Annotated in this window: 53 protein-coding genes and 1 pseudogene (2 of these 54 cut by a window edge); 16 read left to right on the plus strand and 38 right to left on the minus strand. The window is 46.0% G+C overall.

Going from position 1 to position 57,671, the window contains the following annotated elements:
- Positions 1–784 carry the end of a sodium:solute symporter family transporter gene (locus R7Q46_RS01245; RefSeq protein WP_031781211.1) on the plus strand. It extends 998 nt beyond the left edge of the window, so only the last 784 of its 1,782 coding nucleotides appear in the window; the start codon falls outside the window, past its left edge; the stop codon is at positions 782–784.
- A 350-nt stretch (positions 785–1,134) separates the two neighbouring features.
- Here R7Q46_RS01245 and R7Q46_RS01250 read toward each other — a convergent pair whose 3' ends face one another.
- From R7Q46_RS01250 to R7Q46_RS01260, 3 genes are all read right to left on the minus strand, one after another.
- Positions 1,135–1,761 (minus strand): hypothetical protein, encoded by a 627-nt coding sequence (locus tag R7Q46_RS01250; RefSeq protein ID WP_318077234.1) that lies wholly within the window; start codon positions 1,759–1,761, stop codon positions 1,135–1,137.
- Between the two features lie 325 nt (positions 1,762–2,086).
- Positions 2,087–2,407, minus strand: coding sequence for a DOPA 4,5-dioxygenase family protein (locus tag R7Q46_RS01255; RefSeq protein WP_005375836.1), 321 nt, complete (start codon positions 2,405–2,407; stop codon positions 2,087–2,089).
- Positions 2,408–2,803: 396 nt separating this feature from the next.
- Entirely contained in the window at positions 2,804–2,998 is a 195-nt protein-coding gene (locus tag R7Q46_RS01260) for a hypothetical protein (protein WP_152560954.1), read from the minus strand.
- A 65-nt stretch (positions 2,999–3,063) separates the two neighbouring features.
- On the opposite strand from R7Q46_RS01260, the gene pdhA reads away from it, so the two are divergent.
- Genes pdhA through R7Q46_RS01275 form a run of 3 tightly spaced genes read left to right on the plus strand, consistent with a single transcriptional unit; the run spans position 3,064 to position 6,279 of the window.
- Positions 3,064–4,158 carry a pyruvate dehydrogenase (acetyl-transferring) E1 component subunit alpha gene (pdhA, locus tag R7Q46_RS01265; RefSeq protein ID WP_025998586.1) on the plus strand — a complete coding sequence of 365 codons (1,095 nt, stop codon included), beginning with the start codon at positions 3,064–3,066 and terminating at the stop codon, positions 4,156–4,158.
- Entirely contained in the window at positions 4,151–5,134 is a 984-nt protein-coding gene (locus tag R7Q46_RS01270) for an alpha-ketoacid dehydrogenase subunit beta (RefSeq protein WP_017634235.1), read from the plus strand. The genes pdhA and R7Q46_RS01270 overlap by 8 nt, the downstream gene beginning before the upstream one ends.
- Positions 5,131–6,279 (plus strand): dihydrolipoamide acetyltransferase family protein, encoded by a 1,149-nt coding sequence (locus R7Q46_RS01275; RefSeq protein ID WP_175413489.1) that lies wholly within the window; start codon positions 5,131–5,133, stop codon positions 6,277–6,279. The genes R7Q46_RS01270 and R7Q46_RS01275 overlap by 4 nt, the downstream gene beginning before the upstream one ends.
- Positions 6,280–6,346: 67 nt before the next feature.
- Here the strand turns inward: R7Q46_RS01275 and R7Q46_RS01280 are convergent, their stop codons facing one another.
- Entirely contained in the window at positions 6,347–7,312 is a 966-nt protein-coding gene (locus R7Q46_RS01280) for an electron transfer flavoprotein subunit alpha/FixB family protein (RefSeq protein ID WP_005375829.1), read from the minus strand.
- 138 nt (positions 7,313–7,450) lie between these two features.
- On the opposite strand from R7Q46_RS01280, the gene R7Q46_RS01285 reads away from it, so the two are divergent.
- Positions 7,451–9,112: an electron transfer flavoprotein-ubiquinone oxidoreductase gene (locus R7Q46_RS01285; protein WP_318077235.1), complete on the plus strand. Its 1,662-nt coding sequence runs from the start codon at positions 7,451–7,453 to the stop codon at positions 9,110–9,112.
- A gap of 59 nt (positions 9,113–9,171) precedes the next feature.
- Here R7Q46_RS01285 and R7Q46_RS01290 read toward each other — a convergent pair whose 3' ends face one another.
- The gene (locus tag R7Q46_RS01290; RefSeq protein ID WP_005388553.1) at positions 9,172–10,056 is read right to left on the minus strand and encodes a LysR family transcriptional regulator; all 885 of its coding nucleotides are present in this window, start codon (positions 10,054–10,056) and stop codon (positions 9,172–9,174) included.
- Between the two features lie 117 nt (positions 10,057–10,173).
- Here R7Q46_RS01290 and R7Q46_RS01295 point away from each other — a divergent pair, with 117 nt between their 5' ends.
- Positions 10,174–10,845 carry a type 1 glutamine amidotransferase domain-containing protein gene (locus tag R7Q46_RS01295; protein ID WP_318077236.1) on the plus strand — a complete coding sequence of 224 codons (672 nt, stop codon included), beginning with the start codon at positions 10,174–10,176 and terminating at the stop codon, positions 10,843–10,845.
- A gap of 84 nt (positions 10,846–10,929) precedes the next feature.
- Here R7Q46_RS01295 and R7Q46_RS01300 read toward each other — a convergent pair whose 3' ends face one another.
- Entirely contained in the window at positions 10,930–11,577 is a 648-nt protein-coding gene (locus tag R7Q46_RS01300; protein WP_170893283.1) for a glutathione S-transferase family protein, read from the minus strand.
- 118 nt (positions 11,578–11,695) lie between these two features.
- On the opposite strand from R7Q46_RS01300, the gene R7Q46_RS01305 reads away from it, so the two are divergent.
- Entirely contained in the window at positions 11,696–12,526 is an 831-nt protein-coding gene (locus R7Q46_RS01305) for a LysR family transcriptional regulator (protein ID WP_318077237.1), read from the plus strand.
- Between the two features lie 9 nt (positions 12,527–12,535).
- Here the strand turns inward: R7Q46_RS01305 and R7Q46_RS01310 are convergent, their stop codons facing one another.
- The 5 genes from R7Q46_RS01310 to artP all read right to left on the minus strand — a co-directional run bounded on the left by R7Q46_RS01310 (position 12,536) and on the right by artP (position 16,163).
- Complete coding sequence (locus R7Q46_RS01310; protein WP_170893285.1) at positions 12,536–13,108, minus strand: protocatechuate 3,4-dioxygenase; 573 nt, start codon at positions 13,106–13,108, stop codon at positions 12,536–12,538.
- A gap of 138 nt (positions 13,109–13,246) precedes the next feature.
- The gene (gene artM, locus R7Q46_RS01315) at positions 13,247–13,915 is read right to left on the minus strand and encodes an arginine ABC transporter permease ArtM (RefSeq protein WP_170893286.1); all 669 of its coding nucleotides are present in this window, start codon (positions 13,913–13,915) and stop codon (positions 13,247–13,249) included.
- Positions 13,912–14,601 carry an arginine ABC transporter permease ArtQ gene (gene artQ, locus R7Q46_RS01320; protein WP_170893287.1) on the minus strand — a complete coding sequence of 230 codons (690 nt, stop codon included), beginning with the start codon at positions 14,599–14,601 and terminating at the stop codon, positions 13,912–13,914. Before artQ ends, artM begins: the two co-directional genes overlap by 4 nt.
- A gap of 1 nt (position 14,602) precedes the next feature.
- The gene (locus R7Q46_RS01325; protein ID WP_005388572.1) at positions 14,603–15,346 is read right to left on the minus strand and encodes an arginine ABC transporter substrate-binding protein; all 744 of its coding nucleotides are present in this window, start codon (positions 15,344–15,346) and stop codon (positions 14,603–14,605) included.
- An 88-nt stretch (positions 15,347–15,434) separates the two neighbouring features.
- Complete coding sequence (gene artP, locus R7Q46_RS01330) at positions 15,435–16,163, minus strand: arginine ABC transporter ATP-binding protein ArtP (RefSeq protein ID WP_104970792.1); 729 nt, start codon at positions 16,161–16,163, stop codon at positions 15,435–15,437.
- Between the two features lie 425 nt (positions 16,164–16,588).
- Here artP and R7Q46_RS01335 point away from each other — a divergent pair, with 425 nt between their 5' ends.
- Both R7Q46_RS01335 and R7Q46_RS01340 read left to right on the plus strand, forming a co-directional pair.
- Positions 16,589–18,823: a hypothetical protein gene (locus tag R7Q46_RS01335; protein ID WP_318077238.1), complete on the plus strand. Its 2,235-nt coding sequence runs from the start codon at positions 16,589–16,591 to the stop codon at positions 18,821–18,823.
- Between the two features lie 141 nt (positions 18,824–18,964).
- Positions 18,965–19,960, plus strand: a complete 996-nt coding sequence (locus R7Q46_RS01340; RefSeq protein WP_005375798.1) for an ABC transporter substrate-binding protein — start codon at positions 18,965–18,967, stop codon at positions 19,958–19,960.
- 82 nt (positions 19,961–20,042) lie between these two features.
- Here the strand turns inward: R7Q46_RS01340 and R7Q46_RS01345 are convergent, their stop codons facing one another.
- From R7Q46_RS01345 to R7Q46_RS01375, 7 genes are all read right to left on the minus strand, one after another.
- The gene (locus R7Q46_RS01345) at positions 20,043–20,420 is read right to left on the minus strand and encodes a nuclear transport factor 2 family protein (protein WP_005390944.1); all 378 of its coding nucleotides are present in this window, start codon (positions 20,418–20,420) and stop codon (positions 20,043–20,045) included.
- Positions 20,421–20,562: 142 nt separating this feature from the next.
- Complete coding sequence (locus R7Q46_RS01350; RefSeq protein ID WP_158173123.1) at positions 20,563–21,294, minus strand: DUF3726 domain-containing protein; 732 nt, start codon at positions 21,292–21,294, stop codon at positions 20,563–20,565.
- Entirely contained in the window at positions 21,291–23,027 is a 1,737-nt protein-coding gene (locus R7Q46_RS01355) for a hypothetical protein (RefSeq protein ID WP_318077239.1), read from the minus strand. Before R7Q46_RS01355 ends, R7Q46_RS01350 begins: the two co-directional genes overlap by 4 nt.
- A 101-nt stretch (positions 23,028–23,128) precedes the next feature.
- Positions 23,129–24,730 (minus strand): BCCT family transporter, encoded by a 1,602-nt coding sequence (locus R7Q46_RS01360; protein WP_318077240.1) that lies wholly within the window; start codon positions 24,728–24,730, stop codon positions 23,129–23,131.
- A gap of 109 nt (positions 24,731–24,839) precedes the next feature.
- Complete coding sequence (locus tag R7Q46_RS01365) at positions 24,840–25,829, minus strand: membrane dipeptidase (protein WP_005388594.1); 990 nt, start codon at positions 25,827–25,829, stop codon at positions 24,840–24,842.
- 69 nt (positions 25,830–25,898) lie between these two features.
- Positions 25,899–27,359: an aldehyde dehydrogenase family protein gene (locus R7Q46_RS01370; RefSeq protein ID WP_053307779.1), complete on the minus strand. Its 1,461-nt coding sequence runs from the start codon at positions 27,357–27,359 to the stop codon at positions 25,899–25,901.
- Between the two features lie 73 nt (positions 27,360–27,432).
- Positions 27,433–27,831, minus strand: a complete 399-nt coding sequence (locus tag R7Q46_RS01375) for a RidA family protein (protein ID WP_005375789.1) — start codon at positions 27,829–27,831, stop codon at positions 27,433–27,435.
- Positions 27,832–27,986: 155 nt separating this feature from the next.
- Here R7Q46_RS01375 and R7Q46_RS01380 point away from each other — a divergent pair, with 155 nt between their 5' ends.
- Entirely contained in the window at positions 27,987–28,877 is an 891-nt protein-coding gene (locus R7Q46_RS01380) for a LysR family transcriptional regulator (protein ID WP_005375788.1), read from the plus strand.
- 80 nt (positions 28,878–28,957) lie between these two features.
- Here R7Q46_RS01380 and R7Q46_RS01385 read toward each other — a convergent pair whose 3' ends face one another.
- The 13 genes from R7Q46_RS01385 to R7Q46_RS01445 form a co-directional block, all read right to left on the minus strand.
- The gene (locus R7Q46_RS01385; RefSeq protein WP_318077241.1) at positions 28,958–30,064 is read right to left on the minus strand and encodes an NADH:flavin oxidoreductase; all 1,107 of its coding nucleotides are present in this window, start codon (positions 30,062–30,064) and stop codon (positions 28,958–28,960) included.
- 662 nt (positions 30,065–30,726) lie between these two features.
- Complete coding sequence (gene cyoE / locus R7Q46_RS01390) at positions 30,727–31,641, minus strand: heme o synthase (protein ID WP_033906955.1); 915 nt, start codon at positions 31,639–31,641, stop codon at positions 30,727–30,729.
- A complete protein-coding gene (gene cyoD / locus R7Q46_RS01395; RefSeq protein WP_005375783.1) occupies positions 31,602–31,913 on the minus strand; it encodes a cytochrome o ubiquinol oxidase subunit IV in 312 nt (103 codons plus the stop codon). The genes cyoE and cyoD overlap by 40 nt, the downstream gene beginning before the upstream one ends.
- Entirely contained in the window at positions 31,913–32,515 is a 603-nt protein-coding gene (gene cyoC / locus R7Q46_RS01400) for a cytochrome o ubiquinol oxidase subunit III (protein ID WP_005375782.1), read from the minus strand. Before cyoC ends, cyoD begins: the two co-directional genes overlap by 1 nt.
- Positions 32,505–34,541, minus strand: a complete 2,037-nt coding sequence (gene cyoB / locus R7Q46_RS01405; protein ID WP_213871172.1) for a cytochrome o ubiquinol oxidase subunit I — start codon at positions 34,539–34,541, stop codon at positions 32,505–32,507. The genes cyoC and cyoB overlap by 11 nt, the downstream gene beginning before the upstream one ends.
- A gap of 5 nt (positions 34,542–34,546) precedes the next feature.
- Positions 34,547–35,428 (minus strand): ubiquinol oxidase subunit II, encoded by an 882-nt coding sequence (gene cyoA / locus R7Q46_RS01410; RefSeq protein WP_169628811.1) that lies wholly within the window; start codon positions 35,426–35,428, stop codon positions 34,547–34,549.
- Positions 35,429–36,225: 797 nt separating this feature from the next.
- Entirely contained in the window at positions 36,226–36,984 is a 759-nt protein-coding gene (locus R7Q46_RS01415; protein WP_005375778.1) for an SDR family oxidoreductase, read from the minus strand.
- 110 nt (positions 36,985–37,094) lie between these two features.
- Positions 37,095–38,000 (minus strand): 3-hydroxyisobutyrate dehydrogenase, encoded by a 906-nt coding sequence (mmsB, locus tag R7Q46_RS01420; RefSeq protein WP_005375775.1) that lies wholly within the window; start codon positions 37,998–38,000, stop codon positions 37,095–37,097.
- An 11-nt stretch (positions 38,001–38,011) separates the two neighbouring features.
- On the minus strand, positions 38,012–39,151 hold the full coding sequence (locus tag R7Q46_RS01425; RefSeq protein WP_033906951.1) for an enoyl-CoA hydratase/isomerase family protein: 1,140 nt from the start codon (positions 39,149–39,151) through the stop codon (positions 38,012–38,014).
- 8 nt (positions 39,152–39,159) lie between these two features.
- Positions 39,160–39,945: an enoyl-CoA hydratase gene (locus R7Q46_RS01430; protein WP_318077242.1), complete on the minus strand. Its 786-nt coding sequence runs from the start codon at positions 39,943–39,945 to the stop codon at positions 39,160–39,162.
- Positions 39,946–39,983: 38 nt separating this feature from the next.
- Positions 39,984–41,138, minus strand: a complete 1,155-nt coding sequence (locus R7Q46_RS01435; RefSeq protein ID WP_033906949.1) for an acyl-CoA dehydrogenase family protein — start codon at positions 41,136–41,138, stop codon at positions 39,984–39,986.
- A gap of 19 nt (positions 41,139–41,157) precedes the next feature.
- Positions 41,158–42,651, minus strand: a complete 1,494-nt coding sequence (locus R7Q46_RS01440) for a CoA-acylating methylmalonate-semialdehyde dehydrogenase (RefSeq protein WP_033906948.1) — start codon at positions 42,649–42,651, stop codon at positions 41,158–41,160.
- A gap of 23 nt (positions 42,652–42,674) precedes the next feature.
- Positions 42,675–43,886, minus strand: coding sequence for an acetyl-CoA C-acyltransferase (locus tag R7Q46_RS01445; RefSeq protein ID WP_033906947.1), 1,212 nt, complete (start codon positions 43,884–43,886; stop codon positions 42,675–42,677).
- 275 nt (positions 43,887–44,161) lie between these two features.
- Between R7Q46_RS01445 and R7Q46_RS01450 the strand changes: the two genes are divergently transcribed.
- The 5 genes from R7Q46_RS01450 (at position 44,162) to R7Q46_RS01470 (ending at position 49,179) form a co-directional block, all read left to right on the plus strand.
- Positions 44,162–44,536, plus strand: a complete 375-nt coding sequence (locus R7Q46_RS01450; RefSeq protein ID WP_017821195.1) for a MerR family transcriptional regulator — start codon at positions 44,162–44,164, stop codon at positions 44,534–44,536.
- A gap of 66 nt (positions 44,537–44,602) precedes the next feature.
- Positions 44,603–45,772, plus strand: coding sequence for an isovaleryl-CoA dehydrogenase (locus R7Q46_RS01455; protein ID WP_033906946.1), 1,170 nt, complete (start codon positions 44,603–44,605; stop codon positions 45,770–45,772).
- A gap of 25 nt (positions 45,773–45,797) precedes the next feature.
- Positions 45,798–47,402 carry a carboxyl transferase domain-containing protein gene (locus R7Q46_RS01460; RefSeq protein ID WP_033906945.1) on the plus strand — a complete coding sequence of 535 codons (1,605 nt, stop codon included), beginning with the start codon at positions 45,798–45,800 and terminating at the stop codon, positions 47,400–47,402.
- A gap of 29 nt (positions 47,403–47,431) precedes the next feature.
- Positions 47,432–48,271: an enoyl-CoA hydratase-related protein gene (locus R7Q46_RS01465; RefSeq protein WP_047100922.1), complete on the plus strand. Its 840-nt coding sequence runs from the start codon at positions 47,432–47,434 to the stop codon at positions 48,269–48,271.
- Entirely contained in the window at positions 48,271–49,179 is a 909-nt protein-coding gene (locus R7Q46_RS01470; RefSeq protein ID WP_033906944.1) for a hydroxymethylglutaryl-CoA lyase, read from the plus strand. Before R7Q46_RS01465 ends, R7Q46_RS01470 begins: the two co-directional genes overlap by 1 nt.
- 46 nt (positions 49,180–49,225) lie before the next feature.
- Here R7Q46_RS01470 and R7Q46_RS01475 read toward each other — a convergent pair whose 3' ends face one another.
- From R7Q46_RS01475 to R7Q46_RS01500, 7 genes and pseudogenes are all read right to left on the minus strand, one after another.
- Positions 49,226–50,104, minus strand: a complete 879-nt coding sequence (locus R7Q46_RS01475) for a DMT family transporter (protein ID WP_005375761.1) — start codon at positions 50,102–50,104, stop codon at positions 49,226–49,228.
- A gap of 391 nt (positions 50,105–50,495) precedes the next feature.
- Positions 50,496–51,032: a methyl-accepting chemotaxis protein gene (locus tag R7Q46_RS30780; protein ID WP_372036153.1), complete on the minus strand. Its 537-nt coding sequence runs from the start codon at positions 51,030–51,032 to the stop codon at positions 50,496–50,498.
- A pseudogene (locus R7Q46_RS30785) lies at positions 51,030–51,809 on the minus strand (PAS domain-containing protein); the annotation flags it as partial. The gene R7Q46_RS30780 and the pseudogene R7Q46_RS30785, both read right to left, overlap by 3 nt.
- A gap of 1,222 nt (positions 51,810–53,031) precedes the next feature.
- Positions 53,032–53,946, minus strand: a complete 915-nt coding sequence (locus R7Q46_RS01485) for a hypothetical protein (RefSeq protein WP_025577788.1) — start codon at positions 53,944–53,946, stop codon at positions 53,032–53,034.
- A gap of 349 nt (positions 53,947–54,295) precedes the next feature.
- Positions 54,296–54,598 carry a hypothetical protein gene (locus tag R7Q46_RS01490; protein ID WP_031781024.1) on the minus strand — a complete coding sequence of 101 codons (303 nt, stop codon included), beginning with the start codon at positions 54,596–54,598 and terminating at the stop codon, positions 54,296–54,298.
- Positions 54,599–54,803: 205 nt separating this feature from the next.
- Positions 54,804–55,742 (minus strand): alpha/beta hydrolase, encoded by a 939-nt coding sequence (locus tag R7Q46_RS01495; RefSeq protein WP_017635745.1) that lies wholly within the window; start codon positions 55,740–55,742, stop codon positions 54,804–54,806.
- 72 nt (positions 55,743–55,814) lie between these two features.
- Positions 55,815–56,729 (minus strand): alpha/beta hydrolase, encoded by a 915-nt coding sequence (locus tag R7Q46_RS01500; RefSeq protein WP_262647149.1) that lies wholly within the window; start codon positions 56,727–56,729, stop codon positions 55,815–55,817.
- Positions 56,730–56,857: 128 nt separating this feature from the next.
- Here R7Q46_RS01500 and R7Q46_RS01505 point away from each other — a divergent pair, with 128 nt between their 5' ends.
- Positions 56,858–57,671, plus strand: partial view of a LysR family transcriptional regulator gene (locus R7Q46_RS01505; protein ID WP_262647148.1) — the 5' portion only. Its footprint extends 116 nt past the window's final position; the window shows 814 of its 930 coding nt (coding positions 1–814); the start codon lies at positions 56,858–56,860; its stop codon lies off the right edge, out of view.

Below are 57,671 nucleotides of genomic sequence, written 5' to 3' on the forward strand. Positions count from 1 at the left end.
GATGTCCTCTATGGACTCTGGTCTTAACCGCAATTCAGGTATTTTCGTAAAGAACTTTTATGAACCGATCGTTCGTAAAGGCCAAGCATCAGAGAAAGAGCTAGTCGCAGTTTCTAAAGCAACATCGGCGGTATTTGGCGTTGCAATTATTCTAATCGCGCAGTTTATAAACTCTCTAAAAGGTCTGAGTCTATTCGACACTATGATGTACGTTGGTGCGCTCATCGGGTTCCCAATGACAATTCCAGCGTTTTTAGGCTTCTTTATCAAGAAAACTCCAGACTGGGCCGGTTGGGGAACTCTAGTCGTGGGTGGCATCGTTTCCTACCTTGTTGGGTTTGTTATCACAGCTGATATGGTGTCATCGGCGTTTGGCCTTGAGGAGTTGACTAGCCGAGAATGGTCTGATGTGAAAGTAGCAATAGGTCTAATCGGACACATGACGCTAACTGGTGGCTTCTTCATGTTGTCGACTCTATTCTACAAGCCTCTAACTGACAAACGCCAAGCAGATGTCGATAAGTTCTTTGAAAACCTATCAACGCCTCTTGTAGCAGAATCAGTGGCACAGAGAAAACTCGATAACAAGCAACGTCAAATGCTGGGTAAACTTATCGCGGTCGCAGGTATAGGTGTCATGTTTATGGCTCTGCTACCTAACCCAGTATGGGGGCGCTTAGTGTTTATTCTATGTGGTGCCATCGTCGGAGGTGTTGGTCTACTACTTGTAAAAGCTGTGGATTCAAGCGCTGAACAAGCCTCTGAACCTGTGACAGAAAGTTAAATCTCTTATTCTAATAAACGCGGCTATTCTTTGGCCGCGTTTTTTAATTCTAAGTTCCCAGTACGAACACTTCACCCTTTTACGAAGACATATCATCTTGTCTAGGGTTATCGAATTGCAGCTTTATTTTGTCATTCGATAAGGCTAAACCAGAACGTGATAATCTGATCGAGTTAAAAGTGCAGCCTACCTTGCTTAAGTAAACGCCCCAAAGCCATCCAAATACCTGATGAAGTAAAGATCTCGGCTCGTATACTTTGTTGCCACTTCGTGATTTAGACTCGCTAGTCCTTTACATCACTACCTAGTCTACAAGCCAAACTATTCCCGCTGAACAAACCATCTCGGGATTACTTAGGTACACTATTTTCTCTTTTTGCAGATGGCACAACAACCGCTACCAATAAAGCTAACAATAGGAACACAGGGCTAAGCATTAATCCATGCCAGATTGAATACCCATCATGGAACAGCCAGAATATACCAAGCGTCAGTAGGTACGAAAAGTAGCTGCAAAACACCAAGCTAATCGCGACAAAGCGCTTTTGATTAATAATAAGAATCCGCACTAGATACTGGCTAAGAATACCAGAGCAGCGCATGGCAAGTTGCCAATTAATGATAAAGAAAGCAAGCGCAATAAACCCAGCTACGACCAGTGCATCATGCGTGCTTAAAATGAAGTAGCTACCAAATCGGCTTATGATGACCGGATAATCGCCTTCGTATATCGTTGACCAAGATATTGCGTTCGCTGCTGCTACGTAATTGGCAAAATAAGCAATAGCGTAGAAAGTCGTTTGAGAACTGAACGGCTGAAATACATCCCTACAAAATCCTCGCCATTCTTCTTTGTTGGCGGTAGGCCCTACCCAGTCACGTTTTTTTTGGGCGGTACGCCCGGCAAACTCAGGCTCGTTGCGAAACAACAGCCAAAATATATAGAGTGCAAGTATAACCAAGAGTATTGAAAACATACCCTTCCCCCTCAGAAATTATCGGCGCCACTGCCAATGGCGTTGGGGTCGTAAACTGCACTTCCCTGCTATACCTATTTGATTTATCAAAGACTTATTATTTTATTACCACCAAAATTCATTTAATGGCATGCTAAACAGCGATATTTTCACGCTTTGTGCGTGAAGTTCGAAAGCCTACTTTTAGGTTTAGCACAAAAATAGCTACAGCAAAGCGTAAGAGAGGGTTTCCGCACCCATCAATGAAGATGAGGCGTTAAGCAGAAGCTGCGACCGCAATGAGAAGAGAAGGATTCAAAGCGGTCATGCATGGGCGAGAAAGCAACTATTTCTCTAACTTTTCTTCAAATACACCAATCTCTCTGCCCAACCAAATCGCGCGTTCTGTGTGATCGAGCAACTCTTCTTCGCTTACTGGGTGAATAAGCACAGAAAAATCGCCTCGAATCGTATCAAGCCACGCCAAGAACTCTTCACTCAATGATTCTAGATGAATTTCAAACATCGGCATTTTGTGTGGGCCAACTAACCGTCCAACTAATGGAAACACACGCAGCACATCTTGACGCTCTTGACGGATGATCTCGTTCAAGGCTTGCGCTTTATCTTGTTCTCTTAGGGGAAAATAAACATGAGCGTGGTACATAACTTCTCCATAATCACTTCCGCTTGAGCACCACCTACTTTGGATAAGCTCAAGGACTGCCGAGGGTATACATTTGTAATGCCGTCACCCTACCTTGATTCCACTCAGTTGGGAAGAAGTTATGCATTCTCATAAGGTCGAGGCTTCGAGCACAACAAAAATTTGCAATTCATCATATAGCAACTGTTTGAGTTGATTCATTAATAATGACTCACTTTGTCAAATTTTACAGCCAAATTTTGTTGCAAATATGTTTCATTAACCAGTAATTAAATTCGAGTTTAAAAATGCCACCAACAAAATAGCAGCATATTACTCTGCAAAATCAGGGTGTAAGCAAAACTTTACTACTGAGCGAAAGTCAAAATGAAGCATAATTTAACAATTTGTTTACACTTATTGTATCTGGCTATACCACGATTTAGTTAGAGGGTTAGATACAGAAAAGCCTTTCTCTGTATCTTGCGGTGAAATAATCGCAGCGATGTTATCGACAAATAGTTTAAGGGACGAACAGATGCCTACCGCTATCGAAAGCACACGCAACCTTAGGTATGGCCTTTGCGCTGATATCAGAGTTTGAGTACCCATACAAACTCTGGTTTTGTATGAACAGCTGCAGTCCAAAAGACCCGCAGCGTCAAAAGGAGCTTGAGATGAACGTTCAGGCATTACCCATGCATCGGTTTATCGACCATCGTGGGGACCTCGTCGGCCAACTACCCAACTGGGCTGACACTGAAACATTGGTCGGGTTTTACCGAGATATGGTATTAACTCGCACTTACGACAACAAAGCAGTTGCCTTGCAACGCACCGGTAAGCTAGGGACCTATCCCTCACACTTAGGCGCGGAAGCCATAGGCATTGCGGTCGGCAGAGCACTTAAAGCCGATGATGTGTTTGTTCCTTACTACCGCGATATGCCTGCGATGTGGTGTCGTGGCATTGGCATGGAAAAGAACCTTCAATACTGGGGTGGCGATGAGCGCGGGAGTGATTTTGCTCCTGAAGGCAGTCCGGTTCCTAGCCGAGACCTTCCCTACTGTGTACCCATAGCGACGCAATGTACGCATGCTGTCGGGGTGGCTTCCGCACTAAAAATTCAAGGTAACCATGAAGCTGCGCTAGTCATGTGCGGCGATGGTGGTACATCCAAAGGGGACTTTCTTGAGTCAATAAACTGCGCAGGTACTTGGAATATTCCACTTGTTTTCGTCGTAAACAATAACCAGTGGGCAATTTCAGTGCCGCGTAGTCTCCAATGTGCCGCCGATTTCTTATCAGAAAAAGCGCAAGGTGCAGGTATACCGGGTATTACTGTCGATGGTAACGATGTCGTCGCCGTTTATGATGCAACTAAAACCGCCCTTGAGAGAGCAAGAAAAGGGAAAGGCGCAACACTCATCGAAGCGGTGAGTTACCGACTGAGTGACCACACTACGGCCGATGATGCGACTCGTTATCGTAAAGAAGATGATGTTCAAACTGCATGGCAATACGAACCTATCGCACGTCTTAAAACGTACCTCCTTAATCAAGGCGCTTGGAGCGACGAACAAGAACAGCAATGGCTAGATTACTGTAAAGAGCAAGTAGAGTTAGCTGTTGAACGCTATCTGAGCTTACCGCCACAAGCACCAGAAACCGGTTTCGATTATTTGTATGAATCGCTACCTCAAGAACTTCATGCACAAAGAGATGAGCTCATCAACAAGGCAATGAGAATGCAGGGAGGCAGACATGGCTGAGCTAACGTTGGTTGAAGCAGTAAACCTTGCCCTGCACCACGAAATGCAACAAGACCCCAATGTTGTCGTATTAGGTGAAGACGTGGGCGATAATGGTGGTGTATTTCGTGCCACTGTTGGACTCAAGCAAGAGTTTGGTCTTAAACGAGTCATCGATACGCCACTCGCTGAAGCCTTAATCGGCGGGGTTGCGGTCGGTATGGCAACGCAAGGATTACGACCTGTCGCCGAATTTCAATTTCAAGGTTTCGTTTTTCCTGCGATGGAGCACTTAATGTGCCACGCGGCTCGAATGCGTAACAGAACTCGCGGTCGGCTCACTTGTCCCGCGGTTTTTCGTGCGCCATTTGGCGGCGGTATCCACGCTCCGGAGCACCACTCAGAAAGCGTGGAAGCGCTATTTGCTCACACTGCTGGATTTAAAGTGGTGATTCCTTCTTCTCCACAACGCGCATACGGCTTACTTCTCGCTGCAATTAGAAGCAATGATCCCGTCATGTTCTTCGAACCGAAGCGCATATATCGCACCGTTAAATCTGAAGTCGTTGATAACGGCGAAGCACTCCCACTCGACACCTGCTTCACCTTGCGTAAGGGGCGAGATATCACGCTCGTTACTTGGGGCGCATGCGTCGTAGAGTCACTTCAGGCCGCACAAACCTTGTCTAGTCAGGGAATTGAAGTCGAGGTGATTGATTTGGCGAGTATTAAGCCAATTGATACCGCGACGATTTTCAGCTCACTAGAAAAAACTGGACGTTTACTCGTTGTTCATGAAGCGAGTAAAACTTGTGGTGTGGGCTCTGAGCTATTAGCTCGAACCGCTGAACATGCCATGTGCTTACTTAAAGCCCCACCTAAACGAGTAACTGGAATGGACACCATTATGCCTTATTACCGTAACGAAGATTATTTCATGGTTCAGGAAGAAGACATTGTGACCGCGGCGCGCGAACTCGTGGAGGATTGGAAATGAAGACGTTTAATTTACCCGATCTCGGTGAAGGTCTCGCTGAGTCAGAAATTGTCAAATGGCACGTTAATGTCGGAGACATGGTTAAATTAGATCAAGTGATCTTAACCGTAGAGACAGCAAAAGCGACGGTAGACGTCCCTGCCCCCTACTCGGGCCGTGTGGTCAGCCGTCATGGTGAGGAAGGTGAAATCGTCAATATTGGTGCATTACTGCTAGAGATTGATGAAACAGGTGCCGGGAGAGAAGTAACGGCAGAGAAAAAAGCCACTGCTGACGCCGCAACCGTCGTCGGTAGCGTTTCTCACCAAGCGCATCATGTAAACGTTGATGATTTCTGGATAGGTGGCAACCACAACACGACAGAAAGTAACCTCGTTACCGCCCTGCCTTCGGCTCGCTTGTTGGCACAAAAACTTGGGGTAGATCTTAACCTCGTGTCAGGTAGTGGCCCGAACGGACTTATCGTTGATGCCGATATTTACGACGAAGCCGGAAAACAGCGTCCAGGCACCGAAGTTTTGAAAGGCGCTCGACGTACCATGGTGTCGTCTATGACCGAATCGCACGAACATGTTGCCGCCGTAACCATTACGGAAGAAGCGTTGTTGGAAGATTGGCTGCCAAACGAAGATATCAGTATCCGCCTTGTTCAAGCGATTGTTCACGCGTGTAAAGAAGAGCCTGCTTTAAACGCTTGGTTTGATGCCGAAACCATGACACGCTGTGTACACACAACGGTCAATGTAGGAATTGCAGTAGATAGCCGTCATGGATTGTACGTACCAGTCTTGCGCCACGCAGATGAATACGAGCCACAAGATGTTCGTCGTTGGCTCGATCAAACCGTTGAAGGGATCAGAGAGAGAAAAATCGGTCGTGAGCAATTGCAGCACGCGACGATTACGCTTTCCAACTTCGGCGCGATTGCTGGTATTTACGCAACACCTGTCGTCACACCGCCACAAGTCGCTATTGTCGGCGCGGGCCGAATACTCGACCGAGTTGTGATAAGAAATGGTCAAGCAATTTCGGTGAAAGCAATGCCGCTATCCGTAACGTTTGATCATCGCGCTTGTACTGGTGGTGAAGCTGCAAGGTTTACGAAAGTACTTGCAGAGCACCTGCAACGTCCGAGCGAAAAGTAACTTATTAAAATCAAATGATAAAGGCTTCCAATTTGGAAGCCTTTTGTTTTAGGGAACAAGACTATATCTACAGCTTCTCTAACAGCTCAGGCATTACCACAAACAAATCGCCGACCAATCCATAATCTGCAATGTCAAAAATAGGCGCATCAGGATCGCTATTAATTGCAACAATCACCTTGGAATCTTTCATTCCCGCCAAATGCTGGATCGCGCCAGAAATTCCGACGGCAATGTATAACTCCGGTGCAACAATTTTGCCGGTTTGTCCGACTTGATGGTCATTAGACACATAGCCCGCATCGACCGCCGCTCGTGACGCCCCTACCGCTCCACCTAGCTTGTCAGCCAATTGTTCTACTAAAACAAACTTCTCTTTACTCCCGAATGCACGCCCCCCCGACACCACTACTCTAGCCGCTGGCAATTCTGGTCGCTCACTTTCTGGCGTTTGTTGCGAAACAAACTCACTAAGTTTATTGATAATCACCGTGTCGACTTGAGTAAGCTTAGGGACAACTGGCGTGTCAGATAGCTCTGCGGCATCAAAAGCCGTACTTCTTATGGTCATCACTTTATAGGGATCATTCGACGTGACTCTCGCCAATGCATTTCCAGCATAAATTGGACGAATCACCGTATCGATAGACTCGATTGTCATCACGTCAGAAAGTTGACCAACATTAAGCAACGCCGCCACACGAGGCATCACATTCTTACCAAATGTACTGGCAGGAGAAAGAATGTGTGAGTAGTTTTTGGCTACTTGTGAGATCAAAGGTGCGATATTTTCCGCTAAGCCATGTTCATATCCCTTCGCATCAACCCAGATAATTTCTGCAACACCCTGAACGCAATTCAACTCATCCAAAACTGATTGGCACTGATAACCAATAAGCAACACAGAAACAGGAAGCGATTTATCATCATCCTTAATCTCAAATGCCGCTTTAATTGCACACAGCGTCCCTACAGCCAACGATTGGTTGTCATGCTCTGCGAGCACAAGTGTTGCTAATGGTCGGTCTTCCATGGTCATGCCTCATATAACACGTCAGATCCATTACTTGAGCTTAGTCCACTTCACGTTAACGTCAACTGAGCTATAGTTTTCTGTATAGAAACCAAAAACCTGTCACGCAGATGACGATAATAGAAAGGAAGCATAAAGATGGAACGAGAATGCATGGAGTTTGATGTCGTGATCGTGGGGGCCGGACCTGCGGGCTTAAGTGCAGCTTGTCGACTAGCTCAACTCAACCAAGACAGTGAAGATGACGCACTTTCAATTTGCGTTGTAGAAAAAGGCTCAGAAGTGGGTGCACATATTTTATCTGGCGCTGTTTTTGAAACTAGTGCCTTAGATGAGCTTTTCCCCAATTGGAAAGAAATGGACGCCCCGCTAGCAGCCTCAGTTCAACGAGATGATTTCCTTTATCTTACTACTAAACAAAACCATATTCGCGTTCCCCACTTCCTTACACCGCGTCCAATGATAAATGGCGAGAATAATTACGTAATTAGCCTTGCCAACCTTTGCCGTTGGCTCGCTAACCAAGCAGAAAATCTTGGGGTGGAAGTTTTTCCGGGCTTTGCCGCTGCAAGCATCAATTATGATCAGACTGGCGCCGTGACAGGCATTAACACGAGCGATATGGGACTAGATAAGAACGGCCAGGCCAAACCTAACTTTGAACCAGGTATCGAGCTAAGGGCAAAATACACCCTTTTTGCTGAAGGTTGTCGCGGACATCTGGGTAAAGAACTTATTCAAAGGTTCGACCTAGACGCAGGAAAGCAACCACAGCACTACGCGCTTGGCCTAAAAGAGATATGGGAGTTACCCACTGACAGTAAGGATGTATCTGGCAGTGTTATCCACTCCGCTGGCTGGCCCTTGAGTGAAACAAATACTACAGGCGGCGGTTTTCTCTATCACATGGAGAACAACCAAATCGCCGTGGGGCTTATTGTCGACTTGAATTACAGCAATCCTTACTTGAGTCCGTTTGACGAATTTCAACGCTTTAAACACCACCCTGCTATTGAACCACATTTGAAAGGTGCTCAGCGCATCGCTTACGGCGCAAGAGCCATTGCGAAAGGTGGGCTTTCCTCTCTGCCGAGACAACAATTCCCTGGCGGTTTATTGATTGGTTGTGATGCGGGGACTTTGAACGTTGCTAAAATTAAAGGCAGCCACACAGCAATGAAATCCGGAATCATTGCAGCAGAAGCGGTACATACGGCCCGACAAACTGGAGCTTCTGAGCCAGACTACCAGTCGTTGTTTGAATCATCATGGTTGTATGACGAACTCGCTGAAACGCGTAACTTTGGTGCGAACATTCATAAGTTTGGCAGCATACTGGGCGGTGCTCTTTCGACTTTTGAACACAACCTGTGGCAACCACTGGTTAAGAAGCCGTTACCTTGGTCTATCAAGGACTATTCGCACGATCATGAGCAGTTAAAACCTAAACAAGAGTGCCACCCAATTGCATACCCAAAACCAGATGGTGAAATCAGTTTTGATAAGCTTTCGTCGGTATTTTTGTCGGGAACACAGCACGAAGAGAATCAACCTTGTCACCTTGTTCTGACTTACCCTCACATTCCAATTGATGTTAATTTAGGTATGTATGACGAACCGAGTCAGCGCTATTGCCCCGCTGGGGTTTACGAAGTGGTGGAAGTGGATAATAAGTTGAAGTTTCAGATAAATGCCGCCAACTGCGTGCATTGCAAAACCTGTGACATCAAAGATCCTTCGCAAAACATCACGTGGAAAGCACCAGAAGGTGGCGGTGGACCGAGCTATCAAAACATGTAGATACGTTAGTATGTTGACGATCTAACAAATGGATAAACAAACCGATTGGCAGAGCCTCATTACTCCTGCCAATCGGCAAAATGATCAAGCAAGAAGTCGATAGCCAATCGCGCTCGTAGAGGTAGAAAGTGACGATTCTGATAAACAATCCAGCTGCTGTTGCCACTTCCCCAATAGGGCTCTAGGATTGGCACCAAACGACCAGACGAAATAGCATCGTTGAAACTGCTCTTCGGTAAGTACGCCACACCTAATCCTTCTGCACAGGCTTGCAAGACCGTGTGTGCGTTATTGCTCTTCCATCTGCCCTGCACTTTTACGCCATCTAAAGGCTTGCCGTCTTTTTCAAACAACCAAACGTCTTTGTTGGCAATAATGCAGCTATGACGCTTGAGTTGCTCGGGGTGCGTTGGCAAACCATGTTCATCGAGATAACGCTGACTGGCTGCCGCTGCCATGGGACGATCCACCAGCTTTCTCGCAACCAAGCCTGAATCACTCAACCTACCGTAACGAATGGCAAAATCGAAACCATCTTCAATAAAGTTGACCATGCTGGTGTTGAAGTTGATTTCTACCGTGAGATTAGGATGTTGCTTGGCAAACGCCATCAAGGCAGGCGCTACATGGTTTTCAGAAAACGCACCAGCGGCACTCACACGTAACGTACCACTCAATTGAGTTTGCTGCGTGGTGAGTTGCTCATTGGCTTGCTGAAGCCCAATCACCAACTCTTTACACTGTTGATAATACGCTTGCCCCGCTTCCGTTAGACTCACCATTCTTGTCGAACGTGCTAACAAAGCGACACCTAATCGCTCTTCTAATCTTGTGACTTGGCGACTGACATGACTGGTACTGCAACCTAACTGTTTTGCCGCTGCAGAAAACCCTAAGCTCTCAGCAACCGTAACAAACTCATTGATGCCTTCAAAACTGTCCATACTTACCTTTGCTATATAGCAATAATGTTTTGCCAATTAATCGTATTATCACTTATTTGTTTAGCAATTAGTATGAAGGTGTTCAACAAATACACGTAAGCCAAAAAGGAAACCATCATGAAGAAAGTACTCATCATTGTGACGAACCATGCGACTCTTGGTGAAACTGACCAAGCAAACGGAACTTACGCGCCAGAGCTCACTCATGCCCTTAGCGAGCTACTAGGTGCAGGCTTCGATTACGACATTGCCTCTATCAAAGGTGGACAAGCACCACTGTACGGAACCGACATCGAAGGCGACGCAGTGAACGAGAAAATTTTGGCGGATGATGATTTCCAGAACCGCATCAACAACACGATTCCAGTGTCACAAATCAACGGTGACAACTACAATGCGATCTTCTATCCGGGTGGTTTTGGTCTTCTTTCAGACCTAGCGAGCAACGAAGATTTTGCCAAGATTTCTGCAAAACACTATGAAGATGGCGGTATTGTTGCAGCAGTTTGTCATGGTCCGGGCGCTCTTCTTCCTATCACGCTTAGCAATGGCGAAAAGCTGCTTGCGTCTAAATCAGTAACAGGTTTCACTCGCGAAGAAGAGATCGACTTCGGCACCATCAACGATATCCCATTCCTATTGGAAGAATCTCTTGCACGCAGCGCAGCGCGCTACTCTAAAGTGCAACCATGGCAAGAGTTTGTAATTGTGGATGATCGTGTCATCACAGGTCAAAACCCAACGAGCGCACACGGCGTAGGCAGAGCGATTGTTGAACACCTAGCTTAAACGCGCCGGAAACTACAACTATCCTAGAAGAGGAAAGCGTGCTTTGTCATGCTTTCCCTTGCTACAGGCGATCGCAAGATGCGCTTATACTTCTTCCCCTGCCTCGTCCTCTTCTACGATATCCGTTTCTTGGCTCGCCTCTTCCAACCATTGCTGTAAAGATTCACTTGCTAGCACCTTCTGTTGGTAAGCTTTGGCACCTTCGGATAACTCGATACCGTAAGTTTGGAAACGCAATGCCACAGGTGCATACATAGCATCAGCTATCGACCATTCTCCAAATAGCCAACCGTTGGGATACAGCTTGGCTTGTTCTGCCCAAATAGCGTCAATGCGTGCAATATCTTTACGTGCACCATCCGTTAGAACGACTTTTCTGCGCGCGCGGATGTTCATTGGGAGTTCGTTTCTTAAATCAAAGAACCCCGAATGCATCTCTGAGGCAATGGCGCGTGCTTTAGCTCGTTCTACGGAGTTGCTTGGCCATGCTTTGCCTTGTAAGTATTGCTCGTTAACGTATTCCAAAATCGCTAATGAATCCCACACGGTTGCGTCACCATCCACCAAGGTAGGTACTTTCGCCGTTGGTGTAATACCTTCCAAGGTTTTGTAAAAATCTTCCGTGAATAATTTGAGCTTGGTGACTTTCACATCCAATTTGAATTGAGAAAAGATCAGCCATGCGCGAAGTGACCAGCTCGAGTAGTTTTGGTTAGCAATAAACAGTTTCATGACGCCTCCATGCGGTTCGTGTTTTGATTACCCATTCACAATATCTGATTGTATTTAAGGGGACTAACGGATAGTTTTGATGGAACACTTCAACAAAAACGATGGATGAGTTTTAGATATGGATATCGATGCGTTGCGCAGCTTTCTTGCTTTTGTCGAAACGGGAAGTTTCACTCGTGCTGCCAAGCAGATCAATCGCACCCAATCAGCATTTAGTGCACAAATGCGTAAGCTGGAAGACGAACTCAGCGTCAGCTTGTTTGAAAAAGAAGGTCGCAACCTAGTATTGAGTGAAGCAGGGCTGGCACTGCGCTCTCACGCCGAGCAATTGGTTAACTTGCACAATCAAGCACTGAAACAAGTGAAGCGCTATGAAAACAAGCGTCCTCTTCGCTTAGGTTGCCCAGAAGATTACAACGACAATATCCTGCCTAAAGTCATTCGTGTATTACAACAATCTGAACCCACGTGTTCGATTCAAGTCTTCAGTGACCCCAGCATCACCTTGAGAGAAAAGCTGGATGAAGGAAAGCTAGACGCCGCTATTGTGACAAGAGCACCGGACAGTGAAGAAGGTTACTGGCTAGCAAGCGACAAAGGCGTGTGGATTGCTAACCCTGACTTTGACATCGAGCACGCCCAACCTCTCCCTCTCGCCCTATTCCAAACCGACTGTAAATACCATGCGGCAGCAGTAGACGGATTAACCAAACGTGGTACTCCTTATCAACTACTGGCGTGTTGTAATACGGCCTCTGCACAACGAGCAATTGTACGCTCAGGCATGGCTATCGGTGCGATGGGCAGTATTAGCGTTAGTGAGGATCTTAAGATCTTAGACGATATGCCGTCGCTACCTTCCGTGGATATCGTGTTGGTCACGGGTGTCGAGCCTCATCCGATACTGGATAAAGAATGCTTGGCGCAATTGGTTGAGTTAATGGCTTAACTGGATTCGCTAACCAATCACAAAGTTAAATTCGCCCGTTAATCGCCCGTCGATTCGTATAGTCTCAAACTGTAGATAATCACGGGCTTTGCCACCCCACCACTCGTTACCAGTTCGCCCTTTCAAATAAAGCTGAGTCGTTAATAACTCTTTCCCTCCACGCCATAGTTTGACGTGGATGTGGGGAGGTCGAGAGCTGTATGGAACCGGAAATAACGTTTGAAAAAGGTAATTCCCATCTTCGTCAGTTAAAACTGCACCAAAACCTGCAAAGTGAGTATCAAACTTATCATTATTTGGCTGCTTAGGGTGATCGTAAATCCCCTGCCCATCGCATTGCCAGATTTCTACTTTGATGCCTGAAACTGGGTTTCCCGATGTATCTACGACTTTACCTTGAAACACGATAGCTTCACCGACCAAACCTTCTGATTGCAGAATCAAGTTTTGACGAAGAGGAATGTTCACTACTGGATAAAATGGCCCTTCAGTTTGTGCTGGCGTTGGCCGGATTGGTGCTTTCGCTTTTAAAGAGGGTACGAACAACAATGTCCACAGCGCTAAAAAGTGTCTTCTTTCCATGGTGCCACCAATACAATTGCGTTGAATTAAGTTTGGGGGAACTTGAGGAATTTGCCATGACGAATATAAAAAATGCCCCTACAAGAGAGTCATTCGCAGAGGCACTGTGGAACTAAATGATGAGTGTTGATTGAAGGATTATGCGGCTTCGAACGCCAATGCTTTCTTCTCTACCTGACGGAAAATAAGAGTTAGCACACCATTTACCGTTAAATAAAATGCACCTGCAATACCAAATACCGTCAACGTATCGTAGGTTTGTGCATTAATGCGCTGCGCGTAACCCATCAGATCCATGATCGTAATCGTGCTTGCTAGTGACGTGCCTTTGAAGACCAAAATCACTTCGTTCGAGTAAGCCGGAACAGCACGACGAATGGCGTATGGCAGCAGCACTTTCAGCGTTGCGGTTTTGTTCATGCCTAATGCACGACACGCTTGCCATTGACCGGAAGGAATCGCGTTGAATGCCCCTTTGAACAACTGAGTACTGTACGCCGCGGTATTCAACGCTAACGCCAACATCGCACAGAACCAAGGTTGGCTTAACCATGTCCAAAATACGCTTTCTCTTACTGCGTCAAACTGACCCGGACCGTAGTACACCAAGAAGATCTGTACCAACAAAGGCGTACCTGTGAACAAGGTGATGATGCCACGACTTACCCAATGCAAACCCCTAGTACGTAGGATCAGAGTCAGCGTCATCATCAAAGCTAAGAGGCAGCCCACAACCAAGGAAGCAGCGGTCAATTGGAGGCTAGTGCCTAAGCCATCCAGCATTTGCCAAACGTGTTGTTCGTTCATGCGGTCGCCTCCTGTCCCATGCTCATGCCTTGAATTGAGAACTTCTTATCAATCAGTTTGACGGCACGTTGTGTAATCAAAGTAATGCCTAAGTAAATCGCCGCAGCGGTTGCGTACCATGTAAACGCTTCATGGGTCGCTGCAGATGTTAGCTGCGCTTGTTTCAACAAATCCGTCACGCCAATCAGTGATACAAGCGCGGTGTCTTTCAGCAGAACCAACCATTGGTTAGTTAAACCTGGTAGTGCGTGTCTTACTGCTTGTGGCAAAACAATGCGAACAAAAGCGTGTGCTTGACTGATGCCGAGTGCACTTGCAGCCTCTCTCTGCCCTCTTCCAACGGCTTTCAATGCGCCACGTAGAGTTTGAGAAGCATAAGAAGCGAAGATCAATGACAACGCCACCACGCCAGACAAGAACGGGCTAACTTCAATAAAATCGCCGGTGATTAAAAACAGAACCTGAGTCGATCCAAAATAGATGAACAACACGACAAGGATTTCTGGCAAGCCACGTACAATCGTCACAAACGCCGTCATTGGCCATTTAACGAAAACGCGGCGAGACATTTCACCACTGACGAATACCACTGCCAGAATCAAACCGACTAAAAGGCTTGTGAAGGCCAGTTGGACAGTCATCCAGCTAGCTTGAACAAGCGATAAAGAGTAACCCGTTAGTGCCATATTACTTACCGAAGTACTTGTTGTAGATTACGTCGTATTCGCCGTTCGCTTTCACTGTTTTCAGTGCCGTGTTCAGCTTGTTCACTAGCTCGTCGTTACCTTTGTTTACTGCGATACCGAAACCGTTACCGAAGTATTTAGGGTTAGTAACGTGCTCGCCCACGTACGCTAGGTTGTCTTCTTTCTTGAACCATTCTGCTACAACTGCCGTGTCACCGAATACAGAATCAATACGGCCATTCTTCATATCGATGAATGCGTCTTGGTAGCTTGAGTAAGGAACCGCTGTTACGCCAGGCATTTGCTCAATCAGGTAGCTTTGGTGTGTTGAACCGTTTTGAACACCAACACGCTTACCTTCTAGTGCTTTTTGATCGGCCACTTTTTCTTTGATAGAAACAAACGCTGCTGAGTTGTCATAGTATGCATTCGTGAAATTCACTTGCTCCAAACGCGCCTCAGTAATGTCCATTGCAGAGATTGCCGCATCGTAGCGCTTGAATTTTAATGCTGGGATCAGGCTGTCAAAAGATTGGTTGTGGAAGGTGCATTTTGCTTCGATTTCTTTACATAGTGCATTCGCCAGATCCACATCAAAACCTTGGATTTGGTTGTTTTCATCCATGTATTCGAACGGTGCGTACGTCGCTTCCATCGCGAATTTGATCTCTTCTTGTGCTGCTGCGTTTGCTGCCATAGTTGCAGAAGAAAGGCCGATTAGTGAAGCTAGTAGAATCTTTTTCATTGCAATACTCCGTGTGTACTTAGTGGGCTGACACTCGCAATGACAGCCGAGCTTATCTGTTAAATAGACTGAACTTTAAAAACGTAATTTAGTGATTTAGGTAGTCAGCAAACTGGGCGGTTTGCGGATTAGAAAACGAATCATTTGTGCCGTGCTCGACGATGTGTCCTTTTTCTAAATACAGTACGTGGCTAGCGATTTTCTTAGCAAAATCGACCTCATGCGTTACTACGACTTGGGTGATGCCAGTTTCGCTTAAATCTTTAATAATCTTAACGACTTGGTTAGTAATTTCCGGATCAAGCGCTGCGGTCGGTTCATCAAAAAGCAAGACTTCCGGTTTCATCATCAATGCACGAGCAATCGCCACACGTTGTTGCTGACCACCAGAAAGCTGCATCGGCCATGCATCCGCTTTGTCTGCCAAATGCAGCGTTGCGAGAATTTGCATTGCTTGGTTCTTCGCTTCTTCTTTATCCATGCCAGATACTTTTACCGGAGCCTCAATCAGGTTCTCCATCACTGTCATGTGCGGCCATAAGTTGTACTGCTGGAACACCATGCCTACTTTACGACGAAGTGCTAAACCTTGTTTCTCTTTGATTTCAGTAGAGAAATCAAAAACATCATTTGCGATGTTTAGCTTGCCGTTATCCGCCCCTTCAAGAAGGTTAAGAACACGTAGTAGAGAGCTCTTCCCTGCACCACTCGGACCGAGTAACACCAGTGTTTCGCCGCTTTCACACTTAAAGCTGACATCGTGAAGCACTTGTGTCTCACCGTAGGATTTATTGATTCCGCTTACCTGAATAGTCATGCTGACATACCGCATTAATTGTCACTTGGCATTTATATTACTCAAAAGGATTTTTTATGCAATAAAAATGTATAAAAATTAATTTTGTTAAATTTTTGTATGATAAGCAATCAATACAACAGAGAATATGACTGGTTTAATCAGTTGGTTTTAACTGAAATTGTTGATGAAAATCCAACAATATGATGGCAATCGAAACAAGGTTAAAATTCTGGTTACTTTTGTGCTTGTGTAGACGGAATTTTGAGTCTTTGAACGTACTACACCCGACGCAGACCTTCTCATTTTTGCCGGGCTTCCCCCCTCGATTTCCGGTAAAGCCTTCTATCGGCGGGTTCCTGATTAGGACTTTGTGAATGGACTATAATTTCTCTTTGTATTCTGGCCCTTAATTCGAGTCATCTAAGTATGAGTGAGATAACCCCATGTTGAAGTCGCATTGTTTTTCTCTCATTGCACTTGCTTCTCTGAGCTTACTTTCTATACCCAGCGTTTGGAGTAGAACAGCAATCGTGTTACCTGGATTGCATGAACAGGGTATTGATCTTCAAGATAAGCCTATCTCTGCTGCGGCTACACGTGAATGGGAACTGGATTATGCTGATATCTTATTCGGCGCTTACGAAAGTAAAAGTCATAATGAGCGTGTACAAGCACTTGGTTACATGTACAACCAAAAGCTGGAACTTAACTCAGGTTGGCTGGAAAACGATATACGTAACCAAGCAAAACTGAATGGAGTTGACTACGAAGATTTCTTTCTCCACTTTTCTGAAGACACTATCCTAGCTGAAGTCGACTCAAGCCATGGCGAGAATACTCTACTCAATCGAAAACCGATGATCGTTGGCTATACCGCCAGCGCTGACCACGCCGGTTTTTGGCTATATCAACCACCGCCATGGGATGCTGATGTATTTGGCCAGGCGAATAATGGTGGAGCCCTCTATGTCTATCACTCAGAGAAGTTCGACCGCTTAGCCTTTACGTTCTCTCAGTTTGCTCAAGGCGGCAGCTTCACGATTGAATACCCTTCTGCTATCGACTCGTTTGGTCGGGTAACTGAATGGAAAAGCTTCGCGATTAAAAAAGACAAAACTGAGAACATGACTAAAAACCAAACAGTAAACTGGTCTGTTCCTTCGGATTGGGTTCGCGCTACAACGCATGATGGTAGCGGAAAAACTTATGGTGGCGGTCAGTACTTTGGCTCCACCTTTTTACGCGACGGCGGCCGCCTTTACTTTGCGAAAATTACTTGGCATGACGACAACATAGAAAACCGCCCACGTCTCGAAAACATTCAACTCAAAAATAGCTTCCCTGCCGTCAATATCTCAGGAGCACCAACGGAGACACCGGAAGGTCAAACCATTCAACGCTGGCGTAAAATTCGTGGCTTCGACAAATCTGCAGATCGAAACCAAGACAATTATCTTTCTTGGAATGAATACAAAAACCGTTCGAATAAGAATGCAACGGCCCGATTTCGTTGGGAGTCACGGGTTATTCCATTTGGTCGTATGTGGAATCAAACCTCTTCTTGGGCATTGACCAATCTCGGTAATCCCGTTTTTACCAATACAATGCGCCACTATTACCAAGCTGAATGGGCGAAACAAGGTTTAAATGGTGCGTACAACGACGATACGAATAAGTTACTCGGTGCAAATCAGTTCTACATATATTCCGGAGGCACAGTGGATGAGCTTGGTTTGGTGGCGGGTAGCCAAGCTGCTGACGATGCGTACAAAGCGCAATTCTCGGCGTTCTTGAATAAACTGGTAACGCAGGATGAAGATGCGTTAATTGGCCTCAACATAGGTACGGCAAACTTATTCGGTCGTAATGGGCAAAACCACTTGGTTGACGCTGGCTCCTTGTACTTGCGCGAGCACTACCTTTTCCCTTCTACCGGCTTTAGTGGCTATGCTGGGTTAGCTAAGTTTTGGGATAACTCTGCACTCGCCAAAGCTGGCCAGAAAGTGATTTATCAAGCGACAACGCGTTATGGTCGCGTTCAATACTTTGGTAACACAGAAAACAATTGGAAACAGGACCAATACTCTGCACTAGCGGTGTTCTACTTAAACTATCACCCTGAGCGCATTTACTTTAATCAGTGGAACAATGGCTACTTATACGGAAGTAATAACACAACAAGTGACAACTTCTGGAAGGCAGGCGTACCAAAGAATATTGCTTATCAACCTAGCGCCTTGCTTGCCGTTGATTTGGGAGAGCCTGCCAATCAAATACCAGAGGGATATCAGGCGACTCCGCTAATGATGTCCACCAGCACGCCCTATTCCGCCGATTACACGGTGATTGGAGATGCTTCTATGAGCAAAGTAGCTCACCCTGACTTGCCTAATGGCGCTATCGATTTGTTACCAACCCATACGTACTTTGCGTATCACTCAGACGATACGGTAGTGATGCATGGCCCTACAGAGATGGTGTTAGCCCGCGAATTCACCAAAGGCCGAGTTCTGTATCGAACTGATTTCTTTGGCAAGAATATCGATTATTTCTCCTCACCGAAGATAACTATCGCACTTCCAGAACCTATGCGACCTGTAGATCAAGACGGTAACATCGGCGACTATGTTTCTCACATTGAGATCGGCGGCTACGAAGGGGTGTTCTTGCTGTATTAACTCCCTTTCAACCACTCTGACTAAACGCTTCATAAATCGCCGTTTTTATGCTTAACGTCACTGAAAAAAACTTGTTCACTGAATCTTTATAAACCGATGTATATACTGAAGTAAATGACAACGACAAGGAAATTCAGTCACATGAAGACGACACCTTCAATGCTCTCTGTTCTGCTGCTATCAGCATTATCTACTCATGCAAATGCGGACGAATGCGGAAAAATAACCATCGCAGACATGAATTGGAATTCGGCCAGCTTAATGGCGCACATCGACCAATTTGTCTTAAATGAAGGCTACCAGTGCGATGCGGAATTGATCCCTGGTGATAGCGTTCCTACAGGCACCTCTATGATTGAAAAGGGACAGCCTGACGTTGCGCCAGAGTTATGGACAAACGGTATTAAAGAAGCACTTGATAAAGGGATTGCGGATAAACGCTTGCGCATCGCTAGTGAATCGCTTGTCAATGGTGGTGAAGAAGGGTTTTGGGTTCCCGCCTATCTGGTAAAACAGTATCCAGAACTCGCGACGATAGAAGGCGTCATCAAGCACGCCAAACTATTTGAACACCCAGAAGATGATGACAAGTTCGCGTTCTATAGCTGCCCTGCTGGTTGGACATGCCAAATCACCTCCGGTCACTTGTTTAATGCATTAGGGTTAAGTGAGCACGGCTTTGAGATGGTTGACCCAGGATCTGGCGCAGCATTAGCTGGCACCATCGCCAAAGCCTATGATCGCAAAATGCCTTGGTTTGGTTACTACTGGTCACCGACCCCCGTATTGGGCAAGTATGATATGGTCAAAGTGGATTTTGGTAGCGGAACAGATTTAGAAGAGTATCGCAACTGTACCACTCAGCCTGATTGCGCTTCACCAAAAGTAACAATGTACCCACCTTCTCCAGTTCGCACAGTAACAACTGAGGCGTTTGCGAGCAAAGAACCCCAAGCATTCGCGTACTTGCAGAAACGCGGATTTACCAACGAGCAAATGAGTGAAATGCTGGCCTGGATGGAAGATAACTACGCGGACGGTGAAGAAGCGATGTTTTACTTCTTTAATACCTACCCTGACTTGTGGAAAGGCTGGGTATCTGAAGACGTCGCGGTGAGAATCGAAAAAGCGCTTTGATGATTAATACTTAAAGTGCCACAAATCATTTAACCTCCCATACCGTTTGAATAAACGGTATGGGAGACTCGTCAACGACTCGTTAATACATGGTGTGACCATTCAATGTTTCTTTAGGAATCTCTTGCAGAGCGTCCCAATGTTCAACAATCTTCCCATTATGATCAAAACGAAAGAAATCCATCGTCACGTATTCAATATCATTAGGCCATGTTTGGTGAGTGTGTAGTGCCACCAAGTTCCCTTCAGCAATGGCTCGCACAAACGTAATGTCTTTATTGGGATACTCATTTTGCATCCGCTCAAAATACTCGATAAAAGCCTCGGGGCCATTTCCAACTAATGGATTGTGCTGGATGTACTCATCACCTACGTAGTCTTCAACTGCCTTTCTTGGGTTACCTCTATAGGCGGTTTCGTAAAACGCAATGGCATTTCTTTTATTCTCTTGCAGATCCATTTTTCTTACCTGTGTTGCTCCATCTTGCGGATAACGGTAATCATAGTCTTTGAACTTCAGAAGTGACTGAACATCGCGCACAAAAAAGGCCGCTAAACAGCAGCCTTCATCACTTCTACTTGGAATCATCGCCTTTCATCGCTTAAACCACACCACCAGCACCGAGCATAGAACGCTCACTGTTCTCCACCAGCAACGCGGTTGCGGTTTGTTTCAGTGTTTCCCATTCTTGGTCTTCGACAAAGATACCATTTTGCCAAGAAGCTTGTTGCGTGCGGCTTAACTCATCTCCTTCAATGTGGGTGGTATACCCTTGTGCACTTTTCTCGATATCGAAATCGTTCACGGAGAGCTCGATAACCATACTATGCAAATCCGTATCATGCCCATCAAACTGATCCGAGAAAAAGACTTCTGGCGCGATTCGTCCACGGTTTAACACATAAAGCGTTCGCTTGGGACTAGAGCCATTGACCCATTGTGCACGGCACGCAATGCCTTTTGCAGAGAGCTTCAACAACTCACTAAAACCTAGCCAACGGTTATGGCACTGCGTCAACGTGATAGTAATCGACTTACGGTTAATCATTTTCTCAAGTGCGAAATCCAACACAGCGGGTAAATGACACGCTACACTCCCGTTGTGCAGTTCTACCTCTATGCTTGACGGCGTACTGTTGGTCACCGATACGGCGCAGTCTGAATCTAACCCAAGAAACAGACTGGCGTTATTAAAATGACGAACTCCATGTAAGCCAACCATTTGCAAGTCCGCCACCATGTTCGCAATGACATCCGCCTCACCACAGTGACGGCGCATGCCAAGAAATGCCTTATTAACCGCGGCCACCAATTCGTTGTGAGAGACGATCATAATGCAAATCCTCCACTGATTTTTTGATTATCACTTTGCGCAATTTCGTCACGTGGCGGCATGCTAGGGAAAATCCATGTGTCTGCCAGTTTAGGGTCGTGAATTTCATCTAACAACGGCGCACCTTGGAAGAAAGTTACTCGAACCCAACGATCCGAGCGCGGATCAAACTTAGTCGCGCCAAAGATCGCCAATTTACAGCGCAATAAGTGCATTGGTAACGCATCTTTACGCAGCACGTTCATTTGAATATCCCCCATCGCGCGGCTACCTAACGTCCATACGCGACGTGTGATCGAACGATAAGCCGGTTTTTGCAATAGAAACTCTGCTACGGACATTTCTACATCACAGTCAAGCAAGGCCTGGTACAAGCGATTCACTTGTCTGCCGATATCAAGCGGCAGTTCTTTTTCTTCTCCAGCCTCTTCCCCGCGAACACCAAGCCTTGGCTCTTCTTTATCTTGTGAGCGATACCAGAACCAGTAGTTGTTCTCGGCTAGTGAGTAATCCGCATCAATCGCCCAGCGGTACTTGCTTTGCAACACTTCCAGTAAATCTTGGATCTTTTTCCCGCCCGGAATAGATAACGTTTCATCCGTATTCATTTGGCTAGCAAATTCATCCACTAAAGATGGGTAGAGTTCGATCAAGCAAGAGGTGAGGATTTCTTGGGCTTCCACACTCATTGTTTTCTTATGCTCGACCAAACTCGCCCAGTTCGGATGTAATGCCATTAACGTTGTTAGCTTCGATAGCAGTTGTTTGATGTCTGCTATCGCTTGATGATTGAGCCTGTCTTGATGTTCATTGATGGTGATGACTTGCTCTAAATGACGCTGTGCTTTTTGCAGCAATCCTTGCAAAGGAGCATGGAACGACGCTTCACATGGCATCGCAAAGACTCGCGCTACCGCACGTTCACGAGAGGTCATCCATTGGTCAACAATACACGGATGATTAATCAAGTATGGAGCCATACCTAAGCCAGTAGCATTGCCGACACCAAGGTAGCGCTGCAAGCCACGATGCAAAGCCACCGCGTTGTCGCCACCTTGTTGAAGTGCCAGATAGTGCACCCAATCTAGGCTGAATTCACGCAACATATATACTGCACACATTTGCGCACTAAAAGACTGGCTGAAATCTGAGTTGTTCTCTAACAGTTTGAAATCGGCGATACCAAACTTTCCGTTACCATAAACAGCTGTGGTACGCAGGATATAACCCACTTCCGCTAACTCTTTCGGCTCAGGCTGCTCGCCTTGAGAAAGCGCGCTAACAATGTGCTCAAACACGCGCACACTTTTGTTTGCGCGAGCAAGAACAAGTACGTTGTTTGGATTACGTCCCGCTTCTTGCAGCGGTACATTTTCTCGCAATCTTTCCAACAAAGTAACATCAACATCGCCTTGAACCAGTGCAAATGTGACGTCCCACTTTTCAGCAATTACGCGATCATTACGCTCGTCGTCGGCAATTTCATCACAGAATACCACCAAATGATAAACGTGCTCTGGCGTGGTCAATTTGTAAATCACATGACCATAACCACGAGGACAAAGCTGCCACTCATGCTTGGTTACTTGCCAGTTTTGGCTTGCCATATTACGAATCAGACTGCGAACAAAGCTGATTCGGTTTTGGTGCATTGCGCCAAGCCTTTCGGCTGCCATGACAATCGCTGCATCGCGCATAGTTGCTTCCGTATAAGTAGAACGATGTGCATCCATTTTGCTCACCACCTATTTGTTATTGTAAGAATACTAGGGTTTGTGCGGATGCAGGAGGAAAACACCCGCACAAGCTCCACGTTGTTTGAATTGGATAATTGTTATAGCCCTTGCTCTTTCGCCATTTTGATTGCAATTTGTGGCGCATTCCAAAGTGACGGTAACAGAATCAACGAAACCGGAACCGCGGTAATAACAATGAAAAATTGCAGAGCAGAGATGCCACCAGAGCCAAGAGAAATCAGGATTAGTGCCGTCACACCCATCATTACTCCCCAGAAGGTACGGATGATCGCATTCGGCTCCGTTTCACCACTGATCACGACACTGATTGTGTAGGTCATTGAGTCGCCCGTCGTGACGATGAAGATCGTGGTTAAAATCAGAAATAGAATTGAAGTCAGCATTGGCATTGGTAGTTGCTGAGTCACTGCAAGCAAAGCACCTGGCAAGTTAAAGCCTTCAAACGCCGCACTCACGCTACCCGGTTCAGCAATTTCAAACGCAAGGCCTGAGCCGCCCACAATCGTGAACCAAAAACAGGTGGTTAACGGAGCCACAATACTGATGGTGGAAATAACTTGGCGAATAGTGCGACCACGGGAAATACGCGCAATAAAGATTGCCATCATCGGACCATAACCCAGGAACCAGCCCCAGAAAAATACTGTCCACCAACTTAGCCAACCTTCGTCACCGCGATAGGTCGCCATTGGGATAAAGTTATCCAGCATGCTCCCTACACCTTGAATATATCCGTTAAAGATAAAATTCGTAGGGCCAAAAAACAGGATGTAAACCATCAATGCCATTGCCAGAATCACGTTGTAACGACTAAGCAGTTGCATGCCTCGGCTTAATCCACTGAGTGCTGACAAGGTGTAAAGCGCAATCGCAAACAAGATGATGATAAGCTGAGTGGTAAAGCCATCAGGGATATCAAACAACGCATTTAACGCGTAGCTAACCTGCAAGCCCAGAAACCCAATTGGACCAATGGTGCCCGCGGCTACCGCGATAATGCAGCATGCGTCAATCAATGCACCGAGTTGGCCTTTAAGTGCTCGTTCGCCCAAGACTGGGTAAAGCAAAATACGGGGTTTTAGTGGTAAACCTTTGTCGTAATGTAGGTGCATCACCACGATGGAAGTTAAGCTACCTACAATCGCCCAAGCTAGAAAGCCCCAGTGCATAAAGGATTGCGACAACGCATTCACCGCACCTTGCTGCGGGTTATCTTGCGCGCCGTACAAAGGAGGTGGGCTAACATAATGCGCGATAGGCTCAGCCGCGGCCCAGAAAACGCCACCACCAGCCAATAAGGTACAGAAAATAATCGCCATCCAGCGGAAAGAATCCATTTCTGGTTTTGCAATCCCGCCCAACATCACCTTGCCTGTTCGCCCTGCAGCCAAGCCAAGACCAATAAGAAAAGTGAGAAGCAGCAGTAACTGCCAGTATGGACCAAATACCTGAACTGCCCAGCTAAAACCGGCGTTAACGATTGTAGATAACAGCTCGCCGTCATAAAGTGCAATAGCAACGAACAACGCGATGAAACCACCGCTATACCAAAAGGCCGGGTTATTCAGTCCTAATTTGTCCGTCGTGTTTTCTGTTGTTGATGTGTTGTGTTTTGCTTTCGACTTGCCCGATGACACGCTCATCGTGGAAGCTTTCATGCTATTGGTTAAATCAGACATACTCTGGCTCCAGAGGTTCTTTGCAGCAGCCAAAGACTGGCTACAAATGTGAGTTTTACGCCTGCCGTATTGTTATTATGTGGGCAGGCGGTTCCTACTTTGGGGAATGCTATGAAATAGGCTCTAATCCTTCTTTAAGGAAGTTGAACCAGTTTTCACCCAATATTTTTCCAGCCTCAGATTCACTGAATCCGTGACCCATTAATCCGTTGTAGATGTTCTCCATCCCTGCGCTGCCGCAGAACCATGGCAGCGCATCTGGCCATCCCGAGTTACTTGCTGAACCTTCGCCGTAATCCATCGCTTTTGACCAACGACCGTTGCGCATCCACTCCAACACTTGTTGCGGCTGATTTAGGCACAAATCGCTACCGATACCTAAATGGTCAACGCCAAACATGTCTGCGGTTTTCGCAACCATCTGGCAGAAATCATCCAGCGTGCACTGGCTGCCATTTGGCAAATGGAACGGATATAAACTGAATCCAATCAAACCACCGCGCTCCGTCAGTGCTTTGATCACGGTGTTGGACTTGTTGCGGAGTGCGTCATGCGCAAACGTCGGGTTAGCATGGCTGATACAAATTGGACGCGAAGAAAGATCGATGGCTTCCAACGTAGAACGCTCCGCACTGTGGGACATATCAATGATCATCCCGACTCGGTTCATCTCTTCAATAGCTTGCTTACCAAAGCGAGTTACGCCGGAATCGTTTTGTTCGTAACAACCTGTCGCCAGTAAGCTTTGGTTGTTGTAGGTCAGTTGCATGATCAGCAGACCTTGGCGGCGCATCACTTCAATCAGACCAATTTCATCATCGATAGGTGAGCAATTTTGCGCGCCGAAGAAGATGCCGACTTTGCCTTCTGCTTTGGCTTTTTCTACATCTGCCATTGAATAAATAGGCATGATGAGGTCCGCATTTTGCTCGAAGCGCAAGTTCCACTCAGCAAAACGCGTTAAGGTTTCGCGCGCAGTTTCGTGGTAGACGATGGTGGCATGAACGGCAGTAATGCCACTCGCCTTAAGCGTTTGGAAATACTCTCGATCCCAATTGCAGTACTGCAATCCGTCAATCACAATCCGTTGTTGGTACATAACCACTCCTTAAACAATTTCTTAGCCTTTCAGTGCGGGTAACTGACACCATCAGCTACCCTGCTGTTCTTAGTAAGGGCGCTGATAAGCGGTTTTCACCACGGTGTAGAACTCTTTGGCGTACTGCCCTTGCTCACGAGGGCCAAAGCTAGATTCTTTACGGCCACCAAATGGGACGTGATAATCTGTACCCGCAGTTGGCAAGTTAACCATGACGCAGCCCGTTTGGACTTGCTGTTTGAAGATCGCGCTATTGCGCAAGCTTTGCGTGATAATGCCGCCTGTCAGGCCAAAGCGCGTATCGTTCGCGACTGCAATTGCCTCATCCAGATCAGAAACGCGAATCACGCTCGCCATTGGCGCAAAGACTTCTTCTTGGTTCACTTCCCAGCCATTCTGTGTATTTAAAAACAGAGTTGGTGACATGTAGTAACCGTCATGCTCTAGGCTCAGACGCTCACCACCGAAAGCCAGCTCCGCGCCTGCTTGGCGTGCGTTTTCGATCCACTCAAAGTTCGCATTCAGCTGGTTACCATCAACAACAGGGCCCATGAATACGCCCTCTTCTAGAGCGTGACCCACTTTAAGTTCGCTCATGCGTTTGATTAGCGCCTCAACATACGCGTCGTGAATTCCGTCCATAACCACAAGACGAGAAGACGCGGTGCACTTTTGACCTGCACCCGAGAATGAGCCTGCGATTGTCGCTTCGACAGCAATCTGAATGTCTGCATCATCTGCCACTACGAGCGCATTTTTGCTACCCATCTCTAGCTGACAACGCACAAAATTTGGTGCCGTTGCCGCTGCAACTTTACGGCCAGTGCCCACAGAACCAGTGAAGCTCACGCCGTTCACTTCCTTCGAATTAATAAGGGTATTACCGACTTGCGAACCGCTACCCAAAACGAGGTTAAACGTGCCGGCAGGTAAACCTTGGCGATGGATAATCTCTGTCAGCGCAACGGCACTTGCTGGGGTTAGGTTGGCAGGCTTCCAGACGACGCTGTTGCCAAACGCAAGTGCTGGCGCGATTTTCCAAGCCGCTGTTGCTGTTGGAAAGTTCCAAGGAGAGATAATGGCGATAACGCCGACGGCTTCACGAGTAACTTCAACGGAGACACCTGGACGGACGGAAGCAGCGTTATCGCCAATTTGACGCAGAACCTCAGCAGCAAAGTATTGGAAGAATTGGCCAGCACGGTATATCTCACCTCGACCTTCAGCAAATGGCTTACCTTCTTCACGCGAAAGTAAGGTGCCCAATTCGTCACATCGTGCAATGAGCTCATCACCAATCGCTTGTAGCACTGCTTGTTTGCGCTCGATTGGTGTTTTTTCCCACTCTGGCTGCGCTGATTTAGCCGCTTGAATCGCTTGCTCTACTTGCGACACGCTCGCTTGTGCAAAATCACCAATGTTTTCGCTGATATCAGAAGGGTTAATATTGGCGATGGTGTCCATGCCCGATTGCCACTCACCCGCTATATAGAGGGATTTTTCTGCTTGAACATTGTTAATAAAAGTCATGGTTCTTTCCTTGTTCTTCCGATTTGTGATGGCAAGCCACCCACTCACTGATCTCTAATTATTCTTATTGGATTTATTCTGGTTGGCTTGCCGACGCGTAGACAACAAACTCCACCAACATCTCTTCTCGCGCTAACCCTGCAACCACCATGGCGGCGCGATTTGGGTACGGCGCTTCAAAATATTCCGCGTACACTTGGTTAACGGTTTTTAAGTATTCTCTGTCGGTCACGTAAATCAGGACCTGTAATACCGAGTCCAAAGACTCCCCTGCACACTCCAGGGTGTGAATGAGATTGTTAAAGGTTTGGCGTGTTTGTGCTTCGATACCGCCTTCCACAACCGCGCCTGTGTCATCAATAGGAATTTGAGCCGTATACAGGGTTCCGTTGTTGACTATCGCCCATTCAAGCGGCGCTTTAGAAGCAAATAGACTGGTTTTAACTGGGTGTTTTTTAGTAGGAGTATTCACGTGCCTTTCAACCTTTGTAACAGCTTTGTTTCAATATGGTTAAATGATGCACATTGACAGGCGATAAATCTAACGGTAAATTTTTGACATTTGATAAATTAAACTTATCACTCTATTTAAAATAACGTAAATAAAGGGATTAAGAGGCATTAGGGATGAGTATTAAGCTTCAACAATTAATGCATTTTGTGATGGTAGTCGAGGAAGGAGGCTTTCGAGCCGCTTCACATCGTGCAAATCGTTCTCAGGCGGCACTGTCAACATCGATAAAAGAGCTTGAAAAAATTCTAGGGCAAACGCTGTTTGAACCCGGAAACAAAACCAAATTGACCCCGTTTGGTGAAATTTGTCTTCCCAAAGTGGTTCAGTTTCTCAATATCTACAGTGCACTAGACAACGATCTCAAAGCAGCCGCTGCCGGACAGCAAGGGAGAGTGCGAATTGCGAGCGTTCCTTCTGTTGCAGCGAAGCTCATTCCTAGCGTGTTGGGCGCCTTTTGCGAACAGTATCCAAATGTAGAAGTAAGCTTGATAGACGATAATGCCGCTGGCGTCGAGGCTCGCCTACTCTCCGGTGAGGTCGACTTAGCGCTCGGTAACCCCTCTCACCTCGATGAGGGCGGCATTGACTTTACACCGCTGTTAGCCGATCCAATAGGCGTGGTGTGTTTAAAGGACAACCCTATTGCGAGTCATCCAGAAGGAATCGAGTGGCAAACTTTGTTGGAACAACCCTTTATCCGTAACGGCACTTGTACACTTCTCGATCCAACCCCAGCAAGAGCTCTGAGTCAGCAAGCGCTCTATTCGGTCGAAAATATTACTTCGCTGTTTTCTGTCTTAGAACTTGGGATTGGTGTCACGACCCTACCGAAGCTTGCTTTCCCAACCAATGAAACACGCTTGGTTTGGATTCCGCTTATCGATCCACCACTTGAAAGGCAAATTGGTATATTTACGTTAACCGATCGCACGATCTCGCCTCAAGCTAAAGCATTTCACGATCTTTGTGTGCATTATTTAAACTATCAAAAAGAAGATAAATAATGGTTCGATTAACATGCGGATAATTAAAAGCCTCCATATTCAGAGTGGAGGCTAATTTGTATTTGTGTAGTCGCTTCGTTTTATTTTTTGCGACGATTTCGGTTCTTATACACCACGCAAAAGTTACCACGCTTGGTACGACACTTTGAGCAACGTTCGCAATCTACTGGTGCGCGATTGCCTTCTTTCCAACGTTTGATCAACTGCGGCTCAGCCAATAAAGGGCGTGACACAGCAAAAAATTGGATATCTGTGTTTTCTGCAATTTTCTCAATCGCATCAATGTCGCTCAGCCCGCCGACAGTAATCACCGGTATGCTAACGTCCTGACTGATCACGTGACCATATTCGTGAAAGTAACCTTCTTTTTGTAGTGTGTAACCATCGAACGTTTGACCAACAAGTTCGTTTGCTTTGCCGTGAATATTGCCAGACACGACGATCGCATCAACGCCTACTTCTTCAAGTGTCTTACAGACGACGCGAGTTTCATCGAACGTTAAACCGCCGTCAAAGAACTCAGTTGCCGTCAGTTTAACGAGGATGGGAAATTCGCTTCCAACCAGCTTTCTGGTTTCAGAATAAATTTCTAAAAGAAAGCGCATGCGATTTTCTAAGCCACCACCATATTCGTCTTCGCGACGATTATAGTACGGGCTTAAAAACTGGTTAATTAAATAAGTGTGCGCCGCATGAATCTCTACGCCGTCAAAACCAGCGTCTTGAGCACGTTTACTCGCCAATGCGAATGCCTTTACGATGTAGTCTATTTCGTCCTTTGTCATCGCTTTGCCTTGCGTATTTGTACCACGCTCAGGCACGTCACTCGGAGCGAAGATGACACGCTCACCGACGTTATGGGTGGTTTTGGTGCCACCGTAAGCAAGTTGCATCACGATTTTAGAATCTTGTTGATGTACTAGCTCTGTTAGCTTTTTGTATGCTTCAATAAAAGAGTCGTTGTAGATCCCCATCATACCTGCGTTGGGTTTCTCTTCTTCAACGATATTGGCATAACCCGTAACAATAAGCCCAACTTCCCCTTTCGCAAGCGTTTCGTAAATATCGTAAAGCTTTTCCGTCATGTGACCATCTTCGGTCGCCATGTTCTCCCACGTTGCGCTCCTCACAAAACGGTTCTTTAGGGTCATGTTGCCAATGCGGGCTTCGGAAAACAAAATGCTCAAAACCAGTCCTCTTAAAGTTGTCTTTATGTTTTATCTTTTCGCAAGTAAACAAGATCGAAAAAGGAACAGCGATACACGATGTATGGCTGTTCCTTCTCTGAATCCTTGAGACCTGCAAACTACAGGCGCACCTTAATGCCTCGGAGACGACAAAACTTTAATCTGGGTTAAGGTTTAGTGAGTTTTTAGATTATGTAAAAGGATGATTCTTAATCGTGTTCATTTCACTGGAGTTAAGATGCTTCCTCTCCCACTTTCAGTAGTAAAACTTGTGTATTTCGCTAGCAGGTGATTCAACTCAAACATTCACATTGTTAGTTTGTATGCTGCTATGAGAACTAGCACTCCCCCCAAATGTTTACATTACAAACTGTCGATATTGAATTCTCATATGGTAAGTAGAGTTATTGCGCTGTTTATACTTTTAGCTTAATCGTCGCTATCTCTTGGCATTATTACGCGTCAGCGGAAACGCGCGATCTACTATGTTTTACACGCTGGTTGTTTTTGCTTTTAGATATGAATACGTGATAGTGAAGCTAGAGGAGGAACAGGGAAAACAAAGGACAATAGAAAGTTAAATGACCTTACTTCTAGGTAAGGCCATTGATGCATTCAGCAGCACAAGATATTAGCGCGTAGCAAACGCTTAGGTCTGGTTGTTACAGAGCTAGAGGAATCAACTCGACACCAAGCACACCACTGATCCCCATCACCACTAGCAGTGAGACTTTAAACACCGACTTTGACCAAGCGATATAGTTGTTGTCATCAATGCTGCGAAAGGTCACTTTCGTCCACATAAAGCAAACAACCGCTGCAACCGCTAAGTATTCATACCCGGCTTCACCTAGTAAAAATAACCCCAATGATGCTGCTCCAAACGCCACGACATACGCTTTCATGTGTCGATGCGCTTTATGAATACCTTCTTTAACTGGCAATACGGGAATCCCGGCTTCTCGGTAGTCTTGCATGCGGAACATGGCAATGGCATAAGAGTGCGGCATTTGCCAGAGACAGAACATGGTAAAGAGTAAAATCGCTTCCAAGCTAATGAAGTTTGTTACCGCCAAGTAACCCACCAATGGCGGAACTGCGCCTGAGATACTTCCCACTAAGGTTCCATACACCGAGTTACGTTTGTACCACATCGTGTAAAAGAACACGTAATACACGTAGCCAAGCAACACGACGACAGCGGATAGTGGGTTCACTCGGATAAATAACAGTGCGGTTCCTACCAGCAATAAAGCAAGTGCATAAACAAACGCAATATCGATATTGATGTTGCCTTTCACTGTTTCACGATTTCGTGTACGTGCCATCTTTTGGTCGATATCACGATCGAAAATATTATTCACCACACAACCTGAAGCGATGACTAACCCAACACCAACTAGCGTCGTAACGAACAGCATTAGACTGGCTGGTTCTGTTTTTGCGGCGAGGAAGAACCCCGCCGCAACAGAAATCAGGTTGCCGAAAATAATGCCCGGTTTAGTGATAGACAAATAACTTTTCAGCATACCTTGACCTACAACTTCATGTTGACGTTCATGTTGTAGATGATCCATACCGAGCCAGCGATAAGGATAAGTACAACAATGGCGGTAAACATCAGTGATACAAGGTTCCAACGTCCGTCGGATGTTTTTGTTTCCATGTGCAAGAAGTATTTAAAGTGAACAAATATCTGCACTAATGCACATCCAAATAGAATCGCATAGGTCGTTGTATCTGGTAATGATTTCGTCCAAACAAAGTAGAACGGAATTACCGTCAGAATCAGTGAGGCAATAAAGCCTTTCACGTAATCTGACGAACTGGTTTCTACATGTTGATCCATTACATTACCCCCAGTAAGTAAACGATGGTAAAGACACAAATCCAAACGATATCTAGAAAGTGCCAGAATAGGCTTAAGCAGTTAAAGCGCATTGCCATATTGTCGTTCAGACCTTTCGTCGACAGTTGATGATACGCTACCGCTAACCAAATCAGACCAAAGGTTACGTGCAGGCCGTGCGTACCAACCAACGTAAAGAATGCCGATAGGAATGCACTTGTTTGTGGCCCATAGCCTTCTTCAATCAGGTGATGGAACTCATAGACCTCCATACAGATAAAGCCAAGACCAAGCGCGAACGTGACTAACATCCAGCGTTTGAGACCAGCAACGTTGTTGCGCTTCATCGCGATAATGCCAAAACCAAATGTGATACTGCTAAACAGCAGCAGCATGGTTTCGACAAACACGAATGGGAGTTCGAAAATGTCTTTACCTGTTGGGCCCGCAATTGAATTGCTCGACAGCACAGCGTAAGTCGCGAACAAGGTCGCAAACAATACACAGTCACTCATCAGGTAAACCCAGAAGCCAAATAGCTTGTTGCCATTCGTGTCATGGTGGTGATCATGGTCGTGATGTGCTGCGATATTAGTTTGCATACGTCACCTCCAGATCATCTTTACTTTCGCTGTCTTTCACTGAGTTTTTCTTCGCTTCTTCAAGCTGAGCTCGACGTTCGGCCTCAATTGCTTTGATCTCTTCAACTTCCACGTAGTAATCCACATCATCGTTATAGCTATGCTGAATACACGTCACGATAATACCGACCAAACTTGCCGCCGCTAGCCACCAGATGTACCAAATCATTCCGAAGCCAAATAGGAGCGACCAAGCCGACACGTAGATGCCTGTTGCCGTGTTTTTTGGCATATGAATACGTTCGTATTCCACCTCTTTAGTTGGATCGAACTCGCCACTTTGTTTCTGGTACCAGAAGGCATCCAGCACATCACCTTTTGGTAGGTGCGCAAAGTTGTAAAACGGCGGTGGAGACGATGTTGCCCACTCAAGAGTACGACCACCCCACGGGTCACCAGTTAGGTCACGGTTTTGCTCGCGGTCACGGATACTCACGTAAATTTGGATGAACTGAGACAATACGCCCAGCGCAATCACAACCGTACCTGCAGCGGCAATCGACAACAGTGGGAAGTATTCTGGGTTGATGTCTTGGCTTAAACGACGAGTCATCCCCATGAAGCCCAGCGCGTAAAGCGGTAAGAACGCCATTAAGAAACCAATAATCCAAAGATAGAACGCGCGTTTGCCCCAAGTTTCATTCATGGTGAAACCGGTCGCTTTCGGGAACCAGTAAGTGATCGCAGCGAAACATCCAAACACCACACCACCGATGATAACGTTGTGGAAGTGAGCGATAAGGAATACTGAGTTATGCAGAACGAAATCTGCGCCCGGAACAGCCATTAGTACGCCCGTCATACCACCAACAGTAAAGGTGATAAGGAAGCCCACCGTCCACATCATTGGCGTCGTAAAGCGGATGCGGCCTTTGTACATCGTGAATAGCCAGTTGAAGATCTTCACCCCAGTTGGGATAGAAATGATCATCGTGGCAATACCGAAGAAGGCATTTACGTTCGCGCCAGACCCCATCGTAAAGAAGTGGTGTAGCCAAACGACAAAGGCAAGAATCGTGATAACTACGGTAGCCCAAACTAGCGATGTGTAACCGAACAACTTTTTACGTGAGAAGGTTGCGGTGACTTCTGAGAACACACCAAAAATTGGCAAGATCAAGATGTACACTTCTGGGTGACCCCAAGCCCAAATCAGGTTGACGTACATCATTACGTTGCCGCCAAGATCATTGGTAAAGAAGTGCATGCCTAGGTATCTATCCAGCGTTAGCAGAGCGATAGTCACCGTTAGGATTGGGAATGAAATGATGATCAAAATGTTTGCACACAGAGACGCCCAAGTGAAAACTGGCATCTTCATCATTGCCATAGACGGTGTACGCATACGCAAAATGGTCGCGAAGAAGTTCACGCCTGTTAACGTCGTACCAACACCTGATATCTGCAGCGCCCAAATCCAATAGTCGACCCCGACTCCTGGGCTTGCCTCAATACCTGAAAGCGGCGGATACGCTAGCCAACCTGTACGACCAAATTCACCTAAGCCGAGAGACATGTTTGTTAGGATGACACCAACAACAAACAGCCAGAAGCTCAAGTTATTCAGATACGGGAAAGCTACGTCACGCGCACCAATCTGTAATGGCACGATGATGTTCATCAGACCAATAACCAATGGCATCGCTACGAAGAAGATCATGATCACGCCATGGGCAGTAAAAATTTGATCGTAGTGATGCGGTGGCAAGTAACCTGCTTCACCCGCAGAAGAAAGGAGTTGCTGACTACGCATCATGACTGCGTCAGCAAAACCACGAACAAGCATCACCATCGCTACTGCGATGTACATGAAGCCAAGTTTTTTATGGTCTACTGAAGTAAACCATTCATTCCACAAATATTGCCACTTTCCGGCTTTGGTTACCGCGTAAACTACGGCTAAACCAACCAGCGCCACAACCGCTAGGGTGATGACGATAATAGGTTCGTGGAATGGAACTGAATCAAGAGTTAATCTTCCAAACATTACGATTATCCTTGGTTTTCAGGCAAACAGTTCATTGAACCAGGATGCTGAGTCACAACGTCGGTGAACAAGAACGGAGGAACGCTAGAGAACAAAGTGACTGGCTCTGCGATACTTGGCGCTGCCAGTGAGCTGTATTGCTTCCAATCTTCAATACGATCAGGGCTCGCCTTCACTTTCTGCACCCAATTTAGGAACGCAGCACGATCAGACATTGCTGAAGCTGTGAACTTCATTTGCGAAAAGCCTTCGCCGCTGTAGTTCGATGCAAACCCCTTATAGTCACCTTCGTGGTTCGCTATCAGGTTGAGCTTGGTTACCATTCCTGGCATCGCGTAGATCTGTGTACCTAAGCGAGGGATGAAAAACGCGTTCATGATGTTGTCCGAAGTCAGTTTGAACTGCACTGGCACATCTTTCGGGAACGCCACATAGTTCACCGTCGCAATGTTTTCTTCTGGATAGATGAACAACCATTTCCAATCGAGTGACACCACTTCGATGGTCATTGGTTTAACATCACTTTCCAAAGGTTTGGATGGCTCTAGTTCATGAGTAGAACGCCATGTGATCGTCGCAAGAATCGCAATGATGATGATTGGAATTGTCCATACCACCACTTCGATTTTGGTCGAGTGTGACCATTCGGGTGCGTACTCTTCTTCAGTGTTAGAGGCGCGGTATCGGTAAGCGAAGTAAATCGTCATTAAAATCACAGGGATTACAACGATCAACATCAGCAAAAGAGCAGTAATAATTAACTCTTTTTCTTGCACACCAATGGCACCTTTGGGGTCAAGTAAAGCTGAATTACATCCTGAGAGCATAAGTATGACGGACGCCAAACTTCCCCTCGACAAGATGCGTTTATATCTTGAGGCTTCCATTAACTTTCTCGATGGTTGTCTGGTTTCAAAACAGATGCCAATCAAAGTAAATAAGAGCTCACAAATAGCGCAGAGGTAATGTATGAGAACAAGAAAAACCTCGATAAGTAGTTATTCTACTTACAATTTTTCAACTTCGTCATCAAGCATTTAACCAGCTAGAATGAACCGTTATTTGCTACGATACGATTGGTATCAAGCCAAGAACCAGTTGTTATAGTCATTAGAATGTTTATGTGTTGAGCATGAGTAACGTCGGGCTCAGAGCGAAACAAAACGGAATTGAGTGGAGATCAAAACCACACTCTTAGTGTGAGTTTATTGTTACACTTTGAAACACTATGTTACATTTGGCGCATTATGAGGAGTAAAAAGTTAAAGCTCATTAGCCACAACTGGAAACTAACCTTCCATTAATGGAAGTTACACACTTTAAATAGAATATTAACTTCAACACGAATTTCTCGTGCTTCAACAATTAATTATTTAAAAACAAACAGTTGAAACTAAAAATTGATGAGACTGACTATCAACTTCATTTACGCAGATAGCCTTAATGAGAAGCGGAAACTAAAAAACCAAAAGTGTGATCAGAATCAAATTAATGATTTCACTTAATATTTGAGTGGTATTTGCATCTCTTTATTGGATTGTGAGAAATCATTCTCAAGGTAAATCCAAACATAAGTTGTAAATACATTTGGGCTGCGCAGAATGAGCACTCCACAACATAGAAAATGTTGAAATGGAAAGAAACTTATTATTCAGGTCTATCAGAGCCTTATTTCAGTGGTCACTTACATACGAATACCGCCATCCACTTCTAAAACCCTGCCAGTAAAGTAATCACTCTCAATAATGTATTTTACTGCATGCGCGATTTCGCTTGTTTCGCCCATCCTGCCAACTGGGATCATCTTTTCTAATCGCTCTATGGCTTCGGGTTTCATTTGCTCTGCCATCGCGGTGTGTACTACACCTGGTGCAACCGCCGCCGCACGAATACCGTATCTTGCGAGCTCACGGGCCCATGTTGTCGCCATGGTCGCGACCGCCGCTTTAGATGCAGAATAATTGGTTTGTCCGATATTCCCTGCTCTCGCAACACTAGAAATATTGATGATAACGCCTTGGGAGCCACTCTCAATCATCTTGACGGCCGCTTCACGCCCACACAAAAATGTTCCTGTCACGTTAACGTTCATGACCAAATTGAATTGATCCAAAGACATCTTACTGATCACGCCATCTTTTGCTTTTACAAGTAACCCATCTCTTAACACGCCAGCGTTATTGACTAACCCATTGAGTTGACCAAAATCTTGGATAATCGCTTCAAACGTGGTTTCAACGTCGATTTCGTTGGTGACATCCACTTGATATGTCAACGCTTTCGCACTCAGCATTCGACACTGCTCTTGTGTTTCCATTAAGCCACTGGCGTTTACATCCAACAACGCTAAATCAGCGCCAGCTTGAGCAAGGGTAATGGCCATCATTTGCCCAAGCCCCTGCCCTGCTCCTGTAATGGCAATAACACTACTTTTTATGTCCATATTGGTGCACTCCATAACTCGTAATGTTCTCTATCTCAACTAGTCTAAGTTGGCCGAAATGATGCGCGTTTTAGGTCACCATCTCAGGCTGGTTTGTCACAAAACTCGGTCTAGCCTTTCTTACTCTTGTATAACTCAAATAAGCTTGAGAAATCGAGCTCGCCGTGGCCGCTCGCGTTGTGGAAAGAATATAAGTTGCGCGCTAACGACCCCATCGGAACCGAAGAATGTGTTTGTAACGCCGCATCTAACCCCAAGCCGAGATCTTTTAGCATGAGTTTGCTCATAAAGCCCGGTTGGTAATCGTGACTGGCTGGCGCACTGTCCATCACGCCTGGGCAAGGATTGTAAAGCTCCAATGCCCAATTTCGGCCAGAGCTTTGCAGCATGATGTTTGATAGCACTTTTGGATCGAGTCCATGATCGATACCTAGGTTTAATGCCTCGCACGTACCAGACATTAAAATGCCGAGCATAAGGTTGTTACAGATTTTCGCCATTTGACCATCGCCTGCTTTGCCAGCATGGAAAACATTTTTTCCCATATACTGCAAAATCGCATTGGCTTTAGAAAACGCTTGATCCGAACCACCAACAATAAAGGTTAATGTCGCCGCTTTAGCGCCAGCAACGCCCCCCGAAACGGGTGCGTCGACAAACAACACGCGTTTATTTGCCGCTTCATTGGCGACTAATCGCGCGGAGTCCGGATCAATGGTTGAACAATCAATCATCAAGGTACTTGGCGAGACAAGATTGAGGACACCTACGCCACCGTGTAAGTCACCAAGATACACGGAACGAACGTGAGACCCTGCTGGTAGCATCGTGATGACTGTGCTAGCACCATCTACTACCTCTTCGATAGAGCTCGCCACCACCGCACCAAAAGGTACTAGTTGCTTTGCGGCTTCGCTATCGACATCGAATACTTGCACGTTAAATCCAGACGCGAGTAAGTTTTGCGCCATAGGATGCCCCATTCTTCCTAAACCGATAAATGCGATGGTACTCATGATCATTCTCCTTATTGACCTAGTGTTTGTTCACCCAAATTAGCAAGCGGATGCTCGTTATCTGACCAAAGAGAGGTAAACAAAGTATCGATAACATCTTCATCGACTTCACTGACACTGTTAAATATCCAGATCGGCTCGCCATCCCGGTCAATGAGCCGAGAACGGACGCCCTCTTTAAACTCACCTAATAAGGCACTGCGAACCGACAAACTCAACTCTAAACGGAAGCAATCTGCAAGCGGTAAGCTGTGGTACTCTTTCACTTGTCTAAAGCAAATATGCGCGGTGATCGGGCTGCCCGATGCGAACGTTTGTTTCGCGTTTTCTATCCACTGGCTATTCCCTTCGATAGTCATGATTCGCTGTGCTATCGCATTAAGATCAAAGCCTTTGCACGCTTCCTCTATCTGATCTAAGTATGGACAAATTTGCGTGGTTGGTTTGCTATCAATAACCTGTTCTTCCATTAATTGTAGTCGCGCAGTTACCAACTCTTTCGCATCTTCTTTGCCCCACTGGAGCCGCTTTAGCTCATCCAGTAAGGTGGGATACTGCTCTTCCAACAGTAACCAATCGGCCAAACCAATAGTGACAGCGTCACTTGAATTTACCATTGAACCTGTCAATCCGAGGAATAAGCCCACTTGCGGATCTATCTGGCTTAAAAACCACGTACCTCCCACATCAGGATACAGTCCGATATTGATTTCTGGCATAGCAAGGCGTGATGTTGTTGTCACAACTTTATGGCTGGTTCCCATAAAAAGCCCCATCCCACCGCCCATGACAATACCTTCTCCCCAACCGATAATGGGTTTGTTGTAAGTGTGGATGAGATAGTCACACTCATACTCCAACGAGAAATAGTTCGTACAGAACTCTACGATTTTTTCTTTACTCTCGTTATGCATGACGTGATACATAGCTCGAACATCACCACCAGCACAGAATGCTTTTTCTCCAGCGCCAGTCAGTACCACACAAGCCATATGTGGATCATCTTGCCACTTGATAAGCTGATCGTTGAGTTGGACCAACATGTCATACGTCAATGCATTCAATGAAGCGGTGTTGTCTAACGTTGCGATACCAATGCGGTGCACGCCATCTAAGCACTCTATTTCACTAATGGTTACCATCCCTGCCATGTGGCCTCCTATCGGTTTTTCCATTGCGGTGGGCGTTTTTCTAAAAAGGCGCGAACACCCTCAACTTGATCTTCCGTATCAAAAAGATTCAGAAACAACTCTCGCTCTTTCATTAAGCCGTGCTGAAGTGGCGCAGAGCGCATATTTTGAATGAGCGCCTTACATGCGGCGACAGAAGATGGCGACTGGTTCGCAACAGATTCAGCAAGCTCCATCGCTTTACTTAAAGCTTCGCCTTTGGGAACCAACTCCTCAACTAGGCCTAGTTCTTTTGCTTTGTCAGCGCTGACTTGCTCTCCACATAAAATGATGCGCTTTGCCCAACCTTCCCCCACTAACGCTGTGAGGTTTTGGGTACCACCAGCACAGGGCAAAAGTCCGACTTTGGCTTCTGGTAAAGCAAGTACCGCTTGCTCTTCAACGACTCGAATGTCACAAGCTAATGCCACTTCTAACCCTCCGCCCATGGCGTAACCATTAATGGCGGCAATGGAAACACCACGGAATTCAGAGAGCGTTTCAAAAGCTTCACCAAAGCATCGAGCCATGTCTAACGCAACCACTTTGTCACCATCAGACAATAGCTTGAGATCCGCACCAGCAGAGAAAAACTTTTCTCCACTGCCGGTTAAAACCAATGAATAGACCTGCTTATCATCGTTAAGTGTGAGTATCAGCGATTTCAGTGCCTTGAGACTCTCTGCTGTCCACGTATTGGCTGGCGGGTTGTTCATCGTCACCACCGCAACATGATTAGCGATCGTATGTTGAATGGCTGCTTGGGTTAATGGCATATCTGAATCCTTTATCAATGAGCAAATACAATACTTTGCTAAAGCAAAGCCGAATCCTCAGAGAGCAAACGACGTGCGATGATCAAACGCATAATTTCGTTCGTTCCCTCCAGAATTTGATGCACACGTACATCTCTGAAATGACGCTCCATTGGATACTCTTTGATGTAACCATAGCCGCCATAAAGCTGCAGCGCGTGGTCGCAAACCTGAAAGCCCACATCGGTTGCAAACCGTTTTGCCATAGCGCAATAAGCCGTGGCATCCGGATCATTTCGGTCGAGCTTGCTGGCGGCATAGCGCACTAACTGCCGCGCAGCCACTAGCTCTGTTGCCATGTCTGCCAATTTGAATTGTAAGGCTTGAAACTGCGCAAGCGGTTTGCCGAACTGCTTACGCTCCTGAATATATTGTGTCGCCTGTTCAAGGGCCTGTTGAGCCGTACCGACGGAACAGGTCGCAATATTTATACGCCCTCCATCAAGCCCTTTCATCGCAAAAACAAAACCTTGCCCTTCTTCGCCCAGTAAATGGCTAGCTGGAATAACGACATTTTCAAAAGTAACCGCTCGTGTTGGCTGGCTGTTCCAACCCATTTTGGGTTCTTTGCGCCCATAGCTGATGCCATCTGCGTGAGCAGGGACAACAAATGCGGACACACCTTTGGCACCCGCTTCTCCGGTTCGCGCCATCACGACCAAAACATCTGTCTCTCCTGCGCCAGAGATAAAGGTTTTGCCGCCATTCAGCACGTAAGTATCACCTTTTTTGCTCGCAGTTGTGGCCAACGAAGCGGCATCCGATCCCGCATTAGGCTCGGTTAAGCAATATGAACCCAACCACTCGCCAGAGACCAGCTTAGAGCAATATTTGGCTCTCACTTCTTCGTTCGAGAAACTCGCGATCATCCAACTCACCATATTGTGGATAGTCATGAAAGCGGTCGTCGACGTACAGCCCATTGAGAGTTGTTCAAAGATAATTGACGCATCCAAACGGCTTAACCCTAAGCCGCCATGTTCTTCTGGTGTGTAGAGACTGAGAAACCCCAGTTCCCCCGCTTCTCTCAATACGTCTTTGGGGAAGATCTGCTTTTCATCCCACTCCGCCGCCATCGGTGCTAAACGCTCATCGACAAATTGTTGAGCGGTATCGGCAAATGCACGTTGATCTTCATTAAGTTCAAAGTCCATAAAAGCTCCTTTTATTCACTCAGCGCAGTTGGATGGTCAGATTGGGCCCCGTTGGAATATCGTCATCAAACCAACGTGCCGTCACCGTTTTAGTCTCGGTATAAAAACGTACCGCTTGTTTACCATACGCATGTAAATCACCATAGAAACTGCCTCTCCAACCAGTAAAGGAGAAAAATGGTAAAGGGACTGGAATAGGCACATTGATCCCAACCTGACCGACTTGAATGTCATGCTGATATTTTCTCGCAGCAGCGCCATTAGCCGTAAAAATGGAAGTGCCGTTCCCGTATGGGTTGCGATTCACCAACTCAATGGCCTCTTGCAACGTTTCGACTTCCATACAAACTAAAACAGGGCCAAATATCTCTTGCGTGTAAATCGACATATTCGCTGTTACACCGCTAAACAAGGTTGGGCCAATCCAGTTTCCATCGGGAAAGCCTTCCACTTCACACTGACTGCCATCCAGTTCACACACTGCGCCTTGTTGTTTGCCATCTTCGATTAGGTCCAATACGCGTTGTTTGGCTTGCTCACTGATCAGTGGGCCATAAGCAGCCTGTTCATCATCCCAAGGCCCTGGGTGTACTTTCGCCATCGCCAGTTTCAGGTCTGCAATCCATTGTTTTGAATCGCCGACAAATACCGCAACAGAAATCGCCATACAGCGTTGCCCCGCAGCCCCTACGGAGGCTCCGATTAGGTTATTCACCACTTGATCTTTGTTTGCATCAGGCATGATCACCATGTGATTCTTTGCACCAGCAAAAGCTTGAACCCGTTTAAAATGTTTAGTCCCTGTGGTGTAGATATAACGGGCAACGGGAACCGAGCCAACAAATGACACCGCTCGAATATCAGGATGAGCCAGAAGAAAGTCGACTTGCTCTTTGCGGCCATGAACGATCTGCAACACTCCTTTCGGCGCGCCAGCTTGCTCAAATAGTTCAGCTAAACGAATAGAGGTCAATGGCACTTGTTCGGAGGGTTTGAGCACAAACGTATTGCCCGCAGCGATAGCGATTGGGAACATCCACAACGGAATCATGGCTGGAAAGTTAAACGGCGTGATCCCACAACACACACCTAAGGGCTGAATCATTGAGTAACTATCAATATCCGTGGCAACGTTTTCGACGGTTTCTCCCATCATGTTGCTAGCAATGTTTGCAGCCTGCTCAACAACCTCGATACCACGCCACACATCGCCTTTGGCATCCGCTAAAATCTTACCCGTTTCATGAGAAAGCAGTGTGGCAAGCTCATCATGATGATCTTTGAGCAAGTGCTGATAACGCAGCATAACTCGGGCACGCTCGGATATTGCCACTTCCTTCCAAGATTGGAATGTCTCTTTCGCATTATCAATGGCGGCTTCCATCTCGTGCTCTGTGGAACATGGAACGTACGCAATGACATCATTAGTGGCGGGATTGGTTACCTCAACCCAATCCGATGTTTGAGATTCACGAAACTCGCCACCAATAAACAAGGGAACCAAACGAGTCATCATTTACTCCTTTCTGATTTCAATTAAAGCGGTATTTCAATGCCTATCGCCGTGGCTTCTCCACCACCGATACAAAGTGACGCAACACCCCGCATCACTTTTTTGGCTTCGAGATCACCATTGGTGCCTAGCGCTTGTAGCTGACGCAAACTGTGAATCAATGTCACCAGAATTCGTGCGCCACTAGCCCCTATCGGATGCCCAAGTGCACAGGCTCCACCTTTAATATTTACTTTGCTCGTATCAAGCCCAAGTTCCGCCACCGCTATTTGTGTCACGACGGCAAAGGCTTCATTGATTTCCCACAGGTCCACTTCATAAATGGACCAATCTAGCTGGAACAGCAGTTGCTCAATTGCGTAGATGGGTGCCAAAGTAAATTCTGCAGGTTTTCTGGCATGTGTAGAGTGCGCCTTGATGATCGCAAGTGGTTTAAGCCCCTGATGACGCGCAGTGTCTTCATCCATAAGCACAAGAGCCGCCGCGCCATCTGAAATGGCACTCGAATTAGCAGCGGTCACCGTACCTTTTTCATCGAATGCAGGTTTGAGTTGAGGAATTTTACCAAGGTCAATCGAGCGTGGGGGCTCATCGTAGTCCAGCTCCGCTTGTTCTGACTTGGTATTGAGTGAAACCGGCGAAAGTTCATCGGCAAACAAGCCTCGCTCTTGAGCTTCCAACGCACGTTTTGCCGACATCACGGCCCATTCATCCATTTGCTCTCTGGTGAACTTAAGCCTGTCAGCGACTTGCTGAGCATAAACACCCATTAAGTGCCCTTCGTAAGCATCTTGTAGCCCATCGAGAAACATGTGGTCATACGCAGACTGGTGCCCCATACGCATTCCCTTTCTCGCCTCCCTCAGCAAATACGGCGCATTGGTCATACTTTCCATACCACCAGCAATGGCAGAGCGAATCGTTCCAGCTTTAATGAGATCGTGCGCTAACATGACGCTCTTCATGCCAGAGCCACACACTTTGTTAATGGTGGTGCACCCTACACCCAAAGGAAGATCTGCCCCCATAGATGCTTGCCTCGCAGGAGCTTGTCCACACCCTGCTGGAAGCACACATCCCATGAACACTTCATCCACCGAAGTCACATTCACTTCGTGCATTGCCGCCTTGATCGCCAGTGCGCCTAATTGAGGAGCAGAGTAAGTTTGCAACTTGCCTTGAAAGCGCCCAATTGGCGTTCTTTTCGCGCTGACAATCCAGATGTCTTTTCCCATGATTCGCATTCCCTTAAGGTATATGTGAACACTTGGCAGACTGATGACACCCTACATAGAATTACTCACCAAGCGCCACACCAGCCTTTATCGCCTTTTTCACTAACAAACTTTCATTCCGCGATTTCTTGACGTTTACGTAAGCATAGCACTAGCCTTTACAATGAGATGAAAAAACACACCAAGCAGACGTTTATATTTCAAAGTTGATGTTCGGCCTTCCCATTTAAGGTTCGATTTCCAGAAACTGGATTTTTATTCGAGGTAAGTATGTTATGGAAAAATACAAGATCAGTGACCTCGCCAAGGAGTTTGATATTACTACTCGCAGTATCCGGTTTTATGAAGACGTGGGTCTGATTGAACCAGAGCGAAAGGGCAATATGCGCGTTTATCAACGCAGGGATAGAATTCGCCTCAAACTGATTTTAAGAGGGAAACGACTCGGTTTTTCGTTGGCAGAAATTCGAGAACTTTTCGAGCTCTACGACATGCAACAAACCGAAGGACAGTTATTGAAAATGCTCAATATCATTGAAGAGAAACAAGCCGTCCTACAGCAACAACTCAACGACATCAGCGTCGTTATGGCAGAGTTGAATGCCGCTAAGGAGCGTTGTATTCAAACACTCAAAAGCAAGCAGACATAAACGCTATACTCAATTAGCAACACCGCTACAGGCTTTTCCACCTTACCTCTGATACCGGGAGACGTTATGAAAAGCACCTATACCCCACTCAATTTCGGACTTGGTGATACCATCGATATGCTCCGAGAACACGTTAATGCCTTTGCTACGGAACATATTGCGCCCATCGCCGCTGAGATAGACCGCGATAACCAGTTCCCGAATCATTTATGGCCTTTGTTGGGAGAAATGGGGTTGCTTGGTGTGACCGTCGATGAAGAGCTTGGTGGTGCAGGCATGGGATACCTCGCTCACGTTGTTGCCATGGAAGAAATCAGCCGTGCCTCTGCGTCTGTCGCTTTAAGCTACGGAGCTCATTCTAACCTGTGCGTCAACCAAATCTTTCGTAACGGCACACCTTCTCAACGCGAAAAGTACCTTCCAAAACTCATTGATGGTACGCACGTTGGCGCCCTAGCGATGAGTGAGCCCAATGCCGGTTCAGACGTGATAAGCATGCAACTGAAAGCGGAAAACAAGGGCGACCATTTTGTACTGAATGGCAACAAAATGTGGATAACAAACGGGCCCGATGCTGACGTAGTGGTGCTTTACGCTAAAACGGATGTCAGCGCAGGTTCACGTGGCATTACCGCATTCATTATTGAACGTAACTTCGCAGGTTTCACTCATGCTCAAAAGCTGGACAAACTAGGCATGAGAGGCTCGAATACTTGCGAACTTATATTTAACCATTGCGTAGTGCCAAAAGAGAATATTCTTGGCGAGTTGAATCAAGGCGTCGAGGTGTTAATGAGTGGGCTGGATTACGAGCGCGTCGTCCTCGCTGCCGGACCACTCGGGATAATGCAAGCTTGCATGGACATTGTGGTCCCGTACGTACATGAACGAGAGCAGTTTGGAAAATCCATTGGCGAGTTTCAGTTAGTTCAGGGCAAGATCGCCGATATGTACTCTCGAATGAGTGCAGCAAAAGCGTATGTATATACCGTCGCAGCGGCTTGTGATCGAGGTAACGCAACACGCAAAGACGCCGCTGGCGCGATTTTGTACAGTGCAGAACTCGCCACACAAATGGCACTCGATGCAATACAACTGCTCGGTGGGAATGGCTACATCAATGAATACCCTGCTGGTCGTTTGCTACGTGATGCAAAGCTTTATGAAATCGGCGCGGGTACCTCAGAGATTCGCCGCATGTTAATAGGCCGAGAACTGTTCGAAGAATCTCGCTAACGGAACATACGACAAGGAAGTCATTATGGCCATTATCAAAAGTAAAACTAAGCCAACTGACGAGTTATTTCTTTCCAATAAAGCTGCGATGGAAACGTTGGTCACTCAACTGAATCAACACATCGATACCATCAAACAGGGAGGCGGTGAAAAAGCCATTCAGCACCAGAGGCAAAAAGGAAAACTCCCAGCCCGAGAACGCATCGCGCGCTTGCTTGATGACAACACTGACTTTCTTGAAATCAGCCAGTTTGCCGCCTGGCAGGTGTATGACGAAGCGATCCCATGCGCTGGCGTTATCGCCGGCATTGGTATCATAGAGGGAATTCAATGCATGGTTATCGCCAACGATGCTTCGGTAAAAGGTGGAACCTACTACCCACTCTCGGTAAAAAAACACCTAAGAGCGCAAGAGATTGCCCAACGTTGCCAACTCCCCTGCGTGTACTTGGTGGACTCCGGTGGCGCAAATCTCCCTCATCAGTCCGACGTCTTCCCCGACAAAGAACACTTTGGTCGCATTTTCTTTAACCAAGCGAGAATGTCAGCGAAAGGCATTCCCCAAGTTGCTGTTGTGATGGGGCTTTGCACTGCTGGGGGCGCGTACGTTCCTGCCATGGCGGATGTCTCCATTATGGTTAAAGAGCAAGGCACCATTTTTTTGGCGGGGCCACCTTTGGTGAAAGCGGCCACTGGCGAAGTCGTGACGGGTGAAGAGCTCGGCGGTGCAGACGTGCATTGTCGGAAATCTGGTGTCGCAGATTATTACGCTGAAAATGATGAACATGCCCTAATGCTTGCGAGAGAAGCCATTGCCAATGCCAATAGAACAAGACCTGTTAAGCCAGAAAACACCGTACTTCCTCCCCGCTACGACGCAGAAGAAATCTACGGAATCGTGAATGCAAACTTACGACTGTCATTCGACGTTCGAGAAATTATTGCCCGCATCGTCGATGATTCTGATTTCGACGAATTCAAAGCCTTGTACGGCAGAACGCTAGTGTGTGGCTTCGCTCGTATTCAAGGACACTTGATTGGTATTGTGGCAAACAACGGTATCTTGTTTTCTGAATCGGCACAAAAAGGCGCGCACTTTATTGAGCTGTGCGCCAAACGGAAAACACCGCTTCTTTTTCTCCAAAACATTACCGGCTTTATGGTCGGAAAAAAGGTTGAAGAAGAAGGCATCGCAAAACATGGCGCCAAGCTAGTGATGGCCGTCGCTTGTGCTGACGTGCCGAAGTTTACCGTGATCATCGGTGGATCGTACGGCGCTGGTAATTACGGCATGTGCGGCCGAGCGTATGATCCAACCATGATGTGGATGTGGCCGAACGCGCGTATTTCTGTGATGGGCGGAGAACAAGCAGCAGGCGTTTTAACACAAGTTCGAAAAGACGCGAAGGAACGTCAGGGGGAAGCGTGGTCAGAGCAAGAAGAGCACATTTTTAGAGAATCGATCATAGACTTGTATGAAACACAAGGACATCCCTATTTTGCGAGTGCTCGGCTATGGGATGACGGAATTATTGACCCTAAAAAAACGCGTCAGGTGTTGAGTCAAGCGTTAATGGCAGCATTAAACGCCCCCATTCCTGATAGCGAGTTTGGCGTCTTCAGAATGTAAACATCCAAAGATGAATTAAGGAAGTAAGTATGCAGGAAATGCAACCAAGCATTATTCCCAACGCCCAAAGGCAAGATGATGTTCTTTGGCATGTCGATGATAATGGCGTAGCGACCATTACCCTAAACAGAGCAGCCAAACACAATGCTTTTGACGCTTGTACGATCGACTTGCTGATCCACCGCCTAGATTATCTCGCTTTACGAACGGATGTGCGGTGCTTGGTATTAAGAAGTAACGGTAAGCATTTTTCATCCGGGGCCGATTTGAATTGGATGCAGTCGATGGCCGACAGCACGAGGCAAGATAACTTCGTTGATGCCCAAAACTTGGCAAGACTCATGGAAACACTAGATTCGTTCCCTCAACCCACCATCGCAGTTGTTCAAGGTTCCGCTTATGGTGGTGCTTTAGGGTTGATTTGTTGTAGTGATATCGCCATCGCAAGCCAAAGTGCCAACTTTTGCTTAAGTGAAGTTAAGCTTGGTTTAGTTCCAGCGACCATTGCGCCTTACGTCATGCGCGCGATGGGGAATAGACAAGCTAGACGCTATATCTTAAGTGGTGAAGTCATTTCAGCCGAAGATGCCGAACGGTTTGGTATTGTGCACGAAGTGAAAGAAGCCAAACAGCTTGAAAATGCGGTCGATAGCGTAATCAAGACGTTGCTACTTAATAGCCCAGATGCGATGCGTAAAGCGAAAACGCTCTGCCATCAATGTCATCAAAACCCCATCGATCAACAACTGATTCACTATACTAGCAAGCTCATTGCGGACATTAGAGTATCACCCCAAGGTCAAGATGGGCTGCAAGCGTTTCTTGAAAAGCGTAGCCCAAGTTGGGTCACCAAGTCACAGGACAAGTAATGCTACCTTCCAAAGTAAAGATTGTCGAAGTAGGTCCTAGAGATGGGTTGCAAAATGAATCTCCTGTTACGACCCAGACTAAAATCCGGCTGATCAACTTACTCTCTGATACTGGGCTAACGCATATTGAGGCGGGCTCTTTTGTTTCGCCCAAATGGGTGCCACAAATGGCGGACTCAACAGAGGTCATGAAAGCAATAACAATGCGAAATCATGTTACTTATTCTGCCCTGACACCAAACCTAAAAGGCTTAGAACAAGCGTTAGAGGCTGGTGTCAATCAGGTCGCGATTTTCACTTCATCCTCAGAAGGATTCTGCCAACACAATATCAATTGCTCGATTGCAGAAAGCCTAACTCGCTTCGAACCTGTAATGCGATTAGCCACCAAACACGGCATCCCTGTTCGTGGCTATCTATCCTGCGTTGCCGACTGCCCTTACGATGGCCCGACAGCCCCTAAACAAGTGGCGAGCGTGGTCAAATCACTCATCGATTTAGGGTGTTATGAGGTGTCTCTAGGCGACACAATCGGTACAGGCACGCCAAACCGTATCGCTGCTATGCTAGAAGCCGTCATGTTGGTTGCACCTCTTCCCCAGCTTGCTGTCCATTTCCACGACACATGGGGACAAGCTCTCACCAACATTTATCAGGCACTGAGTATGGGCATCAACACCATCGACAGTAGTGTAGCTGGGCTGGGTGGATGCCCATACGCTCATGGCGCATCAGGGAATGTCGCAACGGAGGATGTACTATATTTATGCCAAGGATTAGGAATAGAGACGGGGATCGACTTAGATCTACTGGCTAAAGCTGGCTGGATGATCAGCGAAGAGCTGGGTCGGCAGCCTACATCAAAAGTGTCATTAGCATTGCGTAACCGCGTATTATCACTTTCGTAGAAGGCCATCCGGCACCTCAAATTCTCCCAACCCAAGTTAATTTGCTCTACTTTCGAGTAGGGAAGCGAAACCGCCCGCCAGTACGATAAATAATTAGAGAAAATAAGATAAGCACACAACCTACTAGTTTATTTGCCGTTAGCACTTCGCCATACCACAGCACGCTCAGAATAACCGTCCAAACTGGTTCTAATATCATAATTAGAGCAGCGTTACCTGCCTGAACAAATTTTTGCCCCATGGTTTGCATTACGTAACGCAAGCTCGTCGCTAATAAGGTACTCAACGCAAACCACCACCAAATAGAGGAATCCACCTCTGCTGGGAAAGATTCCATAAAAAATGAAACCAACAAACCTAAACAACCTGCTGAAAAAAGTTGCACGCAAGTAAGCAGCAGCACAGGTAGTTTTTGAGAGTATTTGCTGTTCACATTAAAATGAAGCGCCAAAACCAGTGCTGCACCAAGAAACCACAATTGACTGGCCGATTGTTTCCAGCCACCAACTAAAGAAAGACAAGCAAGACCTAATACAGCGATAGGCAAAGAAAGCCAGAAAATTCGTTGTGGTCGTTGACGAAACATAACCCATGCAACAATCGGCACAAACAGCATGGAAAGGCTCATGATAAATGCGCCTTCCCCGAGAGTATCACTGATAGAAATAGCGTAAATCCATGTCATAACGGCACTGCCTAACAGGAGCCCGACACCACCAGCAGAAAGCACATCTTTTAAGTTTGCTTTCAGCAAAGGTCGGTAACATAGAGGCAGTAAGCAGAGCGAAGCGATAGTAAATCGCGCCCCAATAAAGCCAAAAGGTGGTAAACCCTGTATTGTCTCCTTAGAGAATATCCAGCCAAGTGCAGCGATCATCGTCGTCGCAACCAGAATAACCGTCGCTTTGCGTTCTGAGTTAAACATAAGTACTCACAAAATATGGAACACACAATAGCGCAGCAAGAGAGTTTTACTGTGCTACTGTGTAAATTTGAAAGGGGTTTGTGTCGAGCGAAAAAGTGAAAGCCCGATCCTCTCCTGTATTGTTGTCACGCAGATTGAAGTTCTGCTTCTAGATACATTAAATGCAGGCAAAGTCTTAAGGCAAGCCTTTTCGCATACTAAATTACTTTGGCATTCTATACAGCAAGCAAACTGGCTAAAACCTGTACGGGGTGTCGAACTACCCCTCTTTCAAAACGCTTAACTTGACTGCGGCAGGAGTAGTATTGCGACTTCAGCGCTCCTCAATACAGGTTGAATAAGGCGAATTGCTTTTTACCCATCGCCCCTACAATGAAAACTTATTGATTAACTACAACGAGCGGTTAAATTGCTCCACGGCCTCTACAACACGGCTAGCGCCATCTTGTATTTCATTCATCACATTACCTGCTTTTTCAGAGAGCTCTAGCGTATCTAGTGCTTCTTTTTGGCATTTAGCGATCAGCTTAACTGCGTTATCTGTTCGCTGTAGGTTTTCACTTACCATTGTGACAATTTCATCGGTGGTTGCATTGGTTCTTGTAGCAAGCTGTCTGACTTCATCAGCAACAACGGCAAAACCTCTACCATGCTCACCCGCACGAGCCGCTTCTATCGCCGCATTTAACGCCAATAAGTTAGTTTGGTCAGCGATACCACTGATGCTATTTACCAACTCGCTAATACGCGATGAGTGCGCTTTAAGCTCGTCAATCGCGGTGTTCGCTTGCTGCATTTGCTCGGAAAGTATCTGCATCTTTTCTAACGTTGAGCCTATAACCTCTTGCCCTTGCAGGGTTTGTGTTCCAGTTTCTTGGGAGATTTCATTCGCCAATTGCGCAGCCTGGGCCATTTTCTGTTCCTGCATTACCTGCTGGGTAATATCTGTCGCGAACTTAACGACCTTATAGAGCTCTCCTCTGTCGTTATGGATTGGGTTATATGAAGCCTCTAACCACACCTCTTCACCATAACGGTTAACTCGTTTGAATCGCTCTGATGAAAATTGCCCTTTTGCTAAACGTTGCCAAAACTCACGGTAAGCTTGAGAGCTCGACTCTTCCTGATCACAAAACATGCGATGATGCTTTCCTAGAATCTGATCAAGCGTATAACCCATTGTGTTTAGGAAATTATCGTTGGCTTTTAAAACATGGCCATCTAATGTGAACTCAATCACCGCCATAGAACGACTTAATGCATTTAGCATGTCCTCTTGCTCACGAGATGATTTGATCGTTCGTGTAAGTTCAGAAGCAAAAACAAAAAAGCTTTCTACTTCTCTGTGCTCATTTAAAACAGGCTGGATAATCGTTCTTAACCAGGCTTCCTCACCATTACCTTTCTGTACTTGCAATGCCCCATTCCAGAACACTTTATCTTGGACGGCTTTCTTCATTCGATGAAAGTGATCTGTATTGCGCGAATTTGACGGTACCAATTCAGTAATTGATTTCGTTAAGATCTCATCATCATGTAAGAAAAGTTCTTGCTGTAGTTTGGTATTTGCAGAAGTAATGAGGCCTTTACTATCCAATGTTAAGCGGATCATCTCTTCATCTAAACTGGTTTGGATTTGCTGCAGGATTTGCAACTCCTGCTTTAATCGTTGATTTTCTTGTTGAAGCGACTTATTAAAAAACATGACTTTCTCTCATTCGACCGACCTTCGGACTAGTCAAAGGTTTATTATTTGTATACCGAATAAACTGCAAGCGGCAAAATCGTTTGGTTGCATATTCAAACGCGATTTCTATTTCTCATCAAAGGACCCCGCTGGGAATACGGCGATTTTTTCTACAGTGTAACCTAAGCGCAGTATACTGAAATTTCTTCAGCGCCCAAGCTGTTTATATATTTATCAATATTAAAGCTCTTTATCGCCAGTTTGAGGTTTGTATTTGTGGATATACTTATATGGAGAAGCGGTGTGTTCAGATCAATAAGCCTTTTCATTAAAAAAAAGGGCCTTGACTTAATTCCAATAGTTTTTGCCGTTTTATCGCTGTTCCATCCGCCGTTTGATCGATTAGCCACTCCTTATTCGCTTGCATTTCTATTAATAGCGCACGGAGCAACCAATAACAGCACACCGACCAACAAGCTTTTGGACATTTTTGAGTTAGTGATTTTGCTAAATTAGCGAAATACTGATTAGTTTATGTATGGATGGGCTTCAAATGCGTGGCCAAACTCCTTTGGCCACTACAAACTGTAGGATTAGTATTCCATTAACCAACCAAGGAGTGTTAGCTCCAAGAATGGTAAGAATGCTGAAAATTGGCTCGGACATTCGTGACGTGCACCACCCAGTGGACGTTAACGATATTGCCCCTATGAAGATGCCTCTGCGCTATGTGACGAAGTATTGGCAGTGATTACCAAGCTTCCTCAAAAAGTAAACGGCTATTGACTTTCATTGGTCACCAGTTCGCTAGTGGCCATCTTCACTAAACCTTTAATCGCAAGTCTCGGGGGGAAGAACATAAGTTTTGCTTGAGAACTTCAATGCAAGCTCCCGTTCAGATACACATTCAATATAGCCTTTCTCATTAAGCTCTTGCTTTGTTGATACATTCGTATGCCAACCATATGCAAAGGAAGCCAAGAATAAGCAGCTTAGAACTAACACAACCACTTTAGGTAACCATCTTAAGCATCGGCCAGTAATGAATACTATCAATGACAATAACGATGCAGTGATCATTGCGTAGCTAAGAGCCAGTAATGACGCGTCATTTAGTGGGCTGTATATCTTGACCACATTTGGGAGACTTTCTGAGTCGTAAAGGCCATTGGTAGAGAAAGGGACTATGAGCAATGATGATGCTATGCATGCCGCCAAAAATAGTCCAGAGCGAAAACGATTAATTTTCATCAATCAACCTCTCAATTTCTTTTTTCATTGGTTCGGTGAACTTGTATTGGTCATCAATAGCCGAAACAACTTTACCAATACCGAAAGCAGTAAGCACAAAGAAACCCAACAATAACGCTGTTGGTGGCGCTGCAAACGCTGCGGTAACTCCAACTCTAAGCCCTATCGTTATGCCTTGAGCAATCACACCAGCAACCACACCTTTTGATACATCCGATGTAAACTGTCCTACTACCTCACCTAGCGTTTTTTCATCGTGCAATATGTAATCAACTGCATTAACCGCACCACTGAACACAAGTTCTACATAGATATTGCTGCTCAAGAAACTGACATTGCCTCGAACGGTGTTTAGGGCGTGGCCAATTTTAAGCATTTTAGGCGTTGCTTCCTGCCAACGGACACCTAAATCTAAATATCGAGGCTTGTAGTTCTCAACCACAATGTTCATTACACCATTGATATTGACGGCTTTGGCGGTTGCCCCAAATCCACCGAGATCTTTGGCCACGTCATAAGCGTCTTTAAGTCCCTTGCTAACGCCAGTGTAGTCCTTACCTATAGTGAGCTGTCCGTGCGTGTCTTTAATGAGCAAATCCAAATACTCGTTGGCTTCTTCAACGGTTAGTACGGCAATACTGACGTTCTCTTGTTGAGAGGTGTCCCATTGATATTCTTTAGCTTGCTTTTGTAAATCATCGTCCCATTCTTTTTCTGTTAAGCCATAAGCTTGTTGGGCAGCTTTGCGTTCAGCAAGAACGCGCTCTCTATTTTCAGCCCATCGTTTCTCATCGCTCGCGGTATATCTCAGCTCTTCCTGACGTTCTAGGCGTTGACGTACTGTACGTTCTCTTGTGGTTTTTTGTCTTTCTACTGGAGCTACAGGAGCGGATTCATATCTCATGGGGTTTAGTTTTACTAGTAAATGAAAAAGGATAATAACAATATTTTCAGTGCTTTATCATCCCCCAACAAGATACCTCGAGGAATTAACTGGTTAAATAGGCAAATTGCCAAGTCAAACAAGCATAGTGAAGGGGCAAGTTATGTTGGTTTGTATTCTATCGGATAACTTTTTGTAGGGTAAAACGCAAGCACCAAATTTTGTAGAGTATTTATTCCAGCTTATTTTGGGGCAAAGATAAGTTTGGCAGAGAAAGCCCAAGCTTAGTCTTCAGGCTTTATATCAAAACTCATAAAATGAAGCTTTGGATGCCTAAAACAACCCTAACTCACTTCAATTGCTGCCCGCACTAACACTTTTGTTTTGTATCGTAACTGATTTGCTTACTGACGTTCTTTAGTTGCACTCCTACCTTATTAAAGGCCTTTTGAATAGTTGTGGAAACATGCTGTCGGCCCTCTCCTTCAAAAAAGTTAGCTCGATCTTGCTTCGTTTCGAAGACGCAGACTATTTCTAAGCTTTGTGGAAAAGAAGAGAATTTGACGGTATGAGTCACCCAAAGAAAGCCATCGTAGCCTTTTAGCGTATCTTCACAAACTTCGGTCAACACTTCTCTAATTAGATTCTCGACCTTCTTATCTGATTTGCGCATAAATTAAACTTCATTCCTATCTAACGCCTTTAATTAGGTTTCAGTGTACATTGTCTTAAACAGTATTTGGCAGTGGTATTTAGTCAATAGCCTGTAGATGAGGTTATTCGCACGAAGATTTACCGACCTACTCGCTTCGAACTACATCTTACGCTGTTAAAAATAAGCGCTTTGCAACTCTACAAAACGCTTCTAACTTATTAGATTATTTTAAGTGTGTTTCAAGGAATGCAGAAACCTTGTCCATTGCAATGCCGACTGCTTCTGGATGGTCATACAGTTCATAGTGAGACCAATTTTCCAAATTAACCAGCTGTCGGTCTTTTGATTGAACAGAGCGGCCATAAATTTCCTGCCCATCACGATAAGCACCAAATGCCCCGACTTTTTGCCCTACCACGGCCATAACAGGCTGAGTCAATAACGTTTCGGCAAATGCAAAGGCATCCCAGCTCAGTGTTTTCTGTGCATGTGAAAACAGCATACGAGTTGCACCACCTTCGGTTTGTCCACGTGATGTTTTGTAGTATTCAGTAGCTTCGAACACGTCTCGTTCTGTTAATCCATTTTCTTTTGCAAATTCAATATTTGGAGGAAGAAGTTCATCGATTTTCAGCTCTGAGCCGCGAGCTTCGGCTGTTCTCTGTGCAGCCATAGCTTCAAGATTGGCGATAGGGTCGTACATACTAAAGCCTTCACGGAACAAGCGGCCTAAGTTAACAGGCGTAATACCTACGACAGCTTTCAAGCGCTTTTCGGTTAGGGCTGAATTGATCATGTAACCACCACCGCCGCAGATACCGAGTCCACCAATTCTATTCTCATCGACATATGGTAAAGTTACTGCATAGTCGATAACGCGACTGATATCTTCAACACGTTGACTTGGGTCTTCTACGTAGCGAGGCAATCCTCCCGATTCTCCTTGGAAGCTCGCGTCAAATGCGATCACGACGTAACCTAACTCAGCAAGGGCTTTACCATAGACAGCGCTGGATGTTTGTTCTTTACAACTACCAAAAGGATGAACACTTATCATTGTTGGGTAGCGTTTCGATTCATTGAAGCCTTCTGGGAATAAAATTAATGCAGACATATCCCAAGACATATCAGCATTTCTAAAAGTGATTTTTTGCATATTCATAATCAATACCTTAAGAGTAAAAAGCCTTGAGAGCAGAAAGGCTCGAAGCAATTGAGCCTTTCATCGGGAATATTAAAGAGTGCGTTGGAAGAAAGATGCGAGTTGGGATACTGCGTCATCGACGTATTCGGCAACATCATAAAGCGACATATGGTTTGCACCATCAATGGCATACAAGGTTTTATCTGAACTCGCTGCACGTTCTATCAGGTCATCACTCATCCATTTGCTGCCTGCGTCACTACCAACGACAGCAAGAATTGGCTGAGTTAGGAATGCTTCCGCTTTGTGGTACGCATCGTAAGTAATGATCTGGTTTAAGTTACGAGTTAGAGCAAAACCCGGCGCATTTGGATGTTCACAACGTGGTGTGTGGTAATACTCCCAAGCTTCGCGTAGCTCTGTATTTGAGGCATCTTCTTCACGCATCGGAGCTAGAGGAATAGTCGCGAATTCTGTACCATTCGTGTCGGTTGTGCGAGCATTCGAACCAAATTCTAAGTAACCAACAGCGTCAGCATCGTTAACCGAATTATCCCAACCATTACGGAACATTTGGCCAATGTTTACGGCACTAACCATACCCAGTGCTTTGATTCGACGATCATTGATCGCTGCATTTGCACTATAGCCCGCACCAGCACAAATCCCCATTGCGCCAATTTTATCGTTATCGACGTACTCTAACGTTGTCAGATAGTCGACGACTGCGCTCACGTCTTCAGTACTCGTGTAAGGGTTTTCCATTTGGCGAGGCTCACCTGTACTTTCACCTTGATACGAACGGTCAAACGCAATGGCAATTATGCCGCTTTTTGCAAGTTTACTCGCATATAGGCCTGCGGTTTGCTCTTTTACGCCACCACCTGGGTGTGAAACAACAACCGCCGCATATTGTTTACTTGCATCAAAATCTGTAGGGAAGTTGATAACCGCTGAAATCTCAATACCTTGACCATTGAGATTTTTGAAAGTGACTTTAGACATAGCGACATTCTCCATTAGAAGTTAACTGTTCATCTCAGGCTGACCTAAGCTTCGATGTAATATTAGTCAACACACTGTTTCGGATAAATATCGTTTTATCTACATGACTGTTTAGTTATACTTAACAAATGAGAATAGAACCTTCTTTAATTTCATCACTGACGTGGTTTGCACATATTGCTCGCCATCGTAGTTTCACTAAAGCAGCCTTAGAAATGGGGGTAACCCGTGCTGCCTTATCACAACACCTAAAAGCGTTAGAACAACAGCTACAAGTTCGGTTAATTAATCGAACCACCAGAAGTATGTCGCTGACGGAAGAAGGCCAACGTCTGCTTGATATTTTGCAACCTTCATTGGTGAACATTGAGCAGGTCGTTAACGAATTGAACGACTCTCATCTTGAGCCTTCGGGATTAATCCGTATCAGTGTATCAAGAACCGCTGCTCGGCTGCTTATTGAGCCCTATCTAGGTGAGTTCCTCTCTCGTTATCCTAAAATACGCCTAGAGCTAATCATGGATGATGGGTTTTCTAACATCGTCGCAGAAGGCGTTGACGCTGGCATTCGCTTAGGATTAAGCTTAGATGAACATATGGTTGCGATCCCTATTACTCCGCCGTTAACAACGGCAATAGTGGGCTCTCCTGAATACTTTAGGCAAAATGGACTACCTCAAACTCCTGAGGGTTTAGAAGATCACAATTGCCTTGCTTATCGTTTTACCTCTAGCGGAACAATTGATCATTGGTCGCTAACCTCTCCAGATGTTGCAAAGCGCACCCTCGTTTTCGAGCCTAAAGGTAATGCTATTTTTAATGATGACTATAGTATGTTACAAGCTGCAATACAGGGTGTGGGTTTAGTGAAGCATATTGATTTATGGGTGGAAAAGCACATAGATGAGGGAAGATTGACCCGAGTTCTGACACCTTGGTGCA

The organism is Vibrio sp. 811, from assembly GCF_033339195.1.

What these genes read in the sequence shown, in the direction of transcription:
- R7Q46_RS01250 (WP_318077234.1), bottom strand. Translation starts at nt 1,761, where the DNA reads ATGTTTTCAATACTCTTGGTTATACTTGCACTCTATATATTTTGGCTG.
- R7Q46_RS01475 (WP_005375761.1), bottom strand. Translation starts at nt 50,104, where the DNA reads ATGTTTAACTCAGAACGCAAAGCGACGGTTATTCTGGTTGCGACGACG.
- R7Q46_RS01425 (WP_033906951.1), bottom strand. Translation starts at nt 39,151, where the DNA reads ATGGCAGGGATGGTAACCATTAGTGAAATAGAGTGCTTAGATGGCGTG.
- R7Q46_RS01255 (WP_005375836.1), bottom strand. Translation starts at nt 2,407, where the DNA reads ATGTACCACGCTCATGTTTATTTTCCCCTAAGAGAACAAGATAAAGCG.
- cyoB (WP_213871172.1), bottom strand. Translation starts at nt 34,541, where the DNA reads ATGTTTGGAAGATTAACTCTTGATTCAGTTCCATTCCACGAACCTATT.
- R7Q46_RS01340 (WP_005375798.1), top strand. Translation starts at nt 18,965, where the DNA reads ATGAAGACGACACCTTCAATGCTCTCTGTTCTGCTGCTATCAGCATTA.
- R7Q46_RS01310 (WP_170893285.1), bottom strand. Translation starts at nt 13,108, where the DNA reads ATGGAAAGAAGACACTTTTTAGCGCTGTGGACATTGTTGTTCGTACCC.
- R7Q46_RS01435 (WP_033906949.1), bottom strand. Translation starts at nt 41,138, where the DNA reads ATGGACTTTGAACTTAATGAAGATCAACGTGCATTTGCCGATACCGCT.
- R7Q46_RS01305 (WP_318077237.1), top strand. Translation starts at nt 11,696, where the DNA reads ATGGATATCGATGCGTTGCGCAGCTTTCTTGCTTTTGTCGAAACGGGA.
- R7Q46_RS01450 (WP_017821195.1), top strand. Translation starts at nt 44,162, where the DNA reads ATGGAAAAATACAAGATCAGTGACCTCGCCAAGGAGTTTGATATTACT.
- pdhA (WP_025998586.1), top strand. Translation starts at nt 3,064, where the DNA reads ATGAACGTTCAGGCATTACCCATGCATCGGTTTATCGACCATCGTGGG.
- R7Q46_RS01495 (WP_017635745.1), bottom strand. Translation starts at nt 55,742, where the DNA reads ATGAATATGCAAAAAATCACTTTTAGAAATGCTGATATGTCTTGGGAT.
- R7Q46_RS01485 (WP_025577788.1), bottom strand. Translation starts at nt 53,946, where the DNA reads ATGAGATATGAATCCGCTCCTGTAGCTCCAGTAGAAAGACAAAAAACC.
- R7Q46_RS01335 (WP_318077238.1), top strand. Translation starts at nt 16,589, where the DNA reads ATGTTGAAGTCGCATTGTTTTTCTCTCATTGCACTTGCTTCTCTGAGC.
- R7Q46_RS01280 (WP_005375829.1), bottom strand. Translation starts at nt 7,312, where the DNA reads ATGGAAGACCGACCATTAGCAACACTTGTGCTCGCAGAGCATGACAAC.
- R7Q46_RS30780 (WP_372036153.1), bottom strand. Translation starts at nt 51,032, where the DNA reads ATGCAGGAACAGAAAATGGCCCAGGCTGCGCAATTGGCGAATGAAATC.
- cyoC (WP_005375782.1), bottom strand. Translation starts at nt 32,515, where the DNA reads ATGCAAACTAATATCGCAGCACATCACGACCATGATCACCACCATGAC.
- cyoE (WP_033906955.1), bottom strand. Translation starts at nt 31,641, where the DNA reads ATGGATCATCTACAACATGAACGTCAACATGAAGTTGTAGGTCAAGGT.
- R7Q46_RS01365 (WP_005388594.1), bottom strand. Translation starts at nt 25,829, where the DNA reads ATGTACCAACAACGGATTGTGATTGACGGATTGCAGTACTGCAATTGG.
- R7Q46_RS01325 (WP_005388572.1), bottom strand. Translation starts at nt 15,346, where the DNA reads ATGAAAAAGATTCTACTAGCTTCACTAATCGGCCTTTCTTCTGCAACT.
- R7Q46_RS01345 (WP_005390944.1), bottom strand. Translation starts at nt 20,420, where the DNA reads ATGGATCTGCAAGAGAATAAAAGAAATGCCATTGCGTTTTACGAAACC.
- artP (WP_104970792.1), bottom strand. Translation starts at nt 16,163, where the DNA reads ATGACTATTCAGGTAAGCGGAATCAATAAATCCTACGGTGAGACACAA.
- R7Q46_RS01290 (WP_005388553.1), bottom strand. Translation starts at nt 10,056, where the DNA reads ATGGACAGTTTTGAAGGCATCAATGAGTTTGTTACGGTTGCTGAGAGC.
- R7Q46_RS01490 (WP_031781024.1), bottom strand. Translation starts at nt 54,598, where the DNA reads ATGCGCAAATCAGATAAGAAGGTCGAGAATCTAATTAGAGAAGTGTTG.
- R7Q46_RS01260 (WP_152560954.1), bottom strand. Translation starts at nt 2,998, where the DNA reads ATGGGTACTCAAACTCTGATATCAGCGCAAAGGCCATACCTAAGGTTG.
- R7Q46_RS01430 (WP_318077242.1), bottom strand. Translation starts at nt 39,945, where the DNA reads ATGCCATTAACCCAAGCAGCCATTCAACATACGATCGCTAATCATGTT.
- R7Q46_RS01455 (WP_033906946.1), top strand. Translation starts at nt 44,603, where the DNA reads ATGAAAAGCACCTATACCCCACTCAATTTCGGACTTGGTGATACCATC.
- R7Q46_RS01380 (WP_005375788.1), top strand. Translation starts at nt 27,987, where the DNA reads ATGAGTATTAAGCTTCAACAATTAATGCATTTTGTGATGGTAGTCGAG.
- R7Q46_RS01415 (WP_005375778.1), bottom strand. Translation starts at nt 36,984, where the DNA reads ATGGACATAAAAAGTAGTGTTATTGCCATTACAGGAGCAGGGCAGGGG.
- R7Q46_RS01350 (WP_158173123.1), bottom strand. Translation starts at nt 21,294, where the DNA reads ATGATCGTCTCTCACAACGAATTGGTGGCCGCGGTTAATAAGGCATTT.
- R7Q46_RS01295 (WP_318077236.1), top strand. Translation starts at nt 10,174, where the DNA reads ATGAAGAAAGTACTCATCATTGTGACGAACCATGCGACTCTTGGTGAA.
- R7Q46_RS01370 (WP_053307779.1), bottom strand. Translation starts at nt 27,359, where the DNA reads ATGACTTTTATTAACAATGTTCAAGCAGAAAAATCCCTCTATATAGCG.
- R7Q46_RS01460 (WP_033906945.1), top strand. Translation starts at nt 45,798, where the DNA reads ATGGCCATTATCAAAAGTAAAACTAAGCCAACTGACGAGTTATTTCTT.
- R7Q46_RS01360 (WP_318077240.1), bottom strand. Translation starts at nt 24,730, where the DNA reads ATGTCTGATTTAACCAATAGCATGAAAGCTTCCACGATGAGCGTGTCA.
- R7Q46_RS01465 (WP_047100922.1), top strand. Translation starts at nt 47,432, where the DNA reads ATGCAGGAAATGCAACCAAGCATTATTCCCAACGCCCAAAGGCAAGAT.
- R7Q46_RS01445 (WP_033906947.1), bottom strand. Translation starts at nt 43,886, where the DNA reads ATGGGAAAAGACATCTGGATTGTCAGCGCGAAAAGAACGCCAATTGGG.
- R7Q46_RS01300 (WP_170893283.1), bottom strand. Translation starts at nt 11,577, where the DNA reads ATGAAACTGTTTATTGCTAACCAAAACTACTCGAGCTGGTCACTTCGC.
- cyoA (WP_169628811.1), bottom strand. Translation starts at nt 35,428, where the DNA reads ATGGAAGCCTCAAGATATAAACGCATCTTGTCGAGGGGAAGTTTGGCG.
- R7Q46_RS01270 (WP_017634235.1), top strand. Translation starts at nt 4,151, where the DNA reads ATGGCTGAGCTAACGTTGGTTGAAGCAGTAAACCTTGCCCTGCACCAC.
- R7Q46_RS01275 (WP_175413489.1), top strand. Translation starts at nt 5,131, where the DNA reads ATGAAGACGTTTAATTTACCCGATCTCGGTGAAGGTCTCGCTGAGTCA.
- R7Q46_RS01285 (WP_318077235.1), top strand. Translation starts at nt 7,451, where the DNA reads ATGGAACGAGAATGCATGGAGTTTGATGTCGTGATCGTGGGGGCCGGA.
- cyoD (WP_005375783.1), bottom strand. Translation starts at nt 31,913, where the DNA reads ATGGATCAACATGTAGAAACCAGTTCGTCAGATTACGTGAAAGGCTTT.
- R7Q46_RS01500 (WP_262647149.1), bottom strand. Translation starts at nt 56,729, where the DNA reads ATGTCTAAAGTCACTTTCAAAAATCTCAATGGTCAAGGTATTGAGATT.
- R7Q46_RS01470 (WP_033906944.1), top strand. Translation starts at nt 48,271, where the DNA reads ATGCTACCTTCCAAAGTAAAGATTGTCGAAGTAGGTCCTAGAGATGGG.
- R7Q46_RS01440 (WP_033906948.1), bottom strand. Translation starts at nt 42,651, where the DNA reads ATGACTCGTTTGGTTCCCTTGTTTATTGGTGGCGAGTTTCGTGAATCT.
- artQ (WP_170893287.1), bottom strand. Translation starts at nt 14,601, where the DNA reads ATGGCACTAACGGGTTACTCTTTATCGCTTGTTCAAGCTAGCTGGATG.
- mmsB (WP_005375775.1), bottom strand. Translation starts at nt 38,000, where the DNA reads ATGAGTACCATCGCATTTATCGGTTTAGGAAGAATGGGGCATCCTATG.
- R7Q46_RS01355 (WP_318077239.1), bottom strand. Translation starts at nt 23,027, where the DNA reads ATGGATGCACATCGTTCTACTTATACGGAAGCAACTATGCGCGATGCA.
- artM (WP_170893286.1), bottom strand. Translation starts at nt 13,915, where the DNA reads ATGAACGAACAACACGTTTGGCAAATGCTGGATGGCTTAGGCACTAGC.